The sequence below is a fragment of the Streptomyces sp. NPDC051211 genome, from assembly GCF_040689505.1.
Taxonomy (GTDB): domain Bacteria; phylum Actinomycetota; class Actinomycetes; order Streptomycetales; family Streptomycetaceae; genus Streptomyces.
In genome coordinates this window covers 41,817-88,838 of the sequence record NZ_JBFBAV010000030.1, presented here as the reverse complement: position 1 = coordinate 88,838, position 47,022 = coordinate 41,817, and the positions used below count along the sequence as shown (strand labels likewise).

At 71.1% G+C, this 47,022-nt stretch carries 41 protein-coding genes, 1 pseudogene and 1 riboswitch; of the genes and pseudogenes, 26 read left to right on the top strand and 16 right to left on the bottom strand.

Annotated elements, in window-relative coordinates:
• Window positions 1–94: pseudogene (locus AB0447_RS25700) on the bottom strand (hypothetical protein); the annotation flags it as partial.
• 551 nt (window positions 95–645) lie between these two features.
• Between AB0447_RS25700 and AB0447_RS25695 the strand changes: the two are divergent.
• Window positions 646–2,253 carry a right-handed parallel beta-helix repeat-containing protein gene (locus tag AB0447_RS25695; protein WP_366479115.1) on the top strand — a complete coding sequence of 536 codons (1,608 nt, stop codon included), beginning with the start codon at window positions 646–648 and terminating at the stop codon, window positions 2,251–2,253.
• Window positions 2,254–2,401: 148 nt separating this feature from the next.
• Here AB0447_RS25695 and AB0447_RS25690 read toward each other — a convergent pair whose 3' ends face one another.
• Window positions 2,402–3,628, bottom strand: a complete 1,227-nt coding sequence (locus AB0447_RS25690) for a saccharopine dehydrogenase C-terminal domain-containing protein (protein ID WP_366479114.1) — start codon at window positions 3,626–3,628, stop codon at window positions 2,402–2,404.
• Between the two features lie 160 nt (window positions 3,629–3,788).
• Between AB0447_RS25690 and AB0447_RS25685 the strand changes: the two genes are divergently transcribed.
• Entirely contained in the window at window positions 3,789–4,499 is a 711-nt protein-coding gene (locus tag AB0447_RS25685) for a TetR/AcrR family transcriptional regulator (RefSeq protein ID WP_366479113.1), read from the top strand.
• 188 nt (window positions 4,500–4,687) lie between these two features.
• Here the strand turns inward: AB0447_RS25685 and AB0447_RS25680 are convergent, their stop codons facing one another.
• Window positions 4,688–5,431 carry a helix-turn-helix domain-containing protein gene (locus AB0447_RS25680; protein WP_366479112.1) on the bottom strand — a complete coding sequence of 248 codons (744 nt, stop codon included), beginning with the start codon at window positions 5,429–5,431 and terminating at the stop codon, window positions 4,688–4,690.
• A 230-nt stretch (window positions 5,432–5,661) separates the two neighbouring features.
• On the opposite strand from AB0447_RS25680, the gene AB0447_RS25675 reads away from it, so the two are divergent.
• From AB0447_RS25675 to AB0447_RS25665, 3 genes are all read left to right on the top strand, one after another.
• The gene (locus AB0447_RS25675) at window positions 5,662–5,790 is read left to right on the top strand and encodes a hypothetical protein (RefSeq protein WP_366479111.1); all 129 of its coding nucleotides are present in this window, start codon (window positions 5,662–5,664) and stop codon (window positions 5,788–5,790) included.
• Between the two features lie 24 nt (window positions 5,791–5,814).
• Entirely contained in the window at window positions 5,815–6,411 is a 597-nt protein-coding gene (locus AB0447_RS25670; protein WP_366479110.1) for a dihydrofolate reductase family protein, read from the top strand.
• A 115-nt stretch (window positions 6,412–6,526) separates the two neighbouring features.
• Complete coding sequence (locus AB0447_RS25665; protein ID WP_366479109.1) at window positions 6,527–6,979, top strand: hypothetical protein; 453 nt, start codon at window positions 6,527–6,529, stop codon at window positions 6,977–6,979.
• 163 nt (window positions 6,980–7,142) lie between these two features.
• Here AB0447_RS25665 and AB0447_RS25660 read toward each other — a convergent pair whose 3' ends face one another.
• A complete protein-coding gene (locus tag AB0447_RS25660) occupies window positions 7,143–7,541 on the bottom strand; it encodes a hypothetical protein (protein ID WP_366479108.1) in 399 nt (132 codons plus the stop codon).
• 1,031 nt (window positions 7,542–8,572) lie between these two features.
• Here AB0447_RS25660 and AB0447_RS25655 point away from each other — a divergent pair.
• The gene (locus AB0447_RS25655) at window positions 8,573–9,685 is read left to right on the top strand and encodes an ABC transporter substrate-binding protein (protein ID WP_366479107.1); all 1,113 of its coding nucleotides are present in this window, start codon (window positions 8,573–8,575) and stop codon (window positions 9,683–9,685) included.
• Window positions 9,686–9,835: 150 nt separating this feature from the next.
• On the opposite strand, the gene AB0447_RS25650 is transcribed toward AB0447_RS25655, so the two are convergent.
• The 3 genes from AB0447_RS25650 to AB0447_RS25640 all read right to left on the bottom strand — a co-directional run bounded on the left by AB0447_RS25650 (window position 9,836) and on the right by AB0447_RS25640 (window position 12,259).
• A complete protein-coding gene (locus AB0447_RS25650; protein ID WP_366479106.1) occupies window positions 9,836–10,492 on the bottom strand; it encodes a hypothetical protein in 657 nt (218 codons plus the stop codon).
• 116 nt (window positions 10,493–10,608) lie between these two features.
• Window positions 10,609–11,376: a hypothetical protein gene (locus AB0447_RS25645; RefSeq protein WP_366479105.1), complete on the bottom strand. Its 768-nt coding sequence runs from the start codon at window positions 11,374–11,376 to the stop codon at window positions 10,609–10,611.
• 178 nt (window positions 11,377–11,554) lie between these two features.
• The gene (locus AB0447_RS25640) at window positions 11,555–12,259 is read right to left on the bottom strand and encodes a hypothetical protein (RefSeq protein ID WP_366479104.1); all 705 of its coding nucleotides are present in this window, start codon (window positions 12,257–12,259) and stop codon (window positions 11,555–11,557) included.
• 699 nt (window positions 12,260–12,958) lie between these two features.
• On the opposite strand from AB0447_RS25640, the gene AB0447_RS25635 reads away from it, so the two are divergent.
• Both AB0447_RS25635 and AB0447_RS25630 read left to right on the top strand, forming a co-directional pair.
• The gene (locus AB0447_RS25635) at window positions 12,959–13,093 is read left to right on the top strand and encodes a hypothetical protein (protein ID WP_366479103.1); all 135 of its coding nucleotides are present in this window, start codon (window positions 12,959–12,961) and stop codon (window positions 13,091–13,093) included.
• 394 nt (window positions 13,094–13,487) lie between these two features.
• Window positions 13,488–13,784 carry a hypothetical protein gene (locus AB0447_RS25630; RefSeq protein WP_366479102.1) on the top strand — a complete coding sequence of 99 codons (297 nt, stop codon included), beginning with the start codon at window positions 13,488–13,490 and terminating at the stop codon, window positions 13,782–13,784.
• Between the two features lie 232 nt (window positions 13,785–14,016).
• Here AB0447_RS25630 and AB0447_RS25625 read toward each other — a convergent pair whose 3' ends face one another.
• Window positions 14,017–15,381 (bottom strand): YhgE/Pip family protein, encoded by a 1,365-nt coding sequence (locus AB0447_RS25625; protein WP_366479101.1) that lies wholly within the window; start codon window positions 15,379–15,381, stop codon window positions 14,017–14,019.
• A gap of 133 nt (window positions 15,382–15,514) precedes the next feature.
• On the opposite strand from AB0447_RS25625, the gene AB0447_RS25620 reads away from it, so the two are divergent.
• The 7 genes from AB0447_RS25620 to AB0447_RS25590 all read left to right on the top strand — a co-directional run bounded on the left by AB0447_RS25620 (window position 15,515) and on the right by AB0447_RS25590 (window position 24,413).
• Window positions 15,515–16,183: a MerR family transcriptional regulator gene (locus tag AB0447_RS25620; protein ID WP_366479100.1), complete on the top strand. Its 669-nt coding sequence runs from the start codon at window positions 15,515–15,517 to the stop codon at window positions 16,181–16,183.
• Between the two features lie 454 nt (window positions 16,184–16,637).
• The gene (locus AB0447_RS25615; RefSeq protein WP_366479099.1) at window positions 16,638–20,015 is read left to right on the top strand and encodes a S8 family serine peptidase; all 3,378 of its coding nucleotides are present in this window, start codon (window positions 16,638–16,640) and stop codon (window positions 20,013–20,015) included.
• Window positions 20,016–20,350: 335 nt separating this feature from the next.
• Window positions 20,351–20,953: an RNA polymerase sigma factor gene (locus AB0447_RS25610; protein WP_366479098.1), complete on the top strand. Its 603-nt coding sequence runs from the start codon at window positions 20,351–20,353 to the stop codon at window positions 20,951–20,953.
• 5 nt (window positions 20,954–20,958) lie between these two features.
• Window positions 20,959–21,312: a hypothetical protein gene (locus AB0447_RS25605; RefSeq protein ID WP_366479120.1), complete on the top strand. Its 354-nt coding sequence runs from the start codon at window positions 20,959–20,961 to the stop codon at window positions 21,310–21,312.
• A gap of 28 nt (window positions 21,313–21,340) precedes the next feature.
• A riboswitch (TPP riboswitch) is annotated at window positions 21,341–21,511 on the bottom strand.
• Window positions 21,512–21,790: 279 nt separating this feature from the next.
• Window positions 21,791–22,183 (top strand): VOC family protein, encoded by a 393-nt coding sequence (locus AB0447_RS25600; protein WP_366479097.1) that lies wholly within the window; start codon window positions 21,791–21,793, stop codon window positions 22,181–22,183.
• 120 nt (window positions 22,184–22,303) lie between these two features.
• On the top strand, window positions 22,304–23,005 hold the full coding sequence (locus AB0447_RS25595) for a hypothetical protein (protein WP_366479095.1): 702 nt from the start codon (window positions 22,304–22,306) through the stop codon (window positions 23,003–23,005).
• A gap of 124 nt (window positions 23,006–23,129) precedes the next feature.
• Complete coding sequence (locus tag AB0447_RS25590; protein WP_366479094.1) at window positions 23,130–24,413, top strand: NAD(P)/FAD-dependent oxidoreductase; 1,284 nt, start codon at window positions 23,130–23,132, stop codon at window positions 24,411–24,413.
• Window positions 24,414–24,535: 122 nt separating this feature from the next.
• On the opposite strand, the gene AB0447_RS25585 is transcribed toward AB0447_RS25590, so the two are convergent.
• On the bottom strand, window positions 24,536–25,546 hold the full coding sequence (locus AB0447_RS25585; protein WP_366479093.1) for a helix-turn-helix domain-containing protein: 1,011 nt from the start codon (window positions 25,544–25,546) through the stop codon (window positions 24,536–24,538).
• Window positions 25,547–25,646: 100 nt separating this feature from the next.
• Between AB0447_RS25585 and AB0447_RS25580 the strand changes: the two genes are divergently transcribed.
• The 3 genes from AB0447_RS25580 to AB0447_RS25570 all read left to right on the top strand — a co-directional run bounded on the left by AB0447_RS25580 (window position 25,647) and on the right by AB0447_RS25570 (window position 29,479).
• Window positions 25,647–26,471 (top strand): dienelactone hydrolase family protein, encoded by an 825-nt coding sequence (locus AB0447_RS25580; protein WP_366479091.1) that lies wholly within the window; start codon window positions 25,647–25,649, stop codon window positions 26,469–26,471.
• Between the two features lie 181 nt (window positions 26,472–26,652).
• A complete protein-coding gene (locus AB0447_RS25575) occupies window positions 26,653–28,581 on the top strand; it encodes a hypothetical protein (protein ID WP_366479090.1) in 1,929 nt (642 codons plus the stop codon).
• A 79-nt stretch (window positions 28,582–28,660) separates the two neighbouring features.
• Window positions 28,661–29,479: a sugar nucleotide-binding protein gene (locus AB0447_RS25570; protein ID WP_366479089.1), complete on the top strand. Its 819-nt coding sequence runs from the start codon at window positions 28,661–28,663 to the stop codon at window positions 29,477–29,479.
• A 22-nt stretch (window positions 29,480–29,501) separates the two neighbouring features.
• Here the strand turns inward: AB0447_RS25570 and AB0447_RS25565 are convergent, their stop codons facing one another.
• Window positions 29,502–30,299 (bottom strand): hypothetical protein, encoded by a 798-nt coding sequence (locus tag AB0447_RS25565; protein ID WP_366479088.1) that lies wholly within the window; start codon window positions 30,297–30,299, stop codon window positions 29,502–29,504.
• 638 nt (window positions 30,300–30,937) lie between these two features.
• Here AB0447_RS25565 and AB0447_RS25560 point away from each other — a divergent pair.
• Entirely contained in the window at window positions 30,938–31,999 is a 1,062-nt protein-coding gene (locus tag AB0447_RS25560; RefSeq protein WP_366479087.1) for a PASTA domain-containing protein, read from the top strand.
• 92 nt (window positions 32,000–32,091) lie between these two features.
• On the opposite strand, the gene AB0447_RS25555 is transcribed toward AB0447_RS25560, so the two are convergent.
• The gene (locus AB0447_RS25555; RefSeq protein WP_366479086.1) at window positions 32,092–35,277 is read right to left on the bottom strand and encodes a BTAD domain-containing putative transcriptional regulator; all 3,186 of its coding nucleotides are present in this window, start codon (window positions 35,275–35,277) and stop codon (window positions 32,092–32,094) included.
• Between the two features lie 76 nt (window positions 35,278–35,353).
• On the opposite strand from AB0447_RS25555, the gene AB0447_RS25550 reads away from it, so the two are divergent.
• The 3 genes from AB0447_RS25550 to AB0447_RS25540 all read left to right on the top strand — a co-directional run bounded on the left by AB0447_RS25550 (window position 35,354) and on the right by AB0447_RS25540 (window position 37,916).
• Window positions 35,354–36,217, top strand: a complete 864-nt coding sequence (locus AB0447_RS25550) for an NAD(P)-binding domain-containing protein (protein ID WP_366479085.1) — start codon at window positions 35,354–35,356, stop codon at window positions 36,215–36,217.
• 207 nt (window positions 36,218–36,424) lie between these two features.
• The gene (locus AB0447_RS25545) at window positions 36,425–37,108 is read left to right on the top strand and encodes a DUF4389 domain-containing protein (protein ID WP_366479119.1); all 684 of its coding nucleotides are present in this window, start codon (window positions 36,425–36,427) and stop codon (window positions 37,106–37,108) included.
• A gap of 28 nt (window positions 37,109–37,136) precedes the next feature.
• Window positions 37,137–37,916 (top strand): hypothetical protein, encoded by a 780-nt coding sequence (locus AB0447_RS25540; RefSeq protein ID WP_366479084.1) that lies wholly within the window; start codon window positions 37,137–37,139, stop codon window positions 37,914–37,916.
• A gap of 226 nt (window positions 37,917–38,142) precedes the next feature.
• On the opposite strand, the gene AB0447_RS25535 is transcribed toward AB0447_RS25540, so the two are convergent.
• Window positions 38,143–38,907, bottom strand: a complete 765-nt coding sequence (locus tag AB0447_RS25535; RefSeq protein ID WP_366479083.1) for a PIG-L family deacetylase — start codon at window positions 38,905–38,907, stop codon at window positions 38,143–38,145.
• A gap of 286 nt (window positions 38,908–39,193) precedes the next feature.
• On the bottom strand, window positions 39,194–40,162 hold the full coding sequence (locus AB0447_RS25530; RefSeq protein ID WP_366479082.1) for a WYL domain-containing protein: 969 nt from the start codon (window positions 40,160–40,162) through the stop codon (window positions 39,194–39,196).
• Window positions 40,163–40,298: 136 nt separating this feature from the next.
• Here AB0447_RS25530 and AB0447_RS25525 point away from each other — a divergent pair, with 136 nt between their 5' ends.
• Together AB0447_RS25525 and AB0447_RS25520 are read left to right on the top strand one after the other, a co-directional pair.
• On the top strand, window positions 40,299–40,694 hold the full coding sequence (locus tag AB0447_RS25525) for a RidA family protein (RefSeq protein WP_366479118.1): 396 nt from the start codon (window positions 40,299–40,301) through the stop codon (window positions 40,692–40,694).
• A 119-nt stretch (window positions 40,695–40,813) separates the two neighbouring features.
• Window positions 40,814–41,026: a hypothetical protein gene (locus tag AB0447_RS25520; protein WP_366479081.1), complete on the top strand. Its 213-nt coding sequence runs from the start codon at window positions 40,814–40,816 to the stop codon at window positions 41,024–41,026.
• A 132-nt stretch (window positions 41,027–41,158) separates the two neighbouring features.
• Here the strand turns inward: AB0447_RS25520 and AB0447_RS25515 are convergent, their stop codons facing one another.
• Window positions 41,159–41,653, bottom strand: coding sequence for a hypothetical protein (locus AB0447_RS25515; protein WP_366479080.1), 495 nt, complete (start codon window positions 41,651–41,653; stop codon window positions 41,159–41,161).
• A 224-nt stretch (window positions 41,654–41,877) separates the two neighbouring features.
• Window positions 41,878–43,437, bottom strand: a complete 1,560-nt coding sequence (locus tag AB0447_RS25510; RefSeq protein WP_366479079.1) for a PHB depolymerase family esterase — start codon at window positions 43,435–43,437, stop codon at window positions 41,878–41,880.
• Window positions 43,438–43,827: 390 nt separating this feature from the next.
• On the opposite strand from AB0447_RS25510, the gene AB0447_RS25505 reads away from it, so the two are divergent.
• On the top strand, window positions 43,828–45,549 hold the full coding sequence (locus tag AB0447_RS25505; RefSeq protein ID WP_366479078.1) for a PP2C family protein-serine/threonine phosphatase: 1,722 nt from the start codon (window positions 43,828–43,830) through the stop codon (window positions 45,547–45,549).
• A gap of 173 nt (window positions 45,550–45,722) precedes the next feature.
• Window positions 45,723–45,866 (top strand): hypothetical protein, encoded by a 144-nt coding sequence (locus AB0447_RS25500; protein ID WP_366479077.1) that lies wholly within the window; start codon window positions 45,723–45,725, stop codon window positions 45,864–45,866.
• Window positions 45,867–45,883: 17 nt separating this feature from the next.
• On the opposite strand, the gene AB0447_RS25495 is transcribed toward AB0447_RS25500, so the two are convergent.
• Window positions 45,884–46,426 carry a tetratricopeptide repeat protein gene (locus AB0447_RS25495; protein ID WP_366479076.1) on the bottom strand — a complete coding sequence of 181 codons (543 nt, stop codon included), beginning with the start codon at window positions 46,424–46,426 and terminating at the stop codon, window positions 45,884–45,886.
• Between the last annotated feature and the right edge of the window lie 596 nt (window positions 46,427–47,022).

Here is a 47,022-nt window from a genome sequence, read left to right as displayed (position 1 = left end):
CCGGGACCAGCACGGCCGCGGAGAAGTAGGCGGTGACCAGGTACGAGATGATCGCCTGCTCGCTGATGCCCATGAAGCGGACCGACAGGCTCGGCCCAGGACGACGTCCTGGTCCTCGGGCCCGGCGAGGGCGACGGCATGCTGTTCGGTGGCGGCGTTGCCGTGCGCCATGAGCCGGCCGCCGAGACGGCCGAGCAGCCCGCTGGGCCGGCCGAACCCCTTGGTCAGGAGGCGCTGAGTGATGCTCTCCACGTCGCCATGGAAGCACGCGCGGAGCGTTCCGCTGCGTCGAGGCACGCACGGCGGCCCCGACGGACGACGTGAAAGCAATCTCGCCGGGCAAGCACCCCCACGCCCGGACAGCGGCGCGCGACGTTGCAGCGGCTGCGCCGCGCCGGTATCGACCGGGCGAGGCGCGCCCTTCAGGGCGGCCCTCAGCCGCCCAGCTCCGGCCTGACACGCCGCGCGTACGTGCCCTGCGAGCCGTGGAGCAGCACCGAGGGTGAGCCTGCCTCCCCTGGCCGCGGCCACGGCGGCGGCCCCGCCCGCCGGCAGTCGCGTACCGGCCGATAGCCTCCCGTCCGGGCCCGAGCGGCCCGTGCAACAGGCTGAAACGACGGGGGAGAACAAGTGCATCGACGTGGCGTGATACTGGCGGCGGGCGGATTCATGGGCGCTCTGGGCGCCGGCCAGGTACTGGCCGCCGGCCCGGCCGCCGCGGCAGCCGGCGACCGCCGCAGCGTCTACGACGTGCTGACCTATGGAGCGAAGGGCGACGGCACCACCGACGACACCGCCGCGTTCCAGGCCGCCCTCGCCGCCGCACGCGCCGTGCCCGAGGGCGCGACCCTGCTGATCCCGCCCGGCAAGTACCCCCTCACCAAGGGGCTCGTCCTCGGCCCCCGGATGACCGTGTCCGCGTACGGCGCCCACATCTTCCGCACCAAGGACTGCGGGGCCCTGGTCAAGAACTTCGACTCGGTCACCCCGGTCTCCGGCTACGAGGGCGCCGGGGACATCGCCCTGCTCGGCGGCACCTGGGACATGCGCGGCAGCCAGTACAAGCAGCAGAGCGACGCCATCGGTTTCGCCCACGCCGACGGCATCCTCGTCCAGGACTGCACGGTCCTGGACACGCCCTCCGCCCACGCCGTCGAAATCAACGCCGTACGCCGCGCCCGCATCGTCAACTGCCTCTTCGACGGGCTGCACGTCACCGGCGAAGGCACGGACACCCCCACCAACCGGGAGGCCGTGCAGATCACCGGCGCCATTTCGGCAGCCAGCCTCCCGGCCCCCGCGTACGACAACACGCCCTGCCAGGACATCCTGATCACCGGCTGCACCCTGCGGGCGGCCGCCGACGGCAGCCGCCCGTTCGGCGCGCTCGTCGGCGACCACGGCGGCGTCAAGAACGTGGTCCACCGCGACATCCGGATCATCGGCAACCACATCGAGCGCAGCGCCGCCTACGGCATCCGCACCACCGACTGGCAGCAGGCCGTCATCGCCGGCAACACGATCGAATCCGTCGGCGTCACCGCCGTCCAGGTCAGCTCCCCGGCCGGCAACGCGCTCAACGACATCACCATCACCGGCAACATCATCCGCAACACCGGTACCGACACCTCCGCCGGCGGCGCCATCGTCGTCTCCAGCGCCGGTGATCGGCACAACGGCATCACCATCACCGACAACACGATCCGTACGGTCAAGGGCGAGGCCGGCATCTACGTCGCCCAGAGCGACGGCGTCACGATCTCCGGCAACACCGTCACCGGGACCGCACGCCCGGGCGGCAGCAACTCCCAGGGCATCCACGTCCGGTACGCCCCCCACGCCGTCATCAGCGGAAACACCGTCACCGACGCCCAGGGCGACGGCATCGGCGTCGACACCGACGCGGCGGGCGTCCTGATCGCCCACAACACCGTCCTGAACCCCGCCGGGCACGGCATCGCGGCCGGTACCAACGACATCTCCCTGCGCGACAACCAGATCACCGGCGCCAACCGGGCCGGGGCGGCGGCCACGTACGGCATCCGCTTCGGCGGCAACGCGGCGAACGCCTCCTGCCAGGGCAACGTCGTCCGCAAGGGGGACGGACCGGTTCCCGCCGAGGCCGCCGTCGTCGCGCTCCCGGGCTGCGTCGGCACCTGGATCACCGGCAACGACCTGCGCGGCTGGGGCGGCGGCACCGCCGCGGTCCTCGACAGGGCCACCGGCACGCTGGCTTCCGCCAACGCCATGTGACCGCGCGACCCGCCCCGGCGGGCGGCTCACACCATGGGCACCCGGGACCGGACCGCGATCGGAGGCGATCCGATCCGGTCCTGTCCGAGCAGGGTCCGAGCCGAGCCGATCGGAGCCGCTCGGAGGCCCAGATCCCGGTCAGTCCCGGTCAGTCGTGGTCGCGGATGCCCCAGGGCGAGCCGTAGGCGGTTAGCAGGTCCAGGAACGGGCGCGGCGGTAGGGCCTCCGGGCCCAGGACGCCGGGCCCCGACCAGACGCCGCGCGCCATGAGTTCCAGCGCCACGACCGGGTTGACGGCGGTCTGCCAGACCACGGCCTGGGAGCCGTACTCCCGCATGGACCACTGGTTGTCCACCACGTGGTACAGGTACACCTCGCGCGGCCGGCCGTCCTTGGTGCCCTTCACCCAAGTCCCCGCGCAGGTCTTGCCGGTCATCCGCTCGCCCAGGGTGGCCGGGTCCGGCAGGCAGGCGGCGACCACGTCACGCGGGGAGACCCGTGCCGGGGTACCGTCCGCGCCGCGAACCGTGACCGGCTCGGTCGAGTCCAGGCCCAGCGCGTGCAGGGTCTTCAGCTTGCCGATGAAGTCGTCGCCCAGCCCGTACTTGAAGGTGACCCGCCGGGCGTCCACCCACCGCGGGACCAGCAGCACCTCCTCGTGTTCGACGTTGACGCACTCGACCGGGCCGATGCCCTCCGGGAAGTCGAACACCTCCGGCTCGCTGAACGGCTCAGTGGTGAACCAGCCGCGCTCCCGCTCGTAGACCACCGGCGGGTTCAGGCACTCCTCGATGGTCGTCCAGATGTTGAACGAAGGGGCGAAGTCGTACCCCTCGACGGTCAGGTTGGCCCCGTCGCGGATGCCGATCTCCTCGATCTCGTCGAACAGTTCGTCGGCCGCGTACCGGGCGAAGACGTCCGACAGCCCGGGTTCCACGCCCATGCCGACCAGCGCCAGCCGGCCCGACTTCTCCCACGCCCCGGCCCGCGCGAACTGCTCGTCGCCGAGCTTGACCCCGCACTCCCGGTACGGCGCTCCGGGGTGCGGCCGGGACAGCGACATCGCCATGTCCATGTAGTGGCTGCCCGCCGCGAGGGCGGCCTCGAACAGCGGCATCACGAACCGCGGATCAGTGGCGTTCAGCAGTACGTCGCACCGCTCCTCGGTGAGGAGCGCGGCGACCGCCGCCTCGTCGGAGGCGTCGATCCGGCGCGCGCTGAACCGGCCGGCAGCGTCGCCCACCGCGGCCACGGCCGCCTCGGCGCGGGCGAGGTCGTAGTCGGCCACCACGAAGTGGTCGAAGAAGTCCCGGCGGGCCGCGATCCGGGTGATCGCGGTACCGACGCCACCGGCGCCCACAAGCAGAACACGCATGACGAACCCTCTCTCGGTGAGGTCCACGGACGTCCGTGCCCCATGGGAAGGGATGAAAGCCGGGCGGGCGAGATAAGGTCAATGGTGTTGGCATAAGGGCTGCGGACGGCAGCCGCCGGTGCGGCGAAACCCGCCCGCCCCCGGTCGAGGAAGGCACCCGATGGCGAAGCAGGTGGTCCCCGAGGAGGCCCGCAGGCGGCGGCGCCCCACCCGGCAGGGCACCGTCCTGTCCGAACGGCTGATCGTCGAGACCGCCCTGCGCATGCTCCGCGAACACGGCAGCGCCGGGCTGTCCGCCCGCCGGCTGGGCGCCGCCCTCGGCGCGGATCCGAGCACCCTCTACCGGTACTTCGACGGCATGGACGGCCTCACCCTCGCCATCGGCGAGGAGCTCATCGGCCGGGCCCTCGACGGCTGGGCCGCCACCGGGGACTGGCGCCGTGACCTGCGGGAACTCGGCCTGCACATCCACGGCGCGTACCTCGCCCACCCGCAGGCCGCCCTCCTGACCGCGAGCCGTGTGACCGGCCGGCCCCGCGAGATCGCCGCCGACGAGGCCGTACTCGGCATCCTGCGCACCGCCGGCTTCCCCGACCCGGAGGCGGTCCTGATCTACCATGCCTTCATCGACCAGAGCCTGGCCTTCGCGGCCCTCGACGCCGGCTCCCTCGCCCTGGCGGAGACCTCCCGGACCTCCGACGAGCAGCAGTGGGAGTCCACCTACGCCCGGCTGCCGGCCGAGGAGTACCCGCACATCGCGGCCACTGCACGGCTGCTCGCCGCCCGGATGACCCACAGCGCCTACCCGGTCGCCCTGGACATGCTGCTGGCGAGCGCGGAGACCCGGCTCCAGGCCCTGCGGGACCGCTGACCCGCCCCACGTCGCCCCACCAGGTACCAGTACCTGGTGGGCTCCCGCTCGGTGCGGTCCGCTGCTCGGCTCGGCCCTGCTGATCCGTCCGTTGGCCGAGTCCGTCGCCCCGTCTTCCTCGACTGGAATCGACAACACCCCCGCGGGCCCCTCCCGTTGACCGAACCGGGAGACACAGCGCCCGGCCGCTACTCGGCCGGGTCCGTGGACCGCTGCGTCCGCTGTGCTGCATAGGGCCGGCGCCTGTGCTCGGCCGCTTCGATCAGGTCCTGGCCGACGGCGCCGAGGAACCGGCCCATGTCCTCCAGCCGGGTTCCGGCCGGCGTGTCTGCGCCGAGCAGGCCGGCCCCCTCGCGGGCGGCGTCGGCGAGCACCGTGTTGATCCGCGCGCTGGCGATCACCGCTCGGAACCAGACGTCCTCGTCGATGACGTACCGGTCGCGGCGGCGCCGGGCGTCGCGCTCGCGCCGAATCAGCTCCTGGGCTTCGAGGTAGCCGACGGCCTTGGAGACCGAGGCCGGGCTGACGCGCAGCCGCTCGGCCAGCTCGGCGGCCGTGAGGCTGCCGCTGTCGGTGGCGTAGAGGCAGCCGAGCACCCCGGCCGTCATCCGCTGGAGACCGGTGGCGACCAGCAGTTCGGTGAACCGGTCCGTGAACGCGTGCACCGTCTCCGGATCCCTCGCGGAGGCGGAGGCGGTGGCCTCCGGCGATTCCGGGGCCCGCACTTTCGTGTCCCGGCGCGCCCGCCGTACGGCCGCCTGCTGGGCACGGTCGGCGTGGTAGCCGGTGGGGCCGCCGTTGCGCATCACCTCCCGGGTAACGGTCGACGTCGGCCGGTCCAACCGCTTGGCGATTTCCGTGTACGAGAGGTCTTCGGCCAGTCCCGCGGCGATCTGCCGGCGGTCCTGCGGGGTGAGCCTGCCTCCAGGCATGGGGGCCTCCTGATGCTGTGTCGTCCGGCAGCCAGCATGCGTTCACCCTCAGGTCATTGCAACGCTCGAGGTTACGCTGTTGCGTTTATCTGCATGTCTGTTGCAACGATCTGCGCCATCTGACCAGCGAATACGGCAAGTTCAGCAATCCAGTGATTGCCGTTGAAGTGAATGCAACATAGCTTTTCTCCTGTCGTGAACGACCGCGATCCGACGAGAGGGGGCCCGGCATGGACCTCCAGCCCATCGGCACCACCGCCGTCCGGACCCTCCTGGACATGGCCGCGGCCGAATGCCCCGGCATGGTCGCCGGGATTCCACACGCGCGTCGACGCGCCCTCCCCCCCCCAGCAACCTGACGAATCAGGAAGCGAGACATCCCCATGCGCACGGTGATTGGTGAATTCATCAGCCTCGACGGCGTGGTCCAGGCCCCGGGCCACCCCGACGAGGACACCGACGGCGGTTTCACCCACGGAGGCTGGTCCCACCCCTTCTTCGACCCGGAGGTGATGGGCGGCACCCTGGCCGAATGGATGACCGGAACCGAGGCCCTCCTGTTCGGACGCCGCACCTGGCAGTCCATGGCCGAGGCGTGGCCGCCCAGGGCCGGCGACCCGTTCGCCGACCACATGAACAGCATCACCAAGTACGTCGTGTCCAGCACGCTCGACGAGGACGAACTGACGTGGAACAACACGACACTCATCCCCGGCGACCAGGCGCTGGAACAGATCAAGAAGCTGCGAGACACCGAAGGCGGCGACCTCGTCGTCATGGGCAGCGCGTCCCTCACCCAAACCTTGCTGACCGAGGACCTGGTCGACGAACTGCGACTCATGATCCTGCCGGTGCTCCTCGGCGGCGGCAAGACGATCTACCCGGCCGACCGCCGACTGCGCAGGCTCGAGCTCACCTCCACAGTCGTCAGCGGCACCGGGGTGCACGTGTGCACCTACCGGCCGGCGGCGGGGGCATAGCGCGAGGCCCTTTCCAACCAGTTTTCCGCTACAGCATCGCCGCCGTCATATCCGGCCTCGACGTGCTGATCAGCGGATTTCAGCCAGGAACGCAACGAAGGATCTCGCCGACGCGGTGACCCGCTCCATCGCAGATCCCACGGTCTACGCCCGCGCGGCACGATCACTGCTCCATGCGCTGGAGAGCCACCCCCGGACCCGGCTCATCGTCATCGGCGGTGCCGGCAGCCTGGAGATCGAACCCGGAGTCGTACGGGCGGACTCGGACGAGCTCCTGCACGAGAGCCTCGATGCGCTCGGCCTGCCGAGGGAATACGCGGCTGCCGTACGCGGCCACCGGGACGCCCTGAACGTCTTGCGTACCTCCAACCGGTTGTGGACCTACTTCAGCCCCGCGGAGGACATCGGCCCCGGCGAACGCACGGGCCGCTTCCGGACCGGCGGCGATCAGCCGGTCCTCGACGCAGACGGGCGCAGCCGCATCTCCATGGAGGACGCCGCAGTCGCACTCGTCAACGAGGCGGAACTGCCCTGCTACGTCCAACGCCGCTTCACCGTCGGCTACTGAACCGACCGGGCGAGTTGCGTTTTTGGAGCTAGAGGCGGGCGGTGCGGGCGTCGGGCAGGCAGCCTGACCGCGCACCGGCCCGGTCCCGGGACGGGGCCGGCCGGTGCTTTCGATGGGAGCTGCGGGTTTCAGCGCAGGGTGAAGCCTCCCGTGAGGCCTCCCGTTACGCGGTCGTGTGCTTCTTCTCAGCCCCCGACCGGTTCAGCGGCGGGTCGGTGAGTACCGGGTCCGGGGTCCGGTGGACCCAGGGACCTGCACCGTTGTCCTGGTTGTTGGTCGGATCGTCCACGCAGTCGAGCTCGAAGGTGCGCGGGGTCTGCGGATTCCCCTCGTTGACGACGAAGCAGATCGTCTCCCACACCTGGCCGCTGTCCGTGAGCACCTCGATGGAGACGACTCCCGCCTGTGCGGCGATGGAGACGGAGCACGCGTCCCGCGGGTAGTCCGGGTGCTGCGGCAGACGGGTGAGGTTGTGCCAGCTCCAAGGGGTGAGGTTGTTGTTGTTGACCAAGCCGCCCTGGATGTCGCGGATGCCGACGTACGTCACACGGTTGACGAGCACGGCCTTGACCTCTTGGTTATTGCTCGGGAGGTAGGCGTCCACGTCGTTGCACGGGCCGGCCGGCCCCTGCGCCCCTGCCGGTCCCTGGGCACCCGCCGCCCCTTGCGGCCCTTGAGCGCCGGTCTCGCCTTGGGGGCCGGCCGGGCCCTGAGCGCCGGTCTCACCTTGGGAACCGGCCGGGCCTCGGGCACCCGTCCCCCCGCGCGGACCCGGCGGGCCGGCCGGGCCCCGAGGCCCGGGCGGACCGGCCGGGCCCCTGCACTCGTCGTGTCCGTCACCACCACCGCGTCGCTGCTGCTTGTCCAGCGCCGACCCCACCGGCGGCCGCTTGCGCGGCGGCTTGCACTCGTCCCCTCCGCCACCGGACGGGGCGGCGGACCCAAGGGCCCCGGCGACCGGCTGAGCCACCGCAATACCGGGGCCGGCCACTCCGGCCAGCACGAGGGAAAGCGCTGCCAGAACGCCTCCCGTCACCCGGGTTCGGCTTCGGGAGACGGGACCGAGCGGCGAGCCGGTCCTGTGCCCACGACTCATACAACGCTCCTCTGCGACAGGATTTGCCACCGGAACGAGGTGCTCCGGCTGTGAGTTCGAGCCTCTTCGGTCATATCGGATGACATTCGCAATTTCTTGAGCGCCTCGGCCCCGCCATCAACAGTTCGGCCTAAGGAGCCGGTCGGGGATCGGCCAAACCTGCCACCAGCCGCGCACGCCGTCACCGTGCCGCACAAATGGGCGTGACGCCCGCCTCCCGCAGTCGTTGAAACTGTAGGTCAGCGAAGTACACGAAGGCCCCGAGTCAGTCTCGGGGCCTTCGTGCTGTCGGCTGATGGCGGCGGCTGCGGCCATGTCGTGGACGGCGGAGGACCGGCCCGAGCAACCTCGGCGGCGCGTGGGACGGCTGACGGCCACGGGGGCGGGGACGGGGCGCCGAAGTCGGCCATTCTCGGCTCGGCTACTCTCGGCGCCACTGACGCTCACTCCGCGATCCGGGCCACTGCAACCGATCGTCACTCGGGAGACGCCAACGCATGAATACGACACCAACGTCACTCGCAGCGGAACGAACTGACGGATCATCCGTCCGGATCGGCGCTCTCGTTCCGCTGACTCGGCCTGGCTGGGTCGAGGCAGGCCAACACTTGCTCGCTGGACTCGAGCTGGCCGTTCGCGAAGTCAATGACGCCGGCGGGATCGTCGGGAGACCACTCGAGCTGGTGGTCCGAGACACCGCGGCTGATCCACAGAGGGCCGTGGCGGCCGTGGACGAATTGGCTCGCCTGGGCGTGGCCGCAGTGGCGGGGGAGTACCACAGCGTCGTCGCTCGCGCCGCTGCTGCCAGGGCCGACGCCCTCGGCCTGCCGTTCCTCTGCTCGTCGGCGGTTCTCGACGCGCTCACCGAACAGCCGACGGAATGGGTAGCCCGCCTCTCTCCGCCGCAGTCCCGCGGCTGGCAGGCCTACGCGGACTTCCTCCTCAACGCGGGCCACAGCCGAATCGCCGTAGCAGTCCAGCCGAGTGTCTACTGGGCATCCGGGACCCGCATTCTGCGGGACTACCTCGCTCCACGCGGCGGCACCGTCATCGAACTCGACATGAGCGCGCTCACCCCCACGGCCGTGTGCGACGTACTCGTCGACAATCGCGCGACGGCCCTGCTCCTTCTGGTCGGCCACCCGGAGCCGGCCGTGCCGATCGTCAAGTCCGTCCGCCGCGACCGGCGCCTCGCCGAGACCGTGATCGGTGCTCCGGCCGGGCAACCGGAGTTCGCCGAATGGGCGATGTTGCTGGGCGACGACGGCGCCGCGATCCCGTTCTTGCGCTACCTGCCGCAGCGCCTCACCCCACTCGGTGCACGAGTCGAGACGGCCCTCCGCGAGCGGCTGGGCGAAGCGCCCTCCTTCGTCGCCTTCGAGGGCTACGACACGGTCGCCGTCCTCGCCGATCTGCTGCGCTCTCACGGCGCGGACCGGGCGCGCACTGCCGAATCCTGGCCGCGCGTCGCAGTCGAAGGCACCCGCGGGCAGATCCGGTTCTCCCGCACGCCAGGCATCAGCGTGTGGCAATGGGCCGGGACGCCGATCCAAGTCGTCGATCGAGATCCGGCGGACCCCGATCGCTTCCGGATCCTCCATGCCGGCTGAGAGAGGACGGAGCTCCGGCTGCCCGGTTCCGTCCGAACTTGAACCCTGACCTGCACGAGGTCCTGGACGCTGCCGACGCGCCGACCTGCCCCAGGTGTTCCTCGACGGAACACTGGTGGAGTCGGACCGCGTCGCCGGTGCTGAGGAACGTCACTGCTTCCGCACGCTCGGTGCGAACGGCCCGGTCTCGGGGGCCACGCATGTCTCGACGATGGTCCCCTCACCGGCCGCCGAGCCCTCCAGGCACAGCCGGCCGCCGTTGACTCGCAGGTCGAGGAAGAACCGCGTGGTCGCGCCGGACTGCTTGAGGTCGTGGATGCGTTCGTCGATGTAGCCGAGGTCGTTCAGGATCTTCCCGACCTTGGCGGGGGTGGGGTCTGTCAGATTCCAGAGCGCCTGGGCGATGCGCTCTTCATGGAGGGCACTGGCGCACCAGTCGCGAGCGCCCAACTCCACCTCGGGCCCCGCGGTGGGGACGCGGGGTCCTTCGAGGGCCTCGGTCGCGGGATCGTCGTTCGGCAGCGCCGTCGGCAGCGTCGCCCCCGGCGGGGCGTCCGAGGTGCACGACTGCGCAACCTTGTTCCACATCGCGGTGAAGGCAGCCTGCTGACCGGAAACGGCCGGCGCGTCGGTGCGCTGGGCAGCGCTCACGGCATCGGCGGGCTTGCTGTGCGATCCGGGCGCATCTGTCTTCTCGGTGCCGCAGCCGGCGAGCGCCAGAGCGGCGAGGGCCGTTACCGCGAGGGCGAGCCGCGGGCGGCGCGGGGAGCGGGCAACTATGCTGCTCAGGGCAGGAATTCGCGTCATGCGCACACCCTCGCGCCAAGCCTCCCGCTGCACATGAGTACGCGTACTCAGGACCGGACCGGCACGCCGCTCCGCGCCGGACGCGCGGTCCGGCTCAGCGCCCCACACGGCCGTCTCTAGGTGTAACGGGCCGGCCAGTAGGGGTCATCCCAGCGGGCCGGGCCTGTGAGTCCGAGGAGCCGTACGCAGTGCAGTGCATCCGGGGTGGCGTTGCGGGAGTGCAGCCGAGTGGGAGCGTGGCGTGCGAGCCAGGTCTGGAGCTCGGCGCACAGGGCCTCTTCGTCGTCGTCCCACGGGTTCCAGGGGAGCTGGTCCATCAGGAGATCCGCCTCCCAGTGGTACGCCAGTTCGGCCAGGTGTCGGTCGGCGGCCGTGTGGTCGAGTTCCTCCCATACGGCGAGCCAGGGGCCGAGTTCGGCTGAGGCCTCCGCGCAGAACGCGAGCACGTCATGGGCGGGGTAGGCGGGTTCCGAGCTGGTGAGGATGTGGGCCCACCAGGCCTGCAGGAACTCCCGTACGGCTGCGCTCTGGTGCGCGGGCCACTGCTGCCAGCCGGCCCTGATGAAGACGCGCCCCACATCGTGGAGTTCGTAGCACCGGAGCTCCACGAGGCCGTCGGCCAGCGAGGCGGCAAGCTGCGGGAGGATGCGGCGCAGCATTGCGCCGTGGTCCGTCCAGTCGCCGGCGCTCCAGGTCCGGTACAGAAGGTCTGCGTCGAGTTCGGTGTCCGGGACCTTGAGCTGCGCGAGCTCCTCCTCGCTGCCCCAGTGGCACTTGCACTGGGCCTCGTCGGCGCGGGCGGTCATCCCGCGGAAGGCGGCGGACAGCTGCTCCAGCGCGCGATCGAGCCGCACCTGTACGCGGGTGTCGTCGAGGTTCGTCATGTTCGGTGCTGCCTCTGGGGACTCCGGGCGGCTCCCGCCGTCCGAAGATTGCGACCCTACCCGATCCGGGCCCGGGGTCATGCGGGTGGGGCCTGCTCGGGCCTCGGGTATCGAATGCGCCGCTCGGGCCTCCGGCTGGACGGCCGAGATTCCCGGCTCGCCCTTCCACCTCGACCACTCAGCGGGGTTCGTCTCGTCCTACTGAGGGGTTGGGTTGGGTGAATGCCAGCCAGGCGGTGAGCGCGGCGTTCAGTTGGGTGGCTGCGTCTCGGTCGAGGGTTTCGCTGGTGTGGCCGACGTGGAGGCGGAGGCCTTCGCCGTTGACCGTCCATCCGATTGCCCGTGAGGGAGCGGAGGAGATGGTACGCCCGTGGGCCAGCGCACGGGCCAGGGACCGGGCGCGGGGTGGCAGCGGGCCGCGTGCCTGCCGACCCGGCAGGGGTAGCGGTCGGTTGGGGAGGCCGAGGGCTGCCCGGAAGGCACGGATGGCCTCTTCCAGGGACTGCCCCGCGGCCGGGGCCGCCCCGACGAACGCCTCGGTCAGCTCCCGGGGCCGATTCGGCGGTACGACCGGGACCTGCAGCCGCTCGTCGACGTCGAGGACGGCGACACCGGGCGGAATCAGGATCCGGGTGTAGCCCTGGGCCAGACACTGGGCGTGGTAGTTCCGCAGCGACACGACCGGCCTGGCCAGGGGGTGTTCGCCCCGGGACGTGGGCAGGGGGCTGTACAGCGGGGGTGAGAGTTCCGGTCTCGCCAGGGTGGGGGGTTTCCCGTACGGGCCGTGGGACCGGTAGAGCACTCCCGAGTGCGAGACCAGCACGGTGATCTGGCGGGCGCGTTCGTCGCAGCCCATCCGGAAACCTACGACTGTCGTCGCCACGGCCCCTCCCCCTACCCGGGTGCTCGTCGTGTCCACGCTAGCGCCGCCCGCAGCTCCACGGAGGCAAACCGCCGAGAGACCTGCGCGGCACCGCGTCCGGGCGCCGGCCACCGTGCAGTCGTCGGGCAGCCTCGCCGCCTCCGCGATGGCCGGCGTACCAAGCCACCGGCCTGCCGCCGCCCGGAGCACCGGCCTGCCCCCGAATCGCCGGCCTGGCCGCCGAGCCCTCGCGCCACTCCGCTTCCGGGCGTTGCCGGGGTGGCGCTCCGTTCTTGCTGTTCGGCGGGTTGTTGTGGGTGACTTGGCCACTGGCAGGGGTACCGATGTGGTGCTGACGCTTACCTCGGGGGTCGGTGATGGGGGTCGGTGTGCGGGTGGCGCTGGATGCGGTGGAGACACGCGCGACGATGGCGCGCTTCCGCAGGCGGACCCGGCTCCTGACCAGGGCAGGCTGCCTGTTTCTCCTCGTTGCCTGTGCCGGTCCGCTCACCGGGGCCTACTCGCTGCGGAACTGGATGCCGCTGTCCGTGGTGGTGTTCTTCCTGGCTGCGGGTGCCTCCAGAAGGAGCCGCCTGGGGATGGAAAGGGCGTTGGGCCGGAGCCCCTGGGTCGCGTGTGCGGCGGTTAGGTTGCCGAGTCAGGCCGGCCTGGCGGAGGGGATGTGGCTGGCGGGGCGATGTCCGCGGACTGGGGAGGTGCATGTGTGGGCGGTATCGGGAGCCCGGTGGCGGCACGGACTGGCTGATCCGCTCGGGGGTGGAGTCCTGTGGTGGTGCCGACGAGAGCGTGGGGGACTGGTCGCCCGCCCCGGCGGTGGCGACCCGGTACGAGTGAGAAACATAGACCGGGGCTTGGTGGCCCAGCTGGGGAAACGATTGGCCGAGGAGCAGGGACTACTGGGTCTGCCGGAACCGGAGCCGACGGTCACGGCCCCGAACCGCCTCGGGTTGGACTGATTCCTCCGGGCGGTCAGCCCCTGCGAGAGGCCCTTGGCTCGAGGCTGACGCGTTCTGCCTGATCGGCCCTCAGGCGCCGAGCCGGATGTCCCAGATCGGTTCGGCTACGTCGGCTACGTCGGCTGCCGCTCGGTCCGAGCCCACCCGCCAAACTCGTGGAATCCCCGCGCCTGCGAGCGTGTGAGCCGGGGCCACCGCCCGTGGCGGTGTTTGCTGGGAGCAGCGAGGACCCCACCCGCGGGGCCGCCATGCGCCAGGAGGAACCCGGAATCATGAAGTTCGCCCAGATCATCGATTTCGAGACTGAGCGCATCGACGAGGTGCGCGAACTTCTGCGCGCCTACGAGGAACGGGCCCGCTCGGAGGGCCGAACCGGTACCCCCGAGGCCCGCACGCTGCTCAAGGACCGGGCCAACCCCAACCGCTATCTCGCCGTGGTCGAGTTCGAGTCCTACGAGGTGGCCATGGCCAACAGCAAAGCGGCCGAGACCAACGAGCTGGCTCAGGAGCTCTCGGCGCTGATGACCAGGCCGACGGTCTACACCGACTGCGACATCCAGGACCGGTAGAGCACGGGCTGACCCGAAGTGTGATCCTGACACCCCCTGACAGCACGGCCCTGGATGGCGAGCGTGCCGTCAGTGCCGCTTCCGGCTTCGGCGAGGGACGCATCGTGCGGACCGTGGTCACGTCCTGCCGGCCAGGTCGGACGGAGGCGGGGCGGTGAGGGGGTCCTCGGCGAGGTGGAGGACACGAGTGAGCGCGTTCTCGTAGACGGGTCGGTAAGACCGACTGAGGGTCTCAGGCCGGGGCGGGCGCTGAGGCCTTGGGGGACTCCGGTGACTCCTGGGACTCAGGGGTCTCGGCGGGGACCGCGGCCCCGGTTTCCGCGTCAGGGCGGGGGATGCGGTGCAGTCCCCGGTGGTCGTAGAGGCGGGTGACGGCGAAGCCGAAGACCAGCGCGGCGGCAAGGGCGACACCCATCGCCGCCCACGCCCGGGTCAGGCCCGCGTCGGCCTGGGCTCCGTAGTAGAGCAGGGAACGCAGCCCCTCGGTGATCTGGCGCAGCGGCTCGAACTCGGCGAGGGCGCGGAAGAACCCGGGCAGCGCCTGGACGGGCACGGTGGCGCCGGAGGAGGGGACGGCCATCGCGATGAAGATGATCGTGGCCAGCAGCATGCCGGGGGTGCCGAAGGCGGCGAACAGAGCCAGGCTGCCGATGCCGACGACCGCGATGGTGGCGACCGAGTAGAGCCACAGCAGGCCGAGGTGGGAGGCGTCCATGTCGAGGATGCCGACCGTGGCGACCTCGACCAGGGTGCCCATGACCAGTGACAGGCCGAGCATGAGCGCCATGCCGATGGCCAGGGTTCGGACGCGGCTGGTGTGCTGCACGGGTTCGCGCTTGCGGAAGGGGCCGAAATCGGTGTGCAGGTAGCCGAGCGCGGTGTCGACCTGGGAGTTGACCACGTTGGCGCCGAGCATGCCGCAGACGACCAGGACCAGGGCGTAGTAGAACGCGCTCAGGCCCATGGCGCTGCGGGAACCGACGGGGTGGCCGTCGGCGACGTTCACGGTCACCGGGTCGGCCAGCTTGAGCTGGGCAGCCGTCGGGAGCCGGGTCTTCTGGGAGCCGGCCTGCTTGAGGAGCTCCTGTCCGAGCTGGGCGGAGGCGGCGTGGGCGGCCTTCTGGGCCGCCTGGGAGGACATGGAGGAGCCGATGCTGCCGGCGGCCTGGTTGGTCAGCACGGTCAGGGTCGGCGGGGCGGCCTGGCCCTGGGGCGCGGGCTGCGGGGCCGTGAGCCCGGTCACCGTGGCGGAGAAGTCCTCGGGTATGACGAGGGCGCCGAAGACCTTGCCCCGGCCCAGCCGCTTGTCGGCCTCCTCGCGGCTGACGACCTGCCAGTCGATGCTCTTGTCGCCCTTGGCGGCCTTCTGGATCCCCGAGACGACCTGCTCACCCAGGTTGACGCGGCGGCCGCCCGCGTCGGCGCCGCTGTCGCTGTTGACCAGGGCCACGGGCAGGTCGCGCAGGTTGCCCTTGGGGTTGACGTTGCCACCGACGTAGAGCAGGGCGAACAACATCGAGACGACTGCGGCGATGAGTCCCGTTCCGATCCACAGCTGGGGTCGGCGGAGCACGGAGCGGGGCGTGGGGTGAGGCATCGATTCTCCGGTGCGGCGGCGTTTCCAGTGGCTGGATACTTGAGGTATCCAGCCACTGGATAGTGGCAGTATCTTGTTGTGGTGTCCAATCGCCGATGACGGATACGCACCGTGTGACCAGCAGGGAAGCCGTATGAAGATCTCGGAGCTCAGCCGGCGGACCGGCGTCCCGGTCGCCAGCATCAAGTACTTCCTGCGGCAGGGGCTGCTGCCCGCAGGGCGGGCGACCGCCGCGACCCTGGCCGAGTACGGGGAGGAGCACGCGCAGCGGCTGCGGCTGATCAAGGCACTGACCACGCTCGGCGGCCTGTCCATCGCCGCCACCCGTGACGTACTCGGGGCCATCGACCAGGCGCGAACGTCCGAGGGCGCCCTCGGAGCGGTCAGCTACGCCCTTCCGGTGCCGGTGACGGCCCAGCGCGCCGCAGGCCACGAGGAGGAAGCCGAGGCCGACGCGACCGCCGCGGCCGAGGTGGCGGAGCTGCTCGCCTCCTTGGACTGGCAGGCGCCCGGCACGTCACCGCACGTGAAAGGGCTGACGGCGGCGTTGAAGGAGTTGCGGGGGCTGGACGCGCAGTACGCCCCGGGCGAGCTCGCCGCCTATGCGAGGCTGGCCGAGTCGGTGGCCCGGCTGGACCTGGAGCGCGCGGCCGGCCTCGACGACCCGGTGGCTCTGGCCGAGCGCGCGGTGATCGTCTTCGCGATCTGCGCCCCCGTGTTCGAGCTGCTGCGGCGTCTCGCCCAGGAGGACCAGGTCCGGCGCCGAGTCGCCGGCGGCGACCAGTCCGCAGCGGCCGGGTAGCGCTCGTACGCCCGGTAGCGCTCGTACGACGGACCGCGGCGGCCGCTGCCCCATTCTTCGAGCCGATTTCACACACGTCACTCCCGTCCGGTCAATTTCCACCCAGCCCGGATGGCCTGGAATTCGAGGCCGGCCATAAACCGTGTTCTGTTCTGCGGGTCGCCGCCCGCGCGGCAGCGCCCTCCCAGCGCCCTGCGCGAGGCCTGCAGAGACGGCTCGGCGCGTGCGGCCTGCGTGCGCCTGCCTGCGCCCTGCCTGCGGTCTGCGTGCGCCGGGTGCCCAGAAGGGGCGGGCGGAGATCCGGCAGCAGAGGGTGATCAGGGGGCGCCACCGGGGGGCGGTGACTTGTTGCAGTCTCGTCATTGAACGGCCGTCAAATCCCGGGTGATACTGCGGGCTCCGCGGTGCCACATCCGTCCCGCGGGCAATCGCTTGTCTTTCAGGGGGAATTGACGTGCGCACATTTCGCAATCGGCGGACGGGGGCGGCCGCCTTGGCGGCCGTTGCCGCCATCGCGCTCGCGGCGGGCCTGACCACACCCGTCGCGGCCGCGCCCCCACCCGGCCCCTCCGACGACCGACAGCGCCACCAGCCCGCCCGACAAGGGTTCACCCACCTCACCCTGATCACCGGTGACCGGGTCACCGTGGACGCCCAGAGCCGCCCGGTCGCCTTCGTCCCGGCCAAGGGCCGCGAGAAGATACCCGTCTCGGTGCGCCGCGACAACGGCCGCACCAGCCTCGTCCCGCTCGACGCCCAGCACCTGATCGGTTCCGGGCGGCTCGACCCCCGGCTCTTCGACCTCACCGAGCTCGCCCGGCCCGAGTACCGCAAGGCCCGCGGCGACCGGCTCCAGCTGATCGTCCGCTACGAGGGCGGCGCGGCCCCGGCCGCCAAGTCCGCCCTGCGCTCCGCCGGCGGCCTCGGCGTCGACCGTACGTACGCCCTGCTCAACGCGGAGGCCGTCACCGCGACCCCGGCGAAGGCCGCCACGCTCTGGGATGCCCTCACCGACCGGCAGGCCGGCACCACCCGCCGCGCCACCGCCTCCGGCATCGCCGGCGTCTGGCTCGACGGCATCCGTACCGCGCGCCTCGACAAGAGCACCCGGCAGATCGGCGCCGACAAGGCCTGGGCCGCCGGCTACGACGGCACCGGCGTGAAGATCGCCGTACTCGACACCGGCATCGACACCGGCCACCCCGACCTCGCCGGACAGGTCGTCGCCGCACAGGACTTCTCCGGTTCCGGCAGCACCAAGGACCGTTACGGCCACGGCACCCACGTCGCCTCCATCGCCGCCGGTACGGGCGCCAAGTCGGGCGGCACCTTCAAGGGCGTCGCACCGGGCGCCAAGCTGCTCAACGGCAAGGTCCTCGACGACTCCGGGTTCGGCGACGACTCCGGCATCCTCGCCGGCATCGAGTGGGCCGTCGCCCAGGGCGCCCAGGTCGTCAACCTCAGCTTCGGCGGCCCGGACTGGCCGGAGACCGACCCGCTCGAAGCGGCTGTCAACAAGCTCTCCGCCGACAAGGGCGTGCTCTTCGCCGTCGCCGCGGGCAACGACGGGCGCGCCGGACCCGGCACCATCGACTCCCCGGCCAGCGCCGACGCCGCCCTCACGGTGGGAGCCGTGAACGACGCGGACGCCGTCGCCGACTTCTCCGGCACCGGCCCCCGCCTCGGCGACGGCGCCATCAAGCCCGACGTCACCGCCCCGGGCGTGGACACCACCGCGGCCGCCGCCGTCGGCAGCGTCCTGGTGGGCCGGTACGGCCAGAACCCGGCCGGCTACCTGACCATCTCAGGCACCTCCATGGCCACCCCGCACGCCGCCGGCGCCGCCGCCCTGCTCAAGCAGAAGCACCCCAAGTGGACCGGCGCCCAGCTCAAGGGGGCCCTCATCGGCTCCGCCGAGCCCGGCCGGTACAGCCCCTTCCAGCAGGGCAGCGGCCGGATCGCGGTCGACAACGCGCTCGGCCATTCGGTGGTCGCCGAACCCCTCTCGCTGACCTTCGCCGGTCAGCAGTGGCCGCACGAGGACGACACCCCCGAGACCCGCAAGGTGACCTACCGCAACCTGGGCACCACCCCGGTCACCCTGAACCTGTCCGTCACCGCCACCGGCCCCGACGGCAAGCCCGCCCCGGCCGGATTCCTCGCCTTCGCCAAGCCCCGTCTCACCGTCCCCGCCGGCCGCACCGCCACGGTCGACCTCACGCTGGACACCCGACTCGGCGGCTCCGTGAACGGCCGGTACACCGGACACGCGCTGGCGACCGCGGCCGGACAGACCGTCCGTACGGCCATCGTCGCCGAGCGCGAGGTCGAGTCGTACACGCTGACCCTCCGCCACATCGGCCGGGACGGCAAGAAGGCCGCCACCTACTACACCAGCATGTACGGCCTGACCGGACCGGCCACCGGCAAGCAGTTCGAGAACCACGAGAACTCCCGGACCGAGACCGTCCGCCTTCCCAAGGGCCGCTACCTGCTCGACTCCCGCGTCGTCGTCAACCCCCAGGACTTCGAGTCGGGACTCGACTGGATCTCCCAGCCCCGCCTCGACGTCACCCGGAACACCACGGTCACCATCGACGCGCGCACCGCCAAGCCGGTGTCCGTCACGGTGCCCTCGCCCACCGCCGTCCAGGAGTCCGTCGCCCCCGGCTATGAAGTGCGGACCGGTGACACCACCTACGGCTTCGGCTGGTGGCTGAGCTCCTACGCCAACCTGCGCACCCGCAGCCAGGGGCCCGCGCCGGCCGCCGGCACCGGCCTGTTCCAGCAGTGGCACACGAACTGGCTGGACGACGACGGCGGGTACCACGCCGCGCTCGGCGGCCCGGTCGCCCACCTGACCACCGGCTACACCCGGCACCTGAAGGACGCCGACCTGGCCACCGTGCTGGTGAGCCACGGCGGCTCGGCCGGCGGCAAGGAAGGCGCCGTACGGGCCGTCGGCCGCCTCCCGGGGGGCGGCACCGAGAACGCCACGTTCTCCTGGGGGACCGTGCCGAACGGCGTGAAGTGGCGCCTGTCCGCGGTCGACGGCGCCAAGTGGGACCTGTCCGCGACCCAGTACGCCGTGAACGAGGACGGCACCCAGAACGAGGAGATCACCTACGTCGGTGACGGCCCGCGCGCCTACCGGGGCGGCCGCACCCACCAGGAGCGCTTCGGCACCGCCGTCGTCGGCCCGCGCACGGACGCCGCGGCCGGACTCGGCCTCTACCGGGAGGGCGACCGGGTCTGGGGCACGCTGCCGCTGCTCGCGGACGGCGCCGGACACAACGGCGCGAACCTCCTCGCCAAGGGCAAGACCGTGCTCTACCGCAACGGGGTCGTCGTCGGCACCCAGAACGCCGAACTCCGCGATGCCGAGCGCTTCGCCGTCCCGTCCGGCGAGGCCTCCTACAAGATGGTGGCCTCGTCCACCCAGCCCCAGTCCGTCACCCGCACCTCGTCCAAGGTGACCGCGACCTGGTGGTTCCGCTCCGGCACCACCCAAGCCGGGGCCCCGACCCTGCTCCCGGCCTCGGTCGTCCGGTTCAACCCGGACATCCGCCCGGAAGGCACCGTCAACGGAGGCCACCCGCTCCGCGTCCCGGTCACCGTCCAGGGCCCGGCGGCCGGCAAGGGCCTGAAGTCCCTGACGGTGTCCGTCTCCTACGACGACGGCTACACCTGGAAGACCCTGCCGGTCCGGGACGGCTCGGTCACCGTGCAGAACCCGCCCGCCGGCGGCCACGTCTCGCTGCGCGGCACGGTGGTCGACACCGCGGGCAACAAGTCCGAGGTCACCGTCCTCCGTGCGTACCTCACCGACTGACCGGTCCCCGCCCGGCACGGCCCCGGAGGCAATCGCCTCCGGGGCCGTGCCGCTTCACCATCGAAGGGGACGACCGCATAGGCGCGCTCCGCGACGTAGTAGGGATGCAAAGAAGAACTTCGGCCGGAGGTGAATCCTTTCGGCACCTCCCCGCCTCTTATCCGTGTACCGGCCGAGCGTGCCGGCAGAACCGGGAGGAAACACCAATGATGGTCATCAGCCTCGTAGCGATCGGAGCCCTGCTCGTGGGCGCGTGCAGCTGGCACCTGATGCGGCGCTACAAGGGCCGAAGCTGACAGCGGCCGCGTGAGGCCTCTTCCGGATATGAGCAGCACATGAACCAACGCTTCCCCTGGCCGGACGAGCGGCTGATCAAGGCCGCTCAGGACGGCGACGTCACTTCGCTCACCACCGTCGTCATGGAATCCCAGCCCCATGTACGCAAGTTCGCCATATCGCTGTGCGCCTCGCCGCAGGACGCGGAGGACGCGGCGCAGGAGGCGCTGATCATCCTCTACAGGAAGATCGGCACCTTGCGGGCCACCGGCGCGCTGGCCTCTTGGATGTTCCGGATCGTGCGCAACGAATGCCTCCGGCAGGTACGGCTCCTCGTCTCGCGGAGCGAGGAGACGCCGGCCGAACCGGAGGCGTCCGCGGAACCGTCCGCCGAGGACGCGGTGCTGCACAGGCTGGAGGCGGAGCGGATCGCGGCTGCGGTCAGTGCCCTGCCTCGTGACCAGCGGCAGGTGCTGATCATGCGGGACGTACAGGGCCTGCCCGGCACGACCGTCGCCCGTTCCCTCGGCCTGAGCAGTGCCGCGATGAAATCGCGGCTGCACAGAGCACGCGCAGCACTGCGTCACTCGCTGACAGTGACCGACCAGGCACCCGATCGAACCATCGACCAACCACCAGTCGGAGGAGGCGCACAACCGTGACCACTGTGACCACTGTGACCACTGTGACCACCGTGAAGCCCGCAGACGGCGCGAAGGCACGGGCCACCCCGCCGTCCGCGGCGCCCGAAAAGAAGAACTTCGCCAGCAAGTCCGTCCCGCGCCACCTGGCGCGCGGCGCCATCGGCTTCGGGCTGATCATCGGCTCGATCGCCTTGGTGCCCCTCGCCGGTCCGGCCACGCTGCTGGCCGCCCCGTTGGCCCTGATCGCCTTCCGTGGCTGCCCGACCTGCTGGATGGTCGGCCTGGCGCAGACCATCTCCCGGGGCCGCCTGGAGCGCCAGTGCGCGGACGGTGTCTGCACCGTCACGCGGGCGAGGTCTGGCCCCGCGCCCCGGTAGGCCCCTGATTGCGGGGCCGAACATGAGACGACCTACGAAACGGGCTCCCTGCGCCGGCATTGTCCGGTTCAGGTGGTGGAGGTCGCCTTCGGGTCTTCCGACCTTCCGGCCTCTCAGCCCTACCGTTGACGTCGGCCACGGCGGACTACCTGCTTCCGCCCCAGTCGGCTACTTCGGTCGAGCTCCCTCGCTCGCTTCGTAGGTCTACCTTGAGCATTGCCGGGCCAGGGAGGATAAAACCTGTTCTGTCTATATTTCTCTAGATTTCTCTAGAATTTTTCGCTCGTGATCGCCTTGCCCCCTGCTGGTCCCCGACCAGCAGGGATCGCCATGCCCGACCTGCAGCCCTTCGGCGGAGCCGGCGGGTCTCCCGATACCCCGCGGTGCCGAAGGCCGCCGGGATCGTCGAGACCAGGGGAGGGCCGCTAAAGTTCCGATGGCTCGAGGCCGACGCATCCGGACCGGAGAATGGCGCCCCATGAAGATCCATCTGACCAGTGTCTTCGTCGACGACCAGGCCAAGGCCCTGCGCTTCTACACCGAGATCCTCGGCTTCGTGAAGAAGCACGACGTCCCGCTGGGCGAGAAGGACCGGTGGCTGACCGTCGTCTCGCCCGACGAGCCCGGCGGCACCGAACTCCTCCTGGAGCCGGCCGGCCACCCGGTCGCCAAGACCTACCGCGACACGCTCGTCGAGGACGGGATCCCGCTCGCGCAGTTCGCCGTCGAGGACGTGCAGGCGGAGTACGAGCGCCTGCGCGGCCTCGGCGTCCGCTTCACCCAGGAGCCCCGGGAGATGGGCCCCGTCACCACCGCTGTCTTCGACGACACCTGCGGCAACCTGATCCAGATCGCGACACAGCCGCAGTAGGCGGCGCTGGGCCGGGTGCAAGGCCCGGCCGCAGCGGCGACCGAACCCTCGCCCTGGAACTCGCCTCCGGCGTAGGCATGACGCCGGAGGCTCTGGGCGCTGGTCCGGTAGCGTGGCCGGATGATCTCCGGTGACGCCCTCGTGAAGCGATTGCGGGCGTTGGCTGCCCGAGTTCCGTTCGACGTCGCGGTACAACCCGGTGCGACGACCGCCGACTTCGACCGTTGGCCCGTTCCGGTCCCGCCCCCGGCTCGCGAACTGCTGGGCCGACTGGGCGGGTTCGCGGTGCCGCCGGTGGAGTTCGTGTTGACCGGCCACCCCCGCCAGGCTCTGGACCACGGTATTCCCCACCCCCGCTGGCTGGTCACCGACGATGGCGGCGGCGGTGTGACCTGGGTCGACATCGAGGCCGACGGCCGGTGGGGCCAGGTGCTGATGCAGTACCGCGAGGGTGGACTCTTCGTGGAGGCCGATTCGCTGCCGCACTGGCTCGACCGGCTGATCGGGACGGCGGAGGACCTGGTCGACGAGACGGGCTTTGAGGATGGCGTCCAACCGTACGCCGATGATTTCTGGGACCTCCTGCAGTCGGACGGCCCCGAGCTGCCGTTGTATTCCGCGGCCGAGCTCCGGGGCTGCCCCGGCACGGACCCGGTGGTCGCCGGGCTCGCCGCGCGGGTGCCGGACGGTGCGCTGATCGCCGACCTCCGCGGAGTCCTGCCGGGGAGCAGGGCACGCTTCGACCGGGCGCTCAGGCGGTACCGCCTGGAGCGGGCCGTCGGCGGCCCGGTGTTCGCCGCCGTTCCCCGGGATTCGGAATAGTGCGTCCGAGGTGAGCACCCGAATCGGGTCCTCAACACTTGACAACCCCTCATGTACCTGACAGCAGTGGGGCACTGCACCACTCCCTCGAACGGCACCACACCCCGAGGGGAGCGATCAGGGCATGACCAAGCCCGAGAGCGCGGAACACGACTACGACGTCGTCATCAGCGGAGCCGGCCTCGCCGGCAGCGCCGCGGCGATCCTGCTGGCTCGACGCGGTGTCCGCGTCGCACTGCTGGAACGCCGCTCGGACCCCGAAGCGTACAAGGCGCTGTGCACCCACTCCCTCACGGCCAACGCCTACCCGGTGCTGGACGAACTCGGCCTCATCCCCGCTCTCGAGAAGGCGGGAGCCGTCCGCAACGCGGCCCGCTGGTACACCCGCTGGGGATGGATCGAGCCGAGGGCCGCGCCGGCGGGCCCCGAGCTGCCGTACGCGTACAACGTTCGGCGCAGCACTTTCGACCCGTTGATCAGGTCCCATGCGGCGGAGACCCCCGGCGTCGATCTGCTCCTCGGTCACCATGTGACCGGGCTGGTCCGGGAAGCCGGGCGAACCTCGGGGGTGCGCGCGTCGACACCACAGGGCGAGCGCGAAATACGGGCCCGTCTGGTGGTCGGCGCCGACGGCAAGGACTCGGCCGTGGCGAAGCTCGCCGGGATGCCTGCTCGCCTGTACGAGAACGCGCGCTTCGGCTATCTCGCGCACTTCCGCAACCTTCCGCTGCACGGCGGGATCAGTCACGCCTGGTTCCTCGAACCCGACATGGCGTACGCGTTTCCCAACGACGACGGAGTGACGGTCATGGCGGTGCTCCCGGACAAGGAACGACTGCCGGCCTTCCGGGAAGACCTGGAGGGCAGCTTCTTCGAATTCGTCCGCTCCCTGCCCGAGGCACCGCCCATCGATTCCGCCGAGCGCATCACGAAGATCACCGGCACTGTCAACTACCCGCTTCACAGCCGCAAGCCGACCGCACCGGGCGTCGCGCTCATCGGCGACGCCGCCCTGACCGGCGACCCCCTGTGGGGAGTGGGATGCGGATGGGCCCTGCAGTCCGCGCATTGGTTGGCAGAGGCGGTCGCCTCGGCCGCAACCGGTCGGGGCGACCTCGACAGGTCGCTCGTGGTGTACGCACGCACACACCGGCGCCGGCTGCGCGGTCACCAGTACCTGGCCGCCGACTTCGCCAAGGCCCGCCCGTTCAATCCCATGGAACGGCTGATGTTCTCGGCGGCGGCGCGCGATGAATCGGTGGCGCGGCACATGCACCTGTTCGCATCCCGCCTGATCGGTCCGCTGCGATTCTTGAACCCCGTGGCACTGGCCAAGGCTTCGGCCGTCAACATCAAGCACCGCGGGGCGACCGCACCACCCCCGCACCCGTCCCACCCGGGGTCATGACCGGCGCTGCTCCCGACAGTTCCGGGTGCGCAGGGGGAAGGGCTGTGGGCCTGGGGAAGCCTGCGGAGGTCTGCGCTTGGCTCACGCCTCGAGGGGGGGCCTGTTGCCGTCGCGGGCCGGTCTTACGTCTCCGCTCGTCGGGTTGGCCCGTGGCGGTCGCAGCGACGATGGAACACCGCGCGGTACTCCCTCGGCCGCCGGCCCGTGTGCCTGGCAAAGAGGGCGCTGAACGCCCCAGGATCGCGGTAGCCGACGTCGGCAGCGATGCTTGCGACGGTCCTGTCGGTCGTCTCCAGCAGATGCCTGGCTCGACGTATCCGAACCGACTGGAGGTACGCCAGCGGCGTCTCGCCGGCTTCGTCGCCGAAGCGGCGGAGCATGGTTCTCGTACTGACGTGGAACTCCTGGGCGAGGGCAGGCAGATCATAGCGGGACTTGAGGTTCTGATCGAGCCACCGCTTGACACTGAGCGCGAACTCCCTGCCCACAGTGGGTATGAGCGCCGAGTCGACATAGGGAGCCTGCGTGGAGCGTGCGTCGTCGACGAGCGCGATACGCGCGGTGCTCCGAGCGACGCGGGGTCCGTCGTGCTCGCGGATGAACTGCAGCGCGAAGTCGTACATGGCACTGAAGGCCGCCGTGGTCGTCACCCCCCGGTCGGTCACGACCAAGCTCTCCGGGCGCAGGCGCACGTCGGCGTACCGGCGGGCGAAACGATCCGCGAACAACCAGGACGTGGTCGCTTCGCGCCCGCCGAGCAGCCCGGCTTCAGCGACCAGGAAGGCGCCCACGCAGATCGATACGACAGCGGCCCCCGAGGCCGCCTGCGATCGGATCGACGCCACTTCCGGTCCCAGGTCTGCGAGGGTCGCGTCGAGATCGAGCGTGGGTGACAGCTCGAAGCCCGGCACGATCAGGACGTCTACCGGGCGAACCGCCGAGACGTCGAGGACCGAGCCGCCGGACGCGATCACACGCCGCCGGGGCGAGACGATCGACGCCTCGTACGCCGGCTGAACCGCCCCTTGGGCCGCAGCGACGTGAGTTGCCATTGCCAGGAGGTCGGGAACTCCGAACACCTCCGACGCGAAGCAGCCGGGGTAGGCCAGCACACCCACTCGCAGCGGACTCATGCGGCCCCTCCGGCGCCTTTGGACGGGTGGCGATATTACCGGGATACGTGGCGATGCCGCCGCTTCTGGGGAGGCCCGGCCACTTGTCATCATCGCGGTCATGACCACCATGCGAGGCAAGAGCGACCCCTTGGACGACTTCTCACGCAGAGCCGTGAGCATCGATGACGTCGACAAGACCGTGTACGTCGCCGGGTCGGGTCCGGCAGTCATCCTCATGCCCGAGATGCCGGGTATCAGCCCCGACGTCGCGCGGTTCGCGCGTTGGGTGCGTGATGCCGGCTTCTCCGTGTACCTGCCGTCTCTCTTCGGAGTAGACGGCGCCTATCCGCTCGCCGAAGCACGCGAGACCATCGTCCGACGCGCCTGCGTCAGCGCCGAGTTCCGAGCGTTCGCCGGTGGCGGCACCAGCCCCGTCGTCACATGGCTGCGCGGCCTCGCCCGCCTGGCGCACGCCGAGCGTGGCGGGCCCGGCGTCGGCGCCGTCGGTCTCTGTTTCACCGGCAACTTCGCCTTGACCATGGCGCTCGAACCGGCTGTCATCGCACCGGTGGTCAACCATCCGTCGCTGCCGCTCGACGACCCCGGCGGCTTGGAGATCGGCGACGAAGACGCGGCTGCCGTGGCGGAACGCGTTGCGCGGGACGGATTGAAGGTTCTCGCGTACCGCTTCGAGAACGACAGGTGGTGCACCGGCCAGCGGTTCGCGGCCTACCGGGCGCTGCTCGGGGACGCATTCGACGGCCGCGTACTCAGCGCCGACACGGCGAACCCGAACCCTCCGCCCTTCTTCCGTGACGTCGTCGGCTGCGCCCACAGCGTGGTCACGGCACACCTCGTCGACCAGGAAGGTCACCCCACCGTGCAGGCCCGGAACGAGATCATCGCCTTCCTGGCCGAGCGGCTCGGGACGCGGCCGGAATAGGCCCTTGGCGCGCCGGCCACCGCGGTCCACTCGGTGGGCACCTCGCCGTCCCTCAGCGGGTCCCGAACTGCCGCGTGGCGAGCAGGCCGGCACCCGACCCGTCCGGTCCGGCCGTCGCGCTGTCAGACCGCCGTGGTCCACTGTTCTCGATCACGAGAACAACCATGGGGAAAGGCACTTGATGGAAGCCCCTCCGTACGACGCACCGTACGAAGAAGTCCACCGTGCGGCGGTGGCCGCCGTTGACCTTTTGCGTCGCCTGGCGGCCGAACAGGGAGGGGGCGACCCTCCGCTGCCCGCCGACGCCGAGGTCGTGCGCTTTCTGGGGCGTACGCATCCGGACCGGTACCCCCGGTCGGTCGGCCGCCCCGAGTGGCTGGCCGAGGCGTGGCGCCGCTTCGACCTGCCCACGGACGGAGGTGCCCCCCACCCGATGCCTCCGCTCGACGGGGCCGAGGCACTGGAGCGGCTGCGGCACGACCTGACGGCCGGCGAACCCACCCCTGACCGCCTCTCGGCCCAACTCGGCAGACTGTGGGCGGCCTACGAGACCGGGACGCTCAGGGCCGAGGACATCGTCGAGGCGTACCCGGCGCGGTGGACGATGCCGGTGCGCATACGTTTCGACCACAAGCAGGCGCGCCACACCTTCGAACGGGAACTGCGCGGTCACCTGACGACCTCACTGGGGACGGACCCGACCGCCTGGCTCAAGCTGCTCACCACCGTTGACGCCCTCTGCCGGCCCGACAGCGCAGGCCCGGACGGGCTGCTCAGCTGGCCGGCGCTGGTGCGGCGGTCCCAGGACACGGCGGCAGCCGCCCCCTCCCGGCTGTTGCCCGATCGCGCACCGACGAGCCGGAAGGTCGAGGATCAGCTGTTCCGCACCCGGTGGTGGTGGCCGACGGGTGAGGTGCTGCGGCGGTGCGACACCGATGTCCTGGACGCCCTGATACCTGAACTGCCGGCCGGTACGGCCACACTGCTGGCGCAGTACGTCGTCGCACTGCGCCACGGGACACCCGGAACAGTCCTGGAGCACCTCCTGCGCAGCCGGAACCGTGAAGCCCTGCTGGTGATCGCCCGCGGTATCGACCTGACCCCGGGCACCGCGCTACGGCTCCTGGAGTACGGCGATCCGGAGATCCACCTCGCCGTCCTGGACCTCCACTTCTACATCTGTTCCGAGGAGCGCCGCGCAGCCCTCACCGACCCGTCGGTGCCGCTCGCACCGCACGTCGACCGCATCCCGTGGAACGCGCTCCCCGACTGCCTCCACGCCATCGAACCGGAGCTCATCGAAGCGGCGTTCGCCAGCACCCACCGGTCGAAGTTCAAAATGCCGGAGCAACTGACGGGCTGCCTCAACCTGCTGCGGCACGCGGGCCCGGCCCGCCTGTCGGCACTGCTCACCACCGGCCGCGTGAGCCCGGCGGTCACCCGCATCTGCGAGAAGGCGCTGACCGCCGCCGACCCGCTCGCGGCCCTGCGCGCCCGGGCGGAGAAGGAGCTGACCACGCAGAAGCTCGCCTCGCGCCTGCGCCGCCTCGGCCCGCAGGCCGGCGCAACTGCCGCCGACCGGTTGATGGAGCTCTTCCCGAACGCCGACTGGAACCACCTGGAAGCCGAGCACACCCGCGAGCCGTTCCGGTACTGGCCCCAGATGCTGAACCGACCCGGCACACCGCCCCACGTCGCGGCCCGCAACATCGACGCGATACGCCGCGACTACCGCCGCCACCGCACCTACGCGGAGAACTGGATCGCGGACAAGGACACGCTGCGCGCCGGGCTGGGCTACAGCGCCGACCGCGACAAGCCGACCGGACGACTCGAAGACCTGCTCACGAAGGGCCTCATCACCCCCGACGACCTTCTGCGGCGAGTGGGTCAGGGCCCGTGCGTGCTGCGCCACCTCGGCGACGCCCGGTGCCGACCGGACGCTCCTGTGCAGATCGGGGAAGCGGTGGAGAAGCTGACCGCCCTGATCCACCGGCACCTGCCGGTGACGGACGACGCGGCCTGGCAGCGACTGTACCGACGGCTGGCGGGCCGCGACCCGCGCCACCCGGAGCGCGGCACGATCGAGGACCTCCTGACCGGGGAGTGAGAGTCAGGCCCAGGCCGTTTTCCGGGCCGTGGAGCCAATCGACGCAAACTCGTTTCTGCGTTCGCTACCGTGTCGGTCCATGACGGTTCTGATCATCGGGGGCAGTGGTTTCCTGGGCGCGGAACTGATCCGGCAGGCCACCGCGGCGGGGCACGAGACGGCCGCGACGTTCGCCTCCCGGCCCGGCACGGCCTTGGGCGTCGCCTGGCATCCACTCGACGTCCGGGACCCCGTGCGTGTCGCCAGGGTGATTGCCGACGTGGCCCCGTCGGTCGTGGTCAACGCGTCGAGCGGTCAGTCCGACTGGGAGGTCACCGCCGACGGCGCGGTCCGTGTGGCGCTGGCCGCCGTTGAGCAGGGCTGCCGCCTGCTGCATGTCTCCAGCGACGCTGTCTTCTCCGGTGCGCGCGTCCGCTACGACGAGAGGTGCCTGCCCGATCCGGTCACCCCATACGGCGCCGCGAAGGCTGCCGCCGAGACAGCGGTGCGGCACCTGGTGCCGGGCGGTGTCGTGGCCCGCACCTCGCTGATCATCGGACACGGCCGATCCGGGCATGAGCGCATGGTGCACGCCTTGGTGCACGGCACCCGCGACGGGGTCTTGTTCACCGACGACATCCGCTGCCCGGTGCATGTCGAAGACCTGGCCGCCGGCTTGTGGGAAATCGGGCTGTCCGACGCGGCCGGTGTGTTCCACCTCGCGGGGTCGGACGCCCTGAGCCGTTACGACCTCGGTGTGCTCATCGCCCGGCGCCAAGGGCTCGACGCCGCGCGCCTGCCCGCCGGGCGACGAGCCGACACCTCGCTGCCCGGGCCCCTCGATGTACGCCTCGACAGCTCTGCAACGCAGCGGCGGTTGCGGACCAGGCTTCGCGGCGCTCGCGAGTTCCTTCGTTGAGGCCGCGGCGGCTGACTATGGCTCACAAGGTGAGCACGGGCCGGGTGGAAAAGTCCTGGCAGAGGTCCTCTCCGTCCGGGCCGTAGACGAACTCGACCATCGAGGGATTGCGGTTGGCAGTGGCCAGCGGCAGCCACGCCAGCATGTGGCCGTAGCCGCCGCACACCGACTCGCCACCGTCGCCGCCGTGGACCGCAGTGGTTTCGCTCGTCAGCTCCGCGCGGTACGTGTCGTAGGCGATGCGCAGGCCAAAGGCGTTGAGCTGGTTCTGCGGGCCGGTGTGGTCTCCGTAGGGGATGCGGTCGAGTGGGCAGTCGTTGCCCCACCGGAAAAGGGTGTCCGCTCCAGCTCCGCAGGCGTGCTCCCACTCGTCGGAGCTCGGCATCCGCAGGTCACGAGCCGCGAGAGCAGCCGGCACGTCAGCAGGCGGTCCGGTCAGGTTCTCGTCCTCCACGGCCATGAGTACGGTCGCCAGGACGACGCTGCGGCGAGGGCTGAGCACCTCTGCGAGGTGCGCCCGCAGGTCAGGTCCGTATCCGAAGTCTTGTTCCAGGCTTTCGGCGTAGTCGGCGGTCTGCTCGGGCGTCGGCTGCCAGGTGTCGAGGTCGAAGCCCAGGGACACGGGGCCTCCGGGTATCAGAGCGAATTCCTGCCCGTCCCGCTCGATCCGGACGCGGTGCAGCGGGGCACCCAGGTGCTCGACGGTTTCGAAGTCGGTCACACGGCCATTCACCAGGGCGGCGGCCTCATGGGCGACGCGCTGCGCAGTCGTCGACTCGAAGCACCGCCACTGGTCGAGAGTGAGATCAGCAAGAGACATGGGGCGCAGTGTTGCACTGGGGTCTGACACGGCCCCGTCGGGGGAGTGCCCGCGGCAGATGCGCGCGGTTGTGCGGTCGAGGGGCGGATCTTGGAAGGCGGCTGGGCGGTGCGGGTGTGCCGGGCTGCTGCCGTCGGGGTCCGTTGCCCGGGGGCGGCGGTACGAGCGCCGTCGTCGGGGGTTCGCCGGCCGGCCCCGGGTTCCCGGCCGGGGAGGGACCGGGAACCCGGGGCCGCCCGGTTCCGTACGGATCCGGGCGGCAGCCCGTCGTGCGGGCGAGCCTGCCGCATGACGCCGGGGGAAGGTCGCCATGCGGCTGAGGCCCGCGCCGGAAGCCCCACCCGCAGGTGGCAGCTCCGGTATCCACGCGTCTAACCCAGCCGGCCTCCCTCAAACGCCCTGACTCCCCATAAGTTCTGAGAAGATGTCAACCGGCGCCGAAACCGAAGTCGGCGGCCTCCTGCCCGGCATCCGGCCCGGTGCGCCCTTCGTTTGCGACGACCTCGGTCGCTGGGTCCAGCGGCAGATCCGGGACTGGGCGCCGCGGGTTGTGTGGATGCCGGAGCCGCCGTGAAGCGGATCGTAGGTCGCCGGATACGCTGCTCCCGCACAACCGTACGAACCCGAAAGAGGCCGCCATGTCTGGCCCGCATTCCGGCCCGGTGCCGTCCCCTCCCGCGTCCCCCGCTCCCGAAGGCCCGGCCACTGACGGCCGGCCGCCATGGTGGCGGACGAACACCGCCCGGTTCGCCCTGATCGCCGCGGTGCCGGTGCTCGGCCTGCTGGAACCCCGGCTGGGCGGCGCCATGCTGATCGCCGCCCTGGTCGCGGTGTGGCGGGCCAAATCCTGGCCCAAGGCCGGCAAAGTCGTGACGACGGTGGCCGCCATGGCCCTGCTGGGCGCTGTGCTGCCCGATCCCCCGAAGGACGCCGCCGCCGACGCGCCGCGCCCCCCGCGCAGGAAGGCGGTCCCGACTGCTTCGGCCTCCGCGACGCCCTCGATGCCGCCGCTCGCCGATTTCCGGGGGCAGTCTTTGGAGACGGCCTTCGACCAGGCCCGGCAGGTCGGCTTTCAGGTGAACAGCCACGACGCCTCGGAGAAGGACGGTTTCGTGCGCGGCCGCTCGCGGTGGACGGTCTGTTTCCAGGCGACGAGCTGGACCGGACGGGAGCCGACCGTCGAATTCGGCGCGGTGTTGAACGGCGCCCCGTGCCCGAAGAAGGACGGCGAGCCCATCCCTTGGCCGAAGATGCCCGACCTGGTGTGGAAGACGTGGCGAACGGCCCGCGCGGACGTCGTCGCCCTCGGTGTGCGTCCCACCCACATCCAGGCGCGGGCGGCGTACCTCAACGACACCCTGCCCGAGGAAGGCGAGTACGACGACTGGAGAGTCTGCTCGCACGACCCGGCCACGGGCACGCCGGTCCAGCCCGACCACTGGGCCGAGCTGCGCCTGACCGCCGAGAAGAACGGGTGCCCCGAAGGGGATCGCGGCACCAGCACCCCTGCCGAACTCCCCGACCGGGACGACGACGGCGACCCCGACTACCGCGACCCCTACCCCCGTGACCGCAACCGCACCAGCGCCTTTCCCAACGGCATCCCCCGCCTGGACGGTTCCGGAGGCTCGTCCGGCGGTTCGTCCGGCGGTTCCGGTAGTGGCGGTTGGAGCCCGTGCAGGCACACCCGCTGGTGCTGATACCCGGCCGGCGGCCTCCGGCCAGTGGTCCACGCCGCCCGCTGGGGGCCCGTCGTGCAGAGCGTCGGTGAAGGGAAGGCGTCCTCTCCCGTTCAGGGGACCTCGGCAGGGATCGGGCGGTCTTCCCCCGGCGTCCGTGTGGGGTCGATGCCTTGCTCGAAGGCATCGGCGAAGGAGGCTGGGTTCAGGGCCTGGCGGACGGTCGTGGTGATGCGATCGACGTCGCCGCGTTCCGCGGTGGGAAGCGGTATGCCGACGGCTTCGCGCGTCGCGGCCGCCGTACCGAGGAGCCGGGCGGCTGCTTCGTGGTCACCTGTGAGGGCATGGGCGCCGGCGAGGCCTTCGAAGGCGCGGGCGAGCGCCCGTCGGTCGCCGGTGCGCCGGGCGTAGTCCAGCCCTTCCTGGTGCAACGTCAGCGCGGCGTCGGCATCGGCCCGCTGTTCGGCGATGAAGCCCAGTTCGGCCAGGATGAACGCCACTCCGAGGTCGCCCTCCCACCGGCGGCACCAGTCGAGCCACGCGCGCAGGCGGGTTTCGGCTTCGTCCAGCCTGCCTTGGCGCCGCGCCACCAAAGCCAGTCCGACGTCGGCGAATTCCTCGCCGCGCTGGTAGGAATGCGCGGCCGCGAGGTGCTTGGCACGTCTGTGGAAGCTTTCGGCGCGGTCGAGCTCGCCGATGAGCAGCGCGGTACGTCCCAGCCGCGCCAGCATCTTGGACGCCTCGTTCCACAGCTTCAGCTGTTCGGCCAGCCGCAGCCCTTCCCGGCGCAGGTGTCCTGCCGCGGCGTAGTCGCCGGCGAACTCGGCCAGGTCGCCGAGGGTGCGGGCCGTCTGCAACTCGCCCCAACCGTCGCCGAGTTCCCGGAAAAGTGCGCCGGCGCGCTCTGCGTCGGCGCGCGCTCTGTCCGGCTTCCCCTGGTACAGGGCGACCTCGGCGCGGACAGCGAGCGCGGCGGCCGTTCCCCAGCGGTCTTCCAGGATCCGGAACTCGGCATGGGCCTGGTCGGCGAGGTCGAACGTCGCCTCCGGGTCGCCGAACCCGGCCTTGCCCAACGCGAAGAACCACCGGGCCCGGGCCCGTCCGGCGGGATCGTCACCCTTGGCGTACAGCTCGAGCACGGGTCGGCTCTCGATGTCGGGAGCGTCGAGGAGCAGCAGCGACATGCCCGCCCGCCACGCGCGGGCCGAAGTCCTCAGCCTGGGGTCGCCCCCGGTCGACAGGGCGAGGTCGAGTGAGCGGCGGGCTTCGGCGAAGCGACCGCGCAGGAACCAGAACCAGGCGGTCGCGTTCGCCAGCCGAAGCGCCGTGTCCGCGCTGTCGCTACGGACGGCGTATGCGAGGGCGGCGCGCAGATTGGCGGCCTCGGCGTCCATCCGTTCCAGCCAGAGCCGCTGCCGGTGGCCCCGCAGCCGGGGATCGGCTTGTTCGGCGAATTCGACGTAGCAGGTGAGGTGGCGGTCGCGCACGCGCTGTTCGTCCCCGGACTCGACGAGCCGCTCCAAGCAGTAGGCGGCGACCGACTCCAGCAGCCGGTACCGGCCGTCGTGGTGGACGACCAGGGAACGGTCGACCAGCCGTCCGAGCAGACCGAGGACGTCCTCGCCCCGCACGCCCTCGCCCGCACACACCGCCTCGGCAGCCTGCAGAGTGCAGCCGTCCGCGGGCACGGCCAGGCGGCGCAGCACCACCTGCTCGGTCTCGGTGAGCAGTCCCCAGCTCCAGTCGATCACCGCGCGCAGTGTGCGCTGCCGCGCCGGTACCCCGCGCAGGTCCGCCGCGAGAACCCGGAACCGGTCGTCGAGGCGATCGGCGAGGTCCCCCACGTGCATGACGCGTACCCGGGCGGCGGCCATCTCCAGCGCGAGCGGGATTCCGTCCAGGCGGCGGCAGATCGCCGCTACGGCTTCCGCGTTGTCGGGCTCCAGCACGAAGCCGGGGACGGCAGCTGCGGCCCGGGACACGAACAGCCGCACGGCGTTCGACTCTTCCGGCCGGCCGGCGCCCGGTTCGGGCAGGTCCAGTGGAGGGATGGGCCAGGAGTGTTCACCGGTGACCGCCAGCGGTTCCTGGCTGGTGGCCAGGATGCGCAGTTCAGGCGCGGCGCGGAGCAGCCGCGCGGCAAGCTCGGCGACCGGCTCCACGACGTGCTCGCAGTTGTCGAGCACGAGCAGCATGCGCCGACCCGCGACGGCCTCGGTGAGCCGGTCGGCCAGAGACCGGGCCGCGGCGTGGACGTCGTCCCGCAGTTCGAGCACCGCCGCAACGGCCTCCTGTATGTCGGCGCCGGTGCGTGCGGCGGCGAGCTCCACCAGCCAGGCGCCGTCCGGGAGGTCCTCGGCTCGGCGCGCGGCCACCTCCAGGGCCAGCCGGGTCTTGCCGACCCCGCCGATACCGGTCAGGGTCACCAGCCGCTCGGATTCCAGCAGTCCGCCGATCCGACGCACCTCCTCGGCGCGGCCGATCAGGCCGGTGAGCGGGGCGGGAAGGTTGCCGCGCAGCTGCTGTGCCGGAACCCTGTCGGGGGCCAGGGCGGCATCCTGCCGCACGATCGCCCGGTGCAGCTCGGCCAGCTCACGGCCGGGGTCGAGGCCGAGGTCGTCGCGGAGCCGGTCGCGGAGCTCACCGAGGCTTGCCAGCGCCGCATCCTGCCGGCCCGACCGGTACAGGGCGCGGACATGGGCGGACCGCAGACCCTCGTGCAGTGGGTAAGCCGCGACCAGTTCCCCCAACTCGGCTGCCAGCAGACCGTGCTCGCCCAGTTCGAGGCGCGCCTCGGCAAGCTCTGCGAGGGCGACCAGGCGCTGTTCTTCGAGCCGCCGGGCCTCTGCCTGGACGAACTGCTCGTCCGCGCAGTCGGCGAAGGCCGACGACCCCCGCCACAGCGCCAGCGCCTCGGTGAGCAGCCCGGCTTTCGCCCGCGGGTCGGCGGTGAGCGTCTGAGCGCGTATCAGGAGTGCTTCGAAACGTCCGGAGTCGACCGCATCGCCGTCCACTCGGAGCAGGTATCCCGGCGGCCGGGACACCACCAGGTCACGGCAGCCCTGCTCGGCGTCCTCCAGGATCCGCCGCAACAGCGACACCTTGGACCGCAGCGTGCGGACGTCGCTGGCCGGAGGCGCGTCGCCCCACAGGTCGTCGATCAGCCGGTCCACCGAGACGACCTGCCCCCGCCGCACCAGCAGCGCGGTGAGCAGCGTACGGATCCTGGTCTCGCGCACCCGAACGCGCTGCCCGTCCGCCGTCCACACCTCCAGCGGACCCAGCACCCCGAAACGCATACGGCCACGTTACCCGCAACCCGGCCACAACCTTTCCGGAGACCGAGCGGAACCTCCCTGACGCACAGTCGGTCCCATGAACAACGCACACGAACCCGTCACCGTCATCGGGCTGGGGCTGATGGGCAAGGCCCTCGCCACCACCTTCCTCAAGGCCGGCCACCCGACGACCGTCTGGAACCGCACCCCGGCCAAGGCGGAGGAGCTGGCGGCCCAGGGAGCCGTCGTCGCTCCCACCGTCGGCGACGCCGTCCGGGCGAGCTCATTGATCGTCGTCTGCCTGTCCGACTTCGCCGCCGTCCTCGATACGGTCGGCCCGCACCGGGCCGAACTGGCCGGCCGCACCCTGGTCAACCTCACCTCCGGCACCTCCGACGAAGCCCGCCGGATCGCCGCGTGGGCGAGCGACTACCTGGACGGCGCCATCATGGCCATCCCCGAGGTGATCGGCCGCCCCGAGGCGTTCTTGCTGTTCAGCGGATCATCCGGCGCTTTCGGCAACCACGAGGACACCCTCAAGCGCCTCGGCAACGCGGTCTTCTTCGGCGAGGATCCGGGCTTGGCCTCCCTGTACGACGTGGCGCTGCTCGGTGTCATGTGGGGCACCCTGAACGCGTTCCTGCACGGGGCCGCCCTGCTGGGCGCCGCCAAGGTCGACGCGTCCGCCTTCGCACCGTTCGCCAACCAGTGGGTCTCCAGCGTGACCGGGTTCGTCAGCGCCTACGCCGACCAGATCGACCGCGGCGCCTACCCGGCAGAGGACGCCGCCCTCGAAACCCATCTGGCCACGATGAAGTACCTGGTACGCGAGAGCGCGGCCGCGGGCATCGACACCGACTGGCCCGCCCGCATCCAGGCCCTGGCCGAACGCGCCATGGACGCAGGCCATGCAGGTGCCAGCTACGCCAGCCTCATCGAAGTCTTCCGAGGCCAGGCGTAACCGACGCCGACGTCCATGACCTGCGGGGGAGTGGATCACCGGGAGATCCACTCCTCCGCAGCGGGGGGAACGGATCCGCGACACCCTGAGGGCAGCTGGGCAGCTGGGCCCTCGCGCACGAAGGCTGCCGAGCTGCGGGTGCGGTACGGCGTCGGCATGCTGGAAGAGGGCGCTCCGGCCGAGTCCTGTGCGAAGGAGTTGATCGGCATGACCTCCCCGACCGTCCCCGCGCCCGCCTCGGAGCGGCCCGTCGTCGTGTCGGCCCGGCTGGACGGTCCGCTGTCGCGCTGGCTCTGGCTGGTCAAATGGGTTCTGGCCATCCCGCACTACATCGTGCTGCTGTTCCTGTGGATCGCCTTCTTCGTCGTGTGGGTGATCGCGTTGTTCGCGATCCTCTTCACCGAGCGGTATCCCCGGCCCCTGTTCGAGTTCAATCTGGGCGTGCTGCGCTGGTCGTGGCGGGTGGGGTTCTACGCGTATAGCGCTCTGGGTACGGACCGCTACCCTCCGTTCAGTCTCGGCCCGGAGCCCGACTATCCGGCCCGCCTGGACATCACGTACCCCGAGCGGCTGTCCCGATGGCTGGTGCTCGTGAAGTGGTGGCTGCTCGCCATCCCCCACTACCTCGTCATCTCGTTCTTCACCGGCGGACCCCGCTGGTGGGGCGGGGGCCTCGTCACCTTGCTGGTGATCATCGCGGCGGTGGTGCTGCTGTTCACGGAGAGGTACCCGCGGGACATCTTCGACCTCGTCATCGGGCTGGACCGCTGGGTGCTGCGTGTGACCGCGTACGCGGCCCTGATGACCGACGTCTATCCGCCGTTCCGTCTGGACCAGGGCCGGGAGGAACCCTCCACCCCGGCACCCGAGTCACTGTGGAACCCCGACTGATGCTCTCCAACGATTGCGAGGTGTGGCGATGAAGCTGCCCCGCGCCGCCGCCGCGGCGACTCTACCGATCCCCCTGCTGTGCATGTGGATGGCGCCGCCTGCTGCCGCTGCCACCACCCACACCATCGTCATGACCGGAACAATGACGGTGGTGAACGGAGGCGGCATCGGCCACGGCAGCAGCCGCGGAACCTTCGACATCCCGAAGACGGAGCACGTGACCCACGACAAACCTGTGGACACGATCGTCATCTCGAAGTGCGTAGGTGATGAGACCGTGGGCGAACTGACCGTCCACCTGCAGCTCAGGCGCGACGAAATGGTCGTGGCATCGCCCACGTTCCGGCTCTTCGAGGGATCGAGCTGCCTCACCAGGGACCTCGACGGCCAGGCCGAGGCCATCCAGCACGGCATGAAGCCCGGCCAGTCCCTGACGAACTGGAGGCTGTCCGCCCGCAACGGCGAGGCACTCTCCGATGACAGCGGCTCCGTGACCTTCAACCTCAAACACAACACGGGTTCGGGAATGGGGTTCGGGCGCCCTGCCGAGGTGTCGGGCGTGGTCGCCACCCGGGTCGCAGGTGATCCTTCCAAGGTGCTTGTGCAGTGGGAGGACGTCGTGACCGACGAGACGAGCTTCCAGATCCGCAACAGCACCCGCAACACGACGGTGAGCGTGGGCGCGAACAGCACGTCGTTCATCCTCAGCGGCCAGCCCACGGAGAGGCAGTGCTACCAGGTGCGGGCGGCCAACAGCCACGGTACGTCGGACTTCACGCCGGTGAACCCGCAGGGCGAGTGCATCTGACGATGCGCCTGGCGGCCTCCGGCAGGTGCCGTCCGGCGCCTGGTCAGGTCGCGTGAGCCGTGAGCTACCTGCGTGCCGGCTCGGTGTTTGCGGCGACCGGATCACGTGGTGACCGAGGGCAGAGGTGGGCAGAGGTCCGCTTCGATTCGGGGCCGGCCCATTCGATTCGGGGCCGGCCCAGCCCGCGGCCGAACGCACCGAAGACGGGCGCTGTGCCGCGCGCCGATCAGGCCGTCAGCTCTCGGAGGCCGCTCTTGGCGGGGTCGAGCTCGTGGCGGATGTACCACTCCGTCGAGAGAATCCTCTCCCGGACCTGGGCCGGGGCTCCGGCCAGCAGGCCGGGCAGCGAGCGGACTCGCTCTGATTCGCTGCGGTGCGCGCGGATGGCGGCCCACTTCTGGTCCAGCCAGGCGCGGACGTCGACTGTCGCGGTGACCCGTTCGTCCGGGACGCTGTGCACGGCCTTGCCCACGCCCGTGAGGAGGGCGCCCAGCTCGCCGACGGCGGAGTGCGGGTGGGTGGCCAGGTAGAGGGCGCTGGGCTTCCAGGGCTCACCGGTGCCGGGATACAGGTGTTCGAGGCCGGCGGCGTGTGCGGCAAGGATGGTCACGCGGTGGGTGTGGACGTGGTCGGGGTGGCCGGTCAGTTGGCCGTACGCATCGTGGGTGACCACGACGTCAGGGCGGAACTCGCGCAGGTGCCGAACGACTTGCTCAACGCTCTCATCGAGCGGGACGCCACAGAACGACGGCCGGCCGGGTGCCGAGCCGGGGACGCGGGCGTCGGCGTACCCGAGCATGCGCGGCGCGCCGGCGCCGAGGATCCGAAGGGCTTCGGCAAGCTCCTCGGCGCGGTGGCTCTCGGGACTCCAGGTTGTTGTGACGACGGCGGTGCGGGCGCCGGCGGCCGCGTGTCGGGCAAGGACCCCACCCGACATCAGGGACTCGTCGTCGGGATGGGCGTAGACCGCGAGCAAGCTTGGTACGGGCACGGGCGGTTCCTCTCCGGGTAGGTGCTCGGTCGGTGGAGGGTTGTGCCGGACGTCGTCGTCGCCCGTGGGGGGCGGCGACCGCGGAGGAAGACACCAGCATCCCGCTGAGGCGGTGCCGCTGATCGTCGAGGTGGTCCGGCCCGGCGGCAAGACCAGGGACCGGTTCACGCGACAGCTGCACCGGACGCCGAGAGCGCGCCGAGCCGGCTTTGGCTGCGTGGGGTCGCCAACTCATTCCGAAATGATCGGTCAGCCACATGAGTTGGCTTCTCACTCTCAGGGTGAGTCAGTCTCCGTAGCGGGTGGCGATCGCGGTGGCGCGGTTGCGTAGGGAGGTGCGCAACGACTGCGGGGCCAGGGCTTCCGCGTCCGTGCTGAGCTGCCACAGCGCCCATTCGGCGTGCCGGGAATCCTGGAAGGTCACCTCCAGCCGCAGCCAGCCGTCTGTGTCGGGTTCCTCTGCACGGACAGCCAGCGCGGTGTCCAGCAGCTCCTCCCGCCGCGCCGGGTTCACCCGTACCAGCACGGTGATGTGGTCGCCGCCGGAGAGGAACTGCGCGGAACGTTCACGCCAGATCCGGTCCAGATCGACCCGGTTCGGTCGCTGTGCCGTTTCGGGGAGTTCCTCGGCGGCCAATACCCGCGACAGCCGGTAGGTACGGTCCGCGCCGGATCTCGTGGCCAGCAAGTAGCCCCGGTCGCGTACGGTGACCAGGCCGATCGGGTCCACCGTGCGCCACTGTGCTGTCTGGCCAGTGGCCGCGTAGTGGATGCGCAGCTTGTGTCCGGCGAGCACCGCGCGCCTGACCTCGATCATGGTGGTGTCGGGTACCTCATCAGTGACCAGCCGGCGTGAGAGCAGGTCGGTCTCCGGGTCGACGAGAAAACGCCGGGCCGCGTCGCTCGCGGTGGCCCGGTGGTTTTCGGGCAGCGCGTCGACCACCTTCCGCATGGCCGAAGCGAGCGCCGAGCCGAGACCGAACACCTGCTCGCCGCGCCCCGATCCGGCGGTCAGCAAGGCGAGGGCCTCGTCGTGGTTCAGTCCGGTGAGCTCGGTCTGGAAACCGGGCAACAGCGCGAAGCCGCCGTGCCTGCCGCGTTCGGCGTAGACCGGGACGCCGGCTGAGGACAGCGCCTCGATGTCGCGCAGCACGGTGCGGGTGGACACCTCCAGCTCGCGGGCCAGCGTGTCCGCTGTCAACCGACCGCGCTGGCGCAGCAGCAGGACCAGTGAGACCAACCGGTCGGCGCGCATACGAGAACTTTAACGGAATACATGACTGAGGGTGTCGTGATTTGTTGCGAGGCTCGTGGACGCGACGTCAAAGCCGGCGGCTACCGAGCCGATGGACGTCCGTACTCGCGATGAATCGAATGGAGCTGAAGTGGCAGTGGAACGAACGGCGGTCAACCCGGTGACGTGGTCGGAGGACATGGGCTTCAACCAGGGCGAGGTCGTCTCCGGGCACACACGGACCCTGTACATCTCGGGGCAGACCGCGATGAGCGGCGACGGCAAGCCCCAGCATGACGGTGACATGGCGGCGCAGTTGACGCTGAGCATCGCCAACCTGGAGGCCGTGCTCGGCGAGGCCGGCATGTCTCTCGCGAACCTCGTCCGGCTCAACGTCTACACGACCGACGTCGATCTGCTTTTCCGGCACTACGGCGTGCTGGCAGCGCGGTTGGGCGCCGCCGGGGTGGCGCCGACCACCACGATGCTCGGCGTCACTCGACTGGCGATCCCCGGCCAGATGGTCGAGCTCGAGGGGACCGCCGTCGCGTGATGCGACCTCGTCGCCCCTGCTGCTCGTGCCGGTTCAACCGGTACGAGTGGCAGGCCGAGCGGTGGCCGATGGGTGGCCGCCCTCCCGTACGGAGTCCGGGTCTGGAAGGATCCGGTGGCGTGATCGACCTGTGGGACGACCTGTGCCACCAGGGTTCGGTCTACGACGACAGCTTCCTCGCCCTCCCGTACCTGGCCGCCATCTCGACCGGCCGTGCCCCCGGGGCGCCCGCCGAGGCCGTCCTGATGGCTGGCCTCGTCGTCTCGGCGGCAGACGACCCTTCATCGCCTTCGGTGACCACGGCACCTTCTCCTCGGCCGGTGACTACGTGACGGCCGACCCGGTCAAGGCAGCGCTGCTGCGGGCTGACGTACCTCTTCGGCAGGGCGACCTGCCCGGACTGCGAGGAAGTTTTCGAGGTCTCGGACCAGGTCGAGGGAAGGTTCTGAGGGGCGACGCCGCCCTCAGTAGCGCAGCGCCGTGCCGATCTCGGCCGTGACCGTGCCCGACAGCTTGTGGGGGCTGCGGGCGGTGCCCTGCCCCGTGGCGTTCCCGGCGACGTCCGTGACCGTCACCACGACCGTGTCGAGCTGGTTGCCGGCCTCGTCCTTGAAGTTCACCTGCACCGCGAAGGACTTCGTCGAGCCGTCGGAGTTCTTCACGGTCACCGGGACCACCGTGTAGCCCTCCCCGTCGGCCGACGGCGTCCCCAGGGTCACGTCCTCCTTGGCGTCGACGCCGTCCTTGATCTCGTCGAGCTTGCCCTTGGCGACCGCGGCCGCCGACGCGGCGGCATCCGATGCCCTGGACGCGGCCGCGGAGACCTCGGCGCCGGCGGACTGCACCGCCGATGCCGCCTTCGACGCGGCATCGGAGACCGCGCCGTCACCGTCCGAGCAGCCCGCCGCGCCCAGAACCGCCATCGCCAGCACCACGCCGGCAGCCAGACCGCGCCTCACCGTGACCACCCTGATCCACCCTGCCTCTCGGAAGCTTCCGCTCGGGCACAGTCAACGCCCCGGCGGTCCCCGCGGAGGGGCGAACCGGGCCGGGATCCCGGCCCGGCACCCGTACGGCGCAACGCCGTTGGACGAAGCAACGAATTCCCCACGAGCGGCGGCCGGAACGCGCTTCCCGTGCCGCCCGACCAGTCCTCCGCACCCCGTCCCCGGGATCGGGATCCCTATGCGTATTCCACGGTGAGGGTCGCCTGTGTGTCCCGGTTGACGAACAGGTAGGCCGTGGCCTGCTGGTTCTGCTCGAACCGGAGCCGGACCTGCGTCCTGCCCGAGGGGTCGATCGCCGCGAGTCCGGCGGCGGTCAGGTCGGTGGAAGCCCGGCTGCCCGAGGTGAACGGGGCGACTTCGGCCGCGCCCGCCGCGGTCGCGGGCGCCGCCCAGTCCCCCGACTCGATCCCGCAGCCGCCCAGGCAGCCGCGCCGCACGTCGATCAGCAGGCGGTTGCCCGCCGGAGTGGCCCAGGGATCGCCCGAGCCGCTGCTCCGCGTCAGCGTCACGAAGGCACGCGTGACCTTCTTGCCCGCCGGAAGGGCCGAGGTGTCGAAGGACAGCACCGTCCGGTTGTACCTGCCGTCGGAACCGCGGCCCACAGCCAGGCCGTAGGTCTCCTCGAACCCGCCGACCGCCGGGCCGGAGCCGTCGCCCGCCGCCTTGACGTAGCCGTCCTCTGCGTCGATGCCGGGCAGTACCGCCCGTCCGGCCGGCGGCGGAGGCGTGTCCCCGCCCCCGCCGAGCGCGCGCACCATCGCCGTGATCGCCTCGATCTGCTTGCCGCCGTGCCGGGCGTACGCGGGGTCGCCCAGGTAACCCCACCAGTTCCAGCAGCCATTGGGATTGTCGAGGGTCGCGGTGGCGACGGCCTGCGGATAGAGCACGATCAGGTGGTTGGTGTCGGCGTAGTGGTTGAGGTACGCCTTGTCGATGAACTGCGTACCGAAGCCCTGGTAGGAGTAGCCCTGCTTGCAGCCGTGCAGGGCGACGACCAGGTCGCAGGTGGCGCCGGACCGGCACGCGGCCGGCAGGTAGACGAAGCCCTTGTCGTCCATGGACACCGGCTCGGCCCGGCCGCCCGGCACGTAAGGGTTCTGGTCGAACTGGACGAGGGTGCCGCCGGCCGCCGCGGCCGGTGCGCTGACCGGCCGCCCCAGCAGGTGCCCGAGGAGGTCGCGCGGGGCGTCGATGCCGCAGTCGTTGATCCAGGGTGCGGTGGTGGCGGTGCAGCCGTTCGGGCCCAGGGGGCTGATCCAGGCGTGGCCGGCGGCGGTGCTCCTGTCATGGCGGACACGGGCGCCGAAGCGGCCGTAGTACGCGGCCAGGGCGTCCACGACGGGCCGTTCGACGGTGGAGTCCGAGGCACCGCTGAACGCGTAGACGGGATCGCCGGACAGGCCCGCCACGTCGTCGATGGCGCCCTGCGCCGACCAGTCGCGGGTGGTCCGTTCCAACGTGTCGAGCTGGAGGCCCTGCGAAACCTCCATACAGGCGTTCAGAGCGGTGTTGAGGTTGTTCTGCGCGCAGTAGTACGGCCCCGAGGCGAAGACGGCAGAGCCGTCGAAGGTGCCCGAACGGGCGACGTGCAGCTGGGTGGCCATGTAGCCGCCCGAGGAGATGCCGGCGGTGAAGACCCGGTCGACCGGGTGGCGCGGCAGCCCGCTCGCCGCCGAGGACACCGCGGATACCGCGGATACCGAGGACGCCGCCGATACCGAGGACGCCGCGGACACCGCGGGCGCCTGACTGCCGGCGGCCTCGGAGTGAGCCCTGGGAAGCCCGAGGGACGCGAGGCCCGCGAAGACCGCCGACACGGCCAGGAGGCACGCGGTGACGCGCCCCCATCCAGCCCGGCGCCTGAAACCTGATCTGCTGGGTACGGCCTGCATGGGACGCCTCCAGTGGAAGGGGATCACCGGAACGGGGAGTGCCGTCACCGTAACGGCCGGTGGTGCCCGGTGCCGATGGCGGCGAGCACCACAAACGGCGGCTCCGGGGTGGGTGTGGGCCACCTGGACGGCACGAGATATACGTACCGGGGCGAACAGGACTGAATCCGGTGATGCCGGGCAGGCGTCGATCATGCGCGCACAAGCCGCTCGTCAGAGCCGGGAGAGACGATCATGAGTCCGGCCGTACCCCGGGACCCAGAGGCACTCAAGCAGCTCATCACCCGTGAAGTGGCCCTGCTGCGCGCCGCCGCGGGCCACACGGCCGGTGTCCGCACCAGCCCCGTCCCGCGGGCCGGTGCGGAGGGCGAGGAGCCCGCGCTCGCCTGCCCCTGCGGGGGCAGCCCCGACCGGTGCCACTCGTGCCCGGACGACTCCGGGGACCACGATCCGTGGGCCTGCGTCTGTGCCGCGCTGCCCGCCATCCCGGTCTCGGCGGCGCTCCTGGCGCCGGTCGCGGACGACAACGGCCGGACCGTCGACTTCACCATCCGGGCCGGCAACCACGTCCGGTCCGCCGATTGGCTCGACGCCCCCGACCACCAGGTGGGCAAGCGGCTCCTCGACGTGCGGCCCGGTGTGGAGGGAGCCGGGCTGCTGGACGCCCTCAAGGACGTCCTGCACACGGGGCGCTCGCTCAGGGCGTACCCGGTGGACTACACGGAGCGCCGGCCGGACGGCCTGCACCGGACGAAACTCCTCTACGAGGCGGCGTCCTGTGCCGGACAGGTGATCGTGACCTGGCGTCCGGCCCTCAACCCCGCCGAGCTGATGTCCCTGGAAGCGCAGTACATCGCCTCCATGGGCTGGGCCTACTTCGACCTCCTCTCGGGCGAGGTGACCTGGTCCGAGGGGCTCAGCACCATCTTCCGGACGGCGCCCGGCCGGCCCATGGGCCTGCTGGACCTGTGCGACGCCGTGCTGCTCGACGACGTGCCCCGGTGGGGGCGGCTCCTGCGGGCCCTGTTCGACGGCGAGGAGCCGCCCGCCACCGAGATCCGGTTCAGCGTCTACGGCGACGTCCGCACGCTCCACCTCGTCGGCCGGCCCGTCATCTCCACCGACGGAACGCCCTGGGCCATCCATCTGATCGCGCGGGACCTGACGTCCCAGATCCGTAGCAGGCAGCGGCTGGCGGCCACCCGGCGGCAGACCGAGCGGCTCCGCGAGGAGGTCGCCGCCGAACACCGGGTGGCCTCCGCGCTGCGGGAGGCGCTCCTGCCCACGCACTCTTCGGAGATCGCCGAGCTGGGGTACGCGGTCGCGGCCGCATACCTGCCCGCCGAGGAGGAGGCCGCGGTGGGCGGCGACTGGTACAAGTGCCGGGCCCTGCCTGACGGCCGGATCCTGCTGGCCATCGGCGACGCCAGCGGGCACGGGCTCGACGCGGTCGCCCGGATGGCACAGCAGCGGCACGCCCTGGCCGGCCTCGCCCACACCCCCGGCAGCCACGCGGGCCAGCTCATGACCTGGCTCAACGAGCTGGTGTGCGCGGATGCCTCCGCTCAGACGGCGACCGCCGTGATCGGCCACATCACCGACGACCGGGATTTCACATGGTCCGCCGCCGGTCACCCGGCACCGCTCCTGCTGCGCGGTGGCAGTGCAACCTACCTGGACTTCTCCCACCGCGGACCGCTCCTGGGGATGCTCGCCGGAGAGCCGTACGAGACGGCTACCGTCGGGCTCAGGCCCGGGGACGTCCTCCTGCTCTACACCGACGGCCTGGTCGAGCGGCGGGGGGAGGACCTCTTCGACAGCATCGAATCCCTGCGGGAGCACTTCCAGACCTGCGCGGGTCTCGACGCCCGGCAGGCACTCGACTCGGTGATCACCCACTACGCCGCCGACGAACTCGCCGACGACACCTGTCTGGTGGTCCTCGAAGTCCTGTGACGATTCGGGGCGCCGGCCGCCGTCAGCCGTCAGCCGTCAGCCGACGAGCTTGCGGGTCACGTCGTGGGGACACACGAAGAGCACGACGACGAGGAGCAGGGCGGTACGGCACCCGCCGCCGGGTGAGTACGCGTACTCATGTGGCGGCCCGGCGTCCGGGACAGGCTGGACCCATGCACCAGTACGAATGGAAGCCAGCAGACCACGGCCGCCGTACAGAGCGGGTCGGCATCGTCGTCCTGGCCATCGCCGCGGCCCTCTTCGCCGCGGTGGGCATCGCCACTCTCTCCGTGATCCTCGTCTACGCCCTGGCCTGAGGCAGCGAAGAAGTTCCTCAGCCCTCGCCACTCCTCGACCCGTCGTGGCCGCCCACGTCGGGATCGTCGTCGGCACCGGCAGAAAACTCGGCGGCGAACACCTCCGTGCCCAGCGTCGCGAGGACCTTGGCAGTGATGCGCTCGACGTCGCCGCGTTCGGCCTCCGGGAGCGGGGCGCCGGAGGATTCCCGGGCCCGGGTGGCTGTGCCCAGGAGGCGGGCGGCCTGTACGGGTTGACCGGCGAGGGCGTACGCCCCGGCGATTCCCTCCTGGGCGAGGGCGACGGCTCGGGGGTCGCCGCTGTCGCGGGCGACGGCGAGGCCTTGCCGGTGCAGGGCGAGGGCCGCGGGTGCGTCGCCGCGTTGTTCGGCGAGGAAGCCGAGTTCGGCAAGGAGGAGTGCGGGGCCGGGGCCGAAGTCGACTGCGCGGTGCCATGCGAGGGTCCTGCGGAGGTGCTTCTCGGCGAGGTCGAAGTCGCCCTCGCGCCGGGCTCCGAGAGCGAGGCCGATTTCGGCGTGGATCTCGCCCGCCGCATAGCCGTGTTCGGCGGCCAGCGCCATCGCCTTCCGGTGGAGCTCCGTGGCCAGCGGGAAGTCACCGTCAGGAGGGCGACCCTGCCCATCCCGGTGAGCCGGTCGGCGGCATCTGTCCAGAAGCCCAGTTCTTCGGCCAGGCGGAGACCGTCCTGGTGCAGTTGTGCAGCGCGCGTGTAGTCGCCGGTGATCGCCGCGAGTGCTGCCAGCGGATAGCTGCTCTGCAACTGCCCCCAACGGTCACCGAGTTCCTCGAAGAGCGCGTGGCCGTCCTCGGCGCTGTGGCGCAGCGCGGCGAGGTCGCCCCGCAGCAGGGCCTGCACAGCCCGGGTGTTCTGTGTCGCGGCGATGCCCCAGCGGTCGCCGGCCGTGCGGAAGTCGGTCAGGGCGCGGTCCACCAGAGTCTCGCTGCGGGCCAGGTCTTCGCCCGCGCTGAGTGAGGCGTAGCCGAGGAACCATACGGCGCGTGCGCCAGCGGCTCGGTGGTCGGCGCTCTCCTCGAGCGCACTGACCGCACTGACCGTACCGACCGCACTGACCGTACCGACCGCACTGACCGTACCGACCGCACTGACCGTACCGACCGCACTGACCGTACCGACCGCACTGACCGTACCGACCGC

Coding starts and splice junctions, on each gene's coding strand:
- AB0447_RS25690 (WP_366479114.1), bottom strand. CDS start 3,628: ATGCGTGTTCTGCTTGTGGGCGCCGGTGGCGTCGGTACCGCGATCACC.
- AB0447_RS25685 (WP_366479113.1), top strand. CDS start 3,789: ATGGCGAAGCAGGTGGTCCCCGAGGAGGCCCGCAGGCGGCGGCGCCCC.
- AB0447_RS25680 (WP_366479112.1), bottom strand. CDS start 5,431: ATGCCTGGAGGCAGGCTCACCCCGCAGGACCGCCGGCAGATCGCCGCG.
- AB0447_RS25675 (WP_366479111.1), top strand. CDS start 5,662: ATGGACCTCCAGCCCATCGGCACCACCGCCGTCCGGACCCTCCTGGAC.
- AB0447_RS25670 (WP_366479110.1), top strand. CDS start 5,815: ATGCGCACGGTGATTGGTGAATTCATCAGCCTCGACGGCGTGGTCCAG.
- AB0447_RS25655 (WP_366479107.1), top strand. CDS start 8,573: ATGAATACGACACCAACGTCACTCGCAGCGGAACGAACTGACGGATCA.
- AB0447_RS25650 (WP_366479106.1), bottom strand. CDS start 10,492: ATGACGCGAATTCCTGCCCTGAGCAGCATAGTTGCCCGCTCCCCGCGC.
- AB0447_RS25645 (WP_366479105.1), bottom strand. CDS start 11,376: ATGACGAACCTCGACGACACCCGCGTACAGGTGCGGCTCGATCGCGCG.
- AB0447_RS25635 (WP_366479103.1), top strand. CDS start 12,959: ATGTGTGGGCGGTATCGGGAGCCCGGTGGCGGCACGGACTGGCTGATC.
- AB0447_RS25630 (WP_366479102.1), top strand. CDS start 13,488: ATGAAGTTCGCCCAGATCATCGATTTCGAGACTGAGCGCATCGACGAG.
- AB0447_RS25625 (WP_366479101.1), bottom strand. CDS start 15,381: ATGCCTCACCCCACGCCCCGCTCCGTGCTCCGCCGACCCCAGCTGTGG.
- AB0447_RS25620 (WP_366479100.1), top strand. CDS start 15,515: ATGAAGATCTCGGAGCTCAGCCGGCGGACCGGCGTCCCGGTCGCCAGC.
- AB0447_RS25610 (WP_366479098.1), top strand. CDS start 20,351: ATGAACCAACGCTTCCCCTGGCCGGACGAGCGGCTGATCAAGGCCGCT.
- AB0447_RS25600 (WP_366479097.1), top strand. CDS start 21,791: ATGAAGATCCATCTGACCAGTGTCTTCGTCGACGACCAGGCCAAGGCC.
- AB0447_RS25595 (WP_366479095.1), top strand. CDS start 22,304: ATGATCTCCGGTGACGCCCTCGTGAAGCGATTGCGGGCGTTGGCTGCC.
- AB0447_RS25590 (WP_366479094.1), top strand. CDS start 23,130: ATGACCAAGCCCGAGAGCGCGGAACACGACTACGACGTCGTCATCAGC.
- AB0447_RS25585 (WP_366479093.1), bottom strand. CDS start 25,546: ATGAGTCCGCTGCGAGTGGGTGTGCTGGCCTACCCCGGCTGCTTCGCG.
- AB0447_RS25580 (WP_366479091.1), top strand. CDS start 25,647: ATGACCACCATGCGAGGCAAGAGCGACCCCTTGGACGACTTCTCACGC.
- AB0447_RS25575 (WP_366479090.1), top strand. CDS start 26,653: ATGGAAGCCCCTCCGTACGACGCACCGTACGAAGAAGTCCACCGTGCG.
- AB0447_RS25570 (WP_366479089.1), top strand. CDS start 28,661: ATGACGGTTCTGATCATCGGGGGCAGTGGTTTCCTGGGCGCGGAACTG.
- AB0447_RS25565 (WP_366479088.1), bottom strand. CDS start 30,299: ATGTCTCTTGCTGATCTCACTCTCGACCAGTGGCGGTGCTTCGAGTCG.
- AB0447_RS25560 (WP_366479087.1), top strand. CDS start 30,938: ATGTCTGGCCCGCATTCCGGCCCGGTGCCGTCCCCTCCCGCGTCCCCC.
- AB0447_RS25555 (WP_366479086.1), bottom strand. CDS start 35,277: ATGCGTTTCGGGGTGCTGGGTCCGCTGGAGGTGTGGACGGCGGACGGG.
- AB0447_RS25550 (WP_366479085.1), top strand. CDS start 35,354: ATGAACAACGCACACGAACCCGTCACCGTCATCGGGCTGGGGCTGATG.
- AB0447_RS25545 (WP_366479119.1), top strand. CDS start 36,425: ATGACCTCCCCGACCGTCCCCGCGCCCGCCTCGGAGCGGCCCGTCGTC.
- AB0447_RS25540 (WP_366479084.1), top strand. CDS start 37,137: ATGAAGCTGCCCCGCGCCGCCGCCGCGGCGACTCTACCGATCCCCCTG.
- AB0447_RS25530 (WP_366479082.1), bottom strand. CDS start 40,162: ATGCGCGCCGACCGGTTGGTCTCACTGGTCCTGCTGCTGCGCCAGCGC.
- AB0447_RS25505 (WP_366479078.1), top strand. CDS start 43,828: ATGAGTCCGGCCGTACCCCGGGACCCAGAGGCACTCAAGCAGCTCATC.
- AB0447_RS25500 (WP_366479077.1), top strand. CDS start 45,723: ATGCACCAGTACGAATGGAAGCCAGCAGACCACGGCCGCCGTACAGAG.
- AB0447_RS25495 (WP_366479076.1), bottom strand. CDS start 46,426: ATGGCGCTGGCCGCCGAACACGGCTATGCGGCGGGCGAGATCCACGCC.